The organism is Chloroflexota bacterium, from assembly GCA_038040195.1.
In the GTDB taxonomy this organism is placed as follows: Bacteria; Chloroflexota; Limnocylindria; order QHBO01; family QHBO01; genus DASTEQ01.
Map to the genome: position 1 here is coordinate 1 of JBBPIR010000003.1, position 44,664 is coordinate 44,664.

A 44,664-nucleotide genomic window follows, 5' to 3' on the forward strand; every position below is an offset into this window, starting at 1 on the left:
CAGCTGGCCAACGCCAGCGTGAGCCAGGTCGAGATCGAGCGCGGCATCAACCACGTGACCGTCACGGTCCACACCGCCAAGCCGGGGATCGTGATCGGCAAGGGCGGCGCCAACGTCGAGCTGCTGCGCACGTCCGTCGGCAAGCTGACCGAAAAGAAGGTCAAGCTCGAGATCAAGGAGGTCCTGCAGCCGGAACTGGACGCCGTCCTGGTGGCCCAGAGCATCGCCGGCCAGCTCGAGCGCCGGATCGCCTTCCGCAAGGCGGTCAAGCAGGGCGTTCAGCGCACGATCAAGGCCGGCGCCAAGGGCGTGAAGATCCAGGTCTCCGGGCGCCTGGGCGGGACGGAGATGTCCCGTCGGGAGTGGGACAAGGAAGGTCGCATCCCGCTCGGCACGTTGCGCGCGGACATCAGCTACGGCGTCGTTCATGCCCACACGACCTACGGCCGGATCGGGGTCAAGGTCTGGATCTACCGCGGCGAGACGCTGGCTGATCTCCCGGGTTCGGCCCGCACCGAGCCGCGGGAGGCCCCACGCCCCGCGACCCGTGGCCGGCCGGCCCGTCGGACGCGGACCGGAGCCACTCCTGTCGAGGAGGCCGAGACGGCCGACGCGACGGTGGCGGTCGCCGCGCCGGTGGAAGAGGTCGCCGAATCGGTGGCCGTGGACGAGTCCGCGGTTGAGGCCGCCGTCGAGCCGAAGGCCGCCGTCGAGCCGAAGGCTGCCGTCGAGCCGAAGGCCGCCGTCGAGCCGAAGGCTGCCGTCGAGCCGAAGGCCGCCGTCGAGCCGAAGGCTGCCGTCGAGCCGGAGGCCGAGCCCGTGGTTGAGGCCGCCGCCGAAGCCGAGGCCGTCACGGAGACCGAGCCGGCATCGGTCGAACCTGAGACCCCAAGCAAGAGCAAGGCGAAGGACTAGTCATGCTGCTGCCGAAGCGCGTCAAGCATCGCAAGGTCCAGCGCGGACGCCGCGGAGGGCTGGCCAAGGGCGGCACCACTGTGTCCTTCGGCGAATACGGCCTGATGGCCGAAGAGGTGTGCTGGCTGACCAGCCGCCAGATCGAGGCTGCCCGACGTGCGATGACCCACCACATCAAGCGTGGCGGCCGTGTCTGGATTCGGGTCTTCCCCGACAAGCCGGTCACCAAGAAGCCGGCCGAGGTCCGCATGGGATCGGGCAAGGGGGCGCCGGACCACTGGGTCGCCGTCGTGAAGCCGGGCCGGATCATGTTCGAGATGTCCGGTGTGCCGGAAACGATCGCCCGCGAGGCGATGCGGCTGGCCAGTCACAAGCTGCCGATCTCCACCAAGTTCGTCATCAAGGAGGGCGTCGAACATGGACATCAGTGAGGTTCGCGCTCTCAGTGACCAGGATCTTGCTGCGGCCCTGGTCGATGCCAAGCTCGAGCTCTGGAAGATCCGGTTCGACCTGGCCACTCGCCAGGAGAAGAACCACAGCCGCCTGCCGGCCACCCGGCAGCGGATCGCACGGATCCTCACCGTAATGACCGAGCGCCAGCGCGCGGCGACACCCGCCAGCCAGGAGTCCGCGTAATGGCCGGCAAGCGACGGACCAAGGTCGGGCGCGTGGTGTCCGACAAGATGGACAAGACGGTGGTCGTCAGCGTCGAGCGTCTGCAGCGCCATCCGATCTACAAGCGCGTGATCCGGCGCTCCACGAAGTTCAAGGCCCACGACGAGGAGAACGCGGCGCGGGTGGGGGACAGCGTGCGCATCGAAGAGAGCCGGCCGCTGTCACGCGACAAGCGCTGGCGGCTGGTCGAGATCCTGGGCCACGGGGCAGCCGAGATGGCTTCCGGACCGATGGCCGATGAGGCGATCCTCAACCTCGAGCCGGAGCCCGTGGCCGAGTCGGGGCCGGAGTCGAAGGCGGCGGTCAGCGAGGCCGATCCGGCATGATCCGACGCCAGACCCGGCTCCGGGTCGCCGACAACACGGGCGCACGCGAGCTGATGTGCATCACGGTCGTGGGCCGCTCAACGAGCGAGACGGCGTCCGTGGGTGACGTCATCGTGGCCAGCGTCAAGCAGGCCCTGCCCAACTCCGGCGTGAAGAAGGGCGAGGTCGTCCGCGCGGTCATCGTCCGCACCAAGAAGGGCTACGGCCGCCCCGACGGGAGCCATATTCGCTTCGACGAGAATGCGGCAGTCCTCATCACCCCGCAGGGCAACCCGCGTGGGACCCGTATCTTCGGTCCGGTGGCGCGCGAGCTTCGAGAGCGGAACTACATGAAGATCATCTCGCTCGCGCCGGAGGTGCTGTGATGGCCGTTCGGAAGGGCGACACGGTGCTGGTCATGGCCGGCAAGGACCGTGGCAAGCGCGGCAAGGTCGAGCGTGTCGAGCGCACGCGGCGCGGCCTGGCCGTGGTCATTCCCGGCATCAACATGGCCAAGCGACACCAGCGCGCACAGAGGGGCCGCACGCAGACAGCGGGGATCATTGACCTGCCCATGCCGGTCCAGATCAGCAATGTCATGGTCGTGTGCCCCAACTGCGACAAGCCGACCCGCATCGGCCATGCGCGGCTGGATGACCAGCACAAGACCCGGGTGCGCGTCTGCAAGCACTGCGGGGAGCAGCTGGAGGTGACCGCGTGAGCGACGAACCAACCGCCGCGCCGCGCAAGCCCGCCAAGCCGGCAGCCAAGAAGGCAGCCAAGAAGGCAGCTGCGCCGCGCAAAGCGCCTGCGCCGCGCAAGGCCGCCGCGACGTCGGCCGCCAAGCGGTCCGCCACCGCGCCAGAAGCGCCTCCGAAGCAGCGGCGGGCTGCCAATGGGGGCGAGCTGGTGGGCCTCCGCCTGCGTTACCGCGACGAGGTGGTGCCGGCCCTGATCCGCGAGTTCCGGTACGCCAACCCGATGCAGGTCCCGCGCCTGGAGAAGGTCGTGGTCAACATCGGCCTGGGCGAGGCCATCCAGAATGCGAAGGCCATCGACGCCGCCGTCGGGGACCTGGCCACGATCACCGGCCAGAAGCCGATCGTGACCCGCGCCACCAAGTCGATCGCCCAGTTCCGGCTCCGGGCGGGAATGCCGGTCGGGGCCAAAGTCACGCTCCGTGGGCAACGGATGTACGACTTCGTGGAGCGGACCCTGCGGCTGGCCCTCCCGCGCATTCGTGACTTCCGCGGCGTGTCTCCCGGATCCTTCGACGGGCGGGGCAACTTCAGCCTGGGGCTCCGCGAGCAGCTGATGTATCCGGAGATCGACTACGACAAGATCGACCGCCTGCGGGGCCTCGAGATCAGCATCGTGACCACCGCCCGCAACGACGAGGAAGGCCGTCGCCTCCTCGCCCTGCTGGGCATGCCATTCGCCGCCAACTGACCTGAGGACGATTCGAACGTGGCCAAGAAATCGATGATTGCCAAATCCCAGCGCAAGCCGCGGTTCGCCGTGCGCCAGCACAACCGCTGCACGGTGTGCGGGCGTCCGCGGGCCTACATGCGGCGCTTCGCGCTGTGTCGCATCTGCTTCCGGGAGCGTGCCCTCGACGGCCTGCTGCCGGGGGTCATGAAATCGAGCTGGTAGCCATGAACATGACCGATCCGATTGCCGACATGCTGACCCGCGTCCGCAACGCGAGCCTCGCCCATCACGGCGAGGTCGTCCTGCCCGCGTCGCGCGTGAAGACCGAGATCGCTCGCATCCTGGTCGAGGAGGGGTTCATCGCCTCGTTCGAGGCTCGGGTCGACGACGGCCATGATCACCTGGTCCTGACCCTCAAGTACGTCGAGGGCCGCACGCCGGTGGTGACCGGTCTTAAGCGCATCAGCAAGCCGGGACTGCGCGTCTACGCGCGCAAGACCGAGATTCCCCGCGTCCTGGGCGGCCTGGGCGTGGCCATCCTTTCCACCTCCCACGGGATCATGACCGGGCAGTCGGCCCGGAAGCTGAATCTCGGCGGCGAGGTGCTGTGTTACGTCTGGTAAGGAGCCGCATGTCGCGAATCGGGCGCCTGCCCATTCCCATCCCCGATGGTGTCGAGGTCACCCTCGACGGTCAGCACCTGAGCGTGACCGGCCCGCTGGGCACGTTGGAGCGGGACGTCCACCCCGAGATGGCCGTCGTTCACGATGACGGCGTCCTCCGTATCGTCCGCCCGTCCGATGAGCCGCGCCATCGGGCCCTGCATGGGCTGACCCGATCGCTGGTCGCCAACATGGTCACCGGGGTGACCGCGGGATTCACCAAGGTCCTCGAGATCAGCGGCGTGGGGTACCGCGCCCAGCTCCAGGGCGAGACCCTGGTCCTGGCGCTGGGGTTCTCGCACCCGGTCGAGTTTCCGCCTCCGGAGGGCATTCGCTTCACCGTCGAGACCCCCACCCGGCTGTCGGTGAGCGGCCCCGATCGGGAGCTGGTCGGTCAGGTGGCAGCGGCCATTCGCGCCAAGCGCAAGCCCGAGCCCTACAAGGGCAAGGGCATCCATTACGCCGGGGAGCAGATCCGACGCAAGGCCGGCAAGACGGGCAAGGTCGGGGGAGCCGCGTAACCATGATCAAGAAGTCATCCCGCGACGAGCTGCGGCGCAAGCGACACGCCCGCCTCCGACTGCGCGTGACGGGCAGCACCGAGCGCCCGCGGCTCAGCGTCTTCCGCAGCTCCCGCTTCATCTATGCCCAGGTCATTGACGACACCACCGGCCGGACATTGGCCGCGGCCTCGAGCCGCGAGCCGTCGCTCGGCGCCGGAACCGGCAAGGTTGCCGTCGCCGAGGCGGTGGGCCGCGCGGTCGCTGAGCGGGCGCGCCAGGCCGGCGTCACCCAGGTCGTCCTCGATCGGGGAGGCTATCGGTATCACGGGCGGGTTCGCTCGCTCGCCGAGGGCGCCCGCCAGGGCGGCCTCGAACTGTAGAGCGGAGTACATATGGCACGTATCGATCCCACCAAGCTGACCCTCGAAGAAAAGGTCGTCCAGATCAACCGGGTGGCCAAAGTGGTCAAGGGTGGCCGCCGCTTCAGCTTCAGTGCAGTCGTGGTCGTGGGTGACGGCCGCGGCGTCGTGGGCGGCGGTCTGGGAAAGGCCGGTGAGGTGCCGGAGGCCATCCGCAAGGGCGTCGAGGACGCGAAGAAACACCTCATCCGGGTGCCTTTGGTGGGCAGCACCATCCCGCACGACGTCCTGCGCGAATTCGGGGCGACGCGGGTCTTGCTTCGACCCGCAACCGCCGGCACCGGCGTCATCGCGGGAGGCTCGGTCCGTGCCGTCGTGGAGGTCGCCGGCATCCGCGACCTGCTCTCGAAGACGATGGGCAGCACGAATCCGGTCAACGTCGTGCGAGCCACGCTCGACTGTCTGGCCAACCTGCAAACGGCGGACGATATCGCGGCACGCCGCGGCAAAACCGCCGAGGAGCTGCTCGGCAAGCGCGCAGCCGAAGCGGCGCGCCAGCCGCATATCTACGTCGAGCGGCCGGCGCCGCCCATGCTGGGCGGAGGCCCGCGTGGCCGCTAAGCGCTCGGCGGATCCGCCGGCCACCCTGCGCGTGACGTGGATCCGCTCCACCATCGGCCACCGGGCCGAGGCGCGGGGCACCATCCGGGCGCTGGGACTCCGCCGCCTGCACCACAGCGTCGAGGTCCCGGACACGCCGCAGACGCGCGGCATGCTGCGCCGAGTCGCCTTCCTGGTCGACGTCATCGACCCGGCCAAGCCGGAGGAGACGACTTGAAGCTGCACGACCTCCAGCCGGCCACCGGATCACACACGCCTGCCCGGCGGGTGGGACGGGGCCATGGCTCGGGCAAGGGCAAGACGGCCGGTCGCGGCACCAAGGGCCAGAAGTCGCGCGCCGGCGGGTCCATCCCACCCTGGTTCGAAGGCGGCCAGACTCCGATCCATATCCGCACGCCCAAGCTCCATGGCTTCCGCAACCGCGGGCGGGTCGCCTACGCGGCGGTGAATATCGGCCGCCTGGTCGAGGCTGAGGCGGGCACCCTGATCACGCCCGATGTGCTGGCTCATGGCGGGCTGGTCCGCCGCTCGAAGACCCGGGCTCTCCCGGTCAAGATCCTTGGCGCCGGCGACGCCCCGAAGGGCGTGACCATCCATGCCCACGCGTTCTCCCGGGCTGCCCTCGACAAGCTGGCTGCCGCCGGATCCACCGCCCAGCGCATCAGCTGGCCCGATGGAGCGCCGGTGGACGAGGCCGCCGAAGCCCAGGCCCTGGCCGAAGCCGCGGCCGCGGCGGAAACTCGCGCGCGAGCCAGGGGCAAGCGCCGGAGCAAGCGCAAGGGCCAGGGGACAGGCGCCCGCGCAGGAGCGGCCGCAGCAGCGGTTGCGGACGACGCGACCGATGCCCCCGTCAGCGACGCGACGGATGCCTCAGTCACCGACGCGACCGATTCCACCACCACCGCTCCGGATGACGAAGGGCCCGAAACCGGGGAGGCCGACGGCGAGGGCGCGAAGGCGTGATTCAGTCGGTCGTCACCGCTCTCCAGGCGCCGGACATCCGGCGCAAGATCCTGTTCACGGTCTTCATCCTGCTCATCTTCAGGATCCTGACCGCGGTCCCGGTGCCCAACGTCGACCAGGCGCGCCTTGCCGAGCTATTCGCGTCAAACCAGCTCCTGGCGCTGCTCGACATCTTCTCCGGCGGCGGCCTGGCCACCGCCTCGATCATTGGTCTCGGCCTGAACCCTTACATCAACGCCAGCATCATCATGCAGCTCATGCAGGGGGTCATCCCGCGCCTGGGAGATCTGGCGCGGGAAGGGGAGTACGGGCGCAACCGGCTCCAGCAGTACAGCCGCTACCTGACGGTGCCGCTGGCGGCGGCCCAGGGCTTCGGCTTCTCGGTCCTCCTCCAGAACGCCGGCGTCATCCCGATATCGCCGTTCTTCAGCTTCGAGACGTTCTCGCTGCTCATTGCCTGGACCTCGGGGACGATCCTCCTGATGTGGCTCGGCGAGCTGATCAGCGAGCGCGGGCTGGGCAACGGCATCAGCTTCATCATCTTCGCCGGCATCGTCGGCCGCCTGCCGGACCAGGCGGGGCCGATCATCACCGCCCCCGACGGGATCCTCCGGATCGCGCCCTTCATCGTGGTCGCGGTCATCATCATCGCGGCCGTGGTGTTCGTGAACGAGGGCCAGCGCCGGATCCCGGTCCAATACGCCTCGCGCGTGCGTGGACGGCGCATGTACCAGGGTCAGACCCAGTACCTGCCCATGAAGGTGACCATGGCCGGCGTGATCCCGATCATCTTCGCGGTCAGCATCCTGCTGTTCCCGGCCCAGATCGCCCAGTACTTCACCACGAGCAGCAACCAGGTGGTGGCCGATGTCGCCGCCTGGATCAGCACCACGCTGAGCCCTCAGACGCCGATCGTGTACGGGATCCTGTATTTCGTGCTGGTCGTGTTCTTCACCTACTTCTACACCGCGTTCCAGTTCAAACCGGACCAGACAGCAGACTTCCTGCGCAAGAACGGTGGTTTCATCCCAGGCATCCGACCCGGTCGACCGACCGAGGAGTTCCTGTCTCGGGTGGCGAACCGGATCACACTGGGCGGCGCGACATTCCTCGGGATCATCGCCGTGACGCCCCTCATCATCTCCGCCTTCATCCCGGGGACTGAAGCGATCCAGCTGGGCGGGACCAGCATCCTGATCGTGGTTGCGGTGGTGGTCGAGACCATGAAGCAACTCGAGGCCCAGATGCTGATGCGCAATTACGAGGGCTTCATCCGGTGATGCTCGTCCTGCTGGGCGCGGTCGGCGCCGGCAAGGGCACCCAGGCATCGATCATCGCGCGCGAGCGCGGCCTGCTTCACCTCGCTACCGGCGACCTGTTCCGACGTGCCCTGCGCGATGGCACCCCGCTGGGCGAGGTCGCCCGTGGCTACATGCGGCGCGGCGAGCTGGTGCCTGACGAGATCACGATCCGGATGGTTGCCGAGGTGCTGGCCGGTCCCGCGGCCCGGGCCGGCGTCGTGTTCGACGGCTTCCCGCGCACCCTGGCCCAGGCCCAGGCACTGGACGCACTCGTGGCGGAGCACCGCACCGAGATCACGCGAGCGGTGCTGATCGACGTTCCCGAGGACGTCCTTGTCGCCCGCGTCGCCGGGCGCTGGGTATGCCCGCAATGCGACACCCCGTATCACCTTACCGACGACCCGCCGCGCCAGCCCGGTGTATGCGACCGAGACGGAACGGCCCTCGTCCAGCGCGAGGACGACCGGCCCGAGGTGTTCCGGGCCCGCCTGCGCGAGCAGCTGCGTCCCCTAGATGACGTGGTGGCGTACTACGCCGGCCGTGGGCTCCTGGCTCGGGTCGACGGCCGCCAGCCGGTCGAGACGGTCACCGCGGCCATCCTGGCCGCCACGGACGGGGAGCGTGCGCCCTGATGGGCATTCCCCTGCGCCGCGCCAACGCGACCATCAAGCGGCCTGAGGAGGTCGCCCGGATGCGGCACGCGGGCCAGATCCTGGTGGCGCTCCTCGACCAGCTGGAGGCGGCGCTAGCGCCTGGCGTGACCACCGCCGAGCTCGACGCTCTGGCAGCCGACCACATCCGCGAGGCGGGAGCCGTCTCGTCGTTCAAGGGCTACGGGTCGAATCCGCCCTTCCCAGGCATCATCTGCACATCGCTCAACGACGAGGTGGTGCATGGCATCCCGTCCGCCCGGCGCCGGATTCGGGATGGCGACCTCATCGGCCTTGACGTGGGCTGCATCTGGGAGGGCTGGCATGCGGACTGTGCCCGCACCTACGCCGTCGGCGACGTGACCCCCGCCGCGGCGAAGCTGGTGGAGGCCACCCGAGACGCGCTCACGGCCGGGATCGCGGCCGCAGTGGCCGGCAACCGTCTGGGCGATGTCGGGGCCGCCATCGAGGCGGTCGCGGACCAACACGGCTACGGGATCGTGCGGCCGTTCGTGGGGCACGGGATCGGGACCAGCATGCACGAGGAGCCCCAAGTCCCGAACTACGGCCGACGCGGGACCGGGATGCGGCTTGAGGTCGGCCTGTGCCTGGCCATTGAGCCGATGTTCAACCTGGGTGGAGACGACGTGCGGCTGCTCGACGACGGCTGGACGGTCGTGACCGCCGACGGGTCGGCATCGGCGCATTTCGAGGACACGATCGTGATCGGAGCCGCGGGGCCGGAGCGGCTGACGGCGCGGCCAGGTGCGGGATGAGACGAGGATGGCCGTTGCCCTCGTCGGCGGGGCTGCTGTATACTTTTCGATCCGGTCGCCGCGTGCGGCGGCCTTTCCGTGTGTCCCCCAACCGAGTCTGCTGAAGCCGCGAACGAGGGTGCGTAGCGTTTGCCGAAAAAGGATGCGATTGAGGTCGAGGGCGAGGTGATCCTCCCCTTGCCGAACGCGATGTTCAAGGTGCGCCTTGAGAACGGCCACGAAGTCCTGGCCCACATCTCCGGGAAGCTCCGCAAGAACTTCATCCGCATCCTGCCCGGCGATACGGTTCGCGTCGAGTTGAGTCCCTACGACCTCAGTCGAGGTCGGATCACGTACAGGATGCGATGAAAGTCAGTGCATCGGTCAAGCCCCGTTGCGAGCGCTGCAAGGTGATTCGGCGCTCGGGCGTGGTGCTGGTCATTTGCCGCATCCCCAAGCACCGCCAGCGGCAGGGCTAGGGGAGGCTTCGGCATGGCGCGTATCGCCGGCGTGGACATTCCCCGCGAGAAGCGGGTCATCGTGTCGTTGACCTACATCCACGGCATTGGTCCGGCAACGGCGGCCAAGGTGGTCACCGCAGCCGGCGTCGCGCCGGACACGCGCGTGCGGGACCTGACCGAGGATGAGGTCACGCGGGTGCGCGACATCATCGACAAGCGATACCGCGTCGAGGGCGACGTCCGGCGCGAGGTCAGCATGAACATCAAGCGCCTGATGGAGATCGGTGCCTACCGCGGCGTCCGGCATCGCCGCAACCTGCCCTCCCGCGGGCAACGGACCAAGACCAACGCCCGACAGCGCCGCGGCTCGCGCAGGACCGTCGGCGTCCGCCGCAAGAAGTAACGGAGTCCCATGGCTGAGCGAAAGAAGGCGACGCGCGCCAAGAAACGCGAGAAGAAGAACGTCCCGGTTGGGCATGCGCACATCCAGGCCACCTTCAACAACACCATCGTGACCATCACCGATCCCAGCGGGGGGGTGATCGCGTGGGGCAGCGCCGGGCTGGTCGGCTTCAAGGGCTCGCGCAAGAGCACGCCGTACGCCGCCTCCCAGACCGCGGACCTGGCGGCCCGCAAGGCGATGGAGCACGGGGTGCGGCAGGTGGAGGTCTTCGTGAAGGGCCCCGGTGCCGGCCGCGAGCAGGCGATCCGCTCGCTCCAGGCCGCGGGCCTGGAGGTCACCGCCATCACGGACGTGACGCCCATCCCGCACAACGGTTCACGCCCGCCGAAGCGGCGGAGGGTCTAGCCGCATGGCGCGCTACACGGATCCGGTCTGTCGCATCTGCCGCCGGGAGGGGCTCAAGCTCTTCCTGAAGGGCAGCCGCTGCTTCTCGAAGAAATGCTCCTTCGAACGCCGGAGCACGCCGCCCGGGATGAACACCATGCGGCGCCGGAAGGTCAGCGAGTTCGGGCTCCAGATGCGCGAGAAGCAGCGAGTCCGGCGCAGCTATTCGGTCCTCGAACGGCAGTTCCGGAACTACTTCCGTGACGCCGAGCGCCAACGGGGCATGACCGGCGAAAACCTGCTGCGGCTGCTCGAGATGCGCCTCGACAACGTGGTCTACCGGATGGGCTTCGCCAGCTCGCGGGCCCAGGCCCGACAGCTGGTGAACCACGGGCATTTCAAGATCAACGGCCGGCCCACCAAGTCCCCCAGTCAGCAAACCTCGGTCGGAGACCGGATCGAGGTCCGTGACACGCGGCAGGGCCGAACGTTCTTCAAAGCCGCGCCCGACACCATGCGCGCGGCCCAGATCCCCGACTGGGTCAGCGTGGATCCGACCAAGCTGGTCGGGTCCGTGATCGCCCAGCCCACCCGTGAGCAGATGCCCGCGGAGTTCAACGAGCAGCTTGTCGTCGAGTACTACTCGCGCTAGGAGTTCCCCTTGCTGATGATCGAACCCGAGTCCACCCCGCGCATCGAAGAGGTCGAGGCGCACGGCGCCGCGGGCCGCTTCGAGATCCAGCCCCTGGCCGCCGGCTACGGCGTCACGCTGGGCAACGCGCTGCGCCGCGTACTGCTGTCCTCGCTGGAGGGGGCGGCCGTGACGTCCATCCAGATCGCGAACGTGTATCACGAGTTCAGCACCCTCCCGGCGGTGAAGGAGGACGTGACCCAGATCGTGCTGAACATGAAGAAGATCCGCCTTCGCTCGTTCGCTCCGCACCCGGTGAACCTGAAGCTTGTGAAGCACGGCGCCGGCCACGTGACGGCGGGCGACATCGCCGAGTCGGCGGACGTCGAGATCGTCAACCCCGAGCTCGAGCTGCTGACCCTGGATTCGGATGCCGGGTCGATTGAGATGGATCTCACAATCGAGACCGGGGTCGGGTACCGGGCGGCCGAGCACACCGAGGAGATGCCGATAGGCGTCATCCCGGTGGATGCCATCTTCTCGCCGGTCCGACGGGTGAACTTTTCTGTCGAGAACACCCGGGTTGGGCAGATGACGAACTTCGACAAGCTCAGCCTGGAAATCGAGACCGACGGGACCACCACCCCCCAGGCGGCCCTGGCCCAGGCGGCCGGGATCCTGGTCCGCGAGTTCAGCCGATTCGCCGATATCGGGCGGCCCAGCACCGGCACCGGTGACGAAGTGCCGGCGCCGCTGGCGGCCAGCCTGCTCGATGCGCCGATCGAGGAGCTGGACCTGCCCATGCGGGCCTACAACAGCCTGAAGCGGAACAACATCACCAAGATCGGCCAGCTGCTGGCCCTGGGTGACGACGAGCTGCTCCGGATGCGGAACTTCGGCCGCAAGAGCCTCGACGACTTGAAGGAGCGTCTCGCCCTCCGCGGGTTCATCGCTCCCGAGGACGGGGCCCCCATGGCGGACGAGGGCGACCTGCCGGCTGCCGCCGAGCTGGACGAGGCCGTCGCCGCCGAGCTGAACCGGGAGGCCTGATCCAGACCGATGCCGCACCGCATCGCCGGCCGCAAGCTGAGCCGACCGACCGCCCACCGCGAGCACATGCTCGCCAACCTGGCGGTGGCGGTGCTTCGCTACGAGCGGCTGAAGACGACTGAGGCCAAGGCCAAGGAGGTGCGGGGCATGGTCGATCGCCTGATCGTCACCGCCAAGCGCGGCGACCTGCCCGCGCGACGGCAGCTGGTGGCCAAGCTGCCCAATGAGCCGCTCATCATCGAGAAGCTGATGGGTGAATTGGCGGCCAAGTACGCCGAGCGGGGGTCGGGGTTCACGCGGATCACGCGTCTTGGACCCCGCGCCGGCGATGCGGCCCCCATGGTCCAGATCGAGCTCGTGTGAGGCGGGCTCGGCTGACCGAATAACCGAAGACCCGATGGTCCCCGCGGCGCAACGCTGCGCCCGGGCGCTCATCGAGTACGACGGGACGGCATTCGCCGGCTCGCAGCGCCAGCCGCAGCAGCGGACGGTGCAGGGCGAGCTGGAGGAGGCCCTTAACAAACTGACCGGCGAGCGGATCACGGTCCGCCTTGCCGGGCGCACCGATGCTGGCGTGCATGCCACGGGACAGGTGATTGCCTTCTGTCTGCCAGACCCCTCCCGCCGGGAGTGGCCGGGGTGGGCGGAGCTGCGGCGACTCCTGAACGCGGCCCTGGCGCCGGACGTGGCGGTCCGCGCTCTGCGCGCCGCTCCCCGGGATTTCGACCCGCGGCGAGCGGCCGTGGCACGCACGTACCGCTATCGGATCCGGGAGGACGGCGACCGCCGCCCGACCGATCGGCATCGGGAGCTCGAGATACCCGACCGCCTCGACGTGGCCGCCATGCGCGACGCCGCGGCGCGGATGATCGGGGAGCGGGACTTCGCCGCCCTGGGCAGCGACCCGCGAAGTCGGACGGTCCGCCACCTGGTGGCGGTCAGCATCCGGCGGCGCGGGACGTTGATCGAGGTGACGGTGACCGCCAACGCCTTCCTGCGACGCATGGTGCGAAGCCTGGTGGCGGTTCTGCTGGCCGTCGGACGCGGCCAGATGGCGGCCGATGACGTGGAGCGTATGCTCGACGTCCGACAGCGGGCCCTCCACGGGCGGGCCGTGCCGACGCGCGGGCTCACTCTCGAGCGGATCAGTTTCGGAACCACAGGAGTAACGAAGGAAACATGAAGACGTACGCGGTCAAGGCCAGCGAGATCGACCGAGGCTGGTGGCTCATCGACGCCACCGATCAGCCGCTCGGTCGACTGGCCACGCGCGTCGCCACCCTGCTGGCGGGCAAGCACAAGCCCACCTGGTCGCCGCACCTCGACACGGGCGACCACGTGGTCGTGGTCAACGCCGCCCGCATCCGCGTGACTGGCAACAAGCTGAGCCAGAAGCGCTACTACCGCCACTCGAACTACCCGGGTGGCTTGCGAGAGGAGAGCCTGGCCGACCTGTTGGCGCGCAAACCCGAGCGCGCGGTCGAGATGGCGATCCAGGGCATGCTGCCCCGGAATCGGCTCGGCAAGGCCATGTTCCGCAAGCTGAAGGTGTATGCCGGAGCCGATCATCCGCACGAGGCCCAGCGGCCCCGTTCGGACCAGGACCAGGATCAGGAGGCCTCGTGAGCGTCAACTACCTGTACGGCACCGGCCGGCGCAAGACGTCGGTGGCCCGGGTACGCCTCCTGCCGGGCGACGGCAGCATCATCGTGAATGGCAAGCCGGCCCTGGAGTACTTCGGCGGCGAGTCATCGGTGTCCGTCCTGCACCTCCCGTTCCGGGTGACCGAGACCGACGGCCGCTACGCCGCGACGGTCCTGGTGGCCGGCGGCGGTATCTCGGGCCAGGTGGGCGCCATCCGCCACGGCATCGCGCGCGCCCTGCTGGCCGGCCACCCTGACTTCCGGGTGCCACTCCGCGCCGCCGGCCTCCTGACCCGCGACCCGCGGGCCAAGGAGCGGAAGAAGTACGGCCTCAAGCGCGCGCGCAAGGCTCCCCAGTACACGAAACGCTGATTCCTGCCCGGGAGCCGATCTCAGGCTGCCGAGAAGGCCTTTGGTAACATTGGCGGCCGACCGCACCGGAGCGCCTGTCTGACCGTGCCGGAGAGCATCAGCGAGTTCCTGAACACGTTCCTGCGCGGCACGTGGCTTTCGATCGTCGACATCCTCGTCGTCGCCATCCTGATCTACTGGCTGTTCGTCCTGATCCGCGGCACGCGTGCGATACGCATCCTCATCGGCCTGTCGATCGTCGCTCTCGTCTACCTCGCCGCCCAGGCGCTCGATCTTGCCCTCCTGTCCACCCTGCTCCAGGCCGGTGCTGTGGTCGGCCTGTTCGCGGTGGTGGTCGTCTTTCAGCCGGAGCTGCGACGGGGCCTGGAGCAGATCGGAAGGATAGGCTCGCTGAACCGGCTGTTCGTGTCGTCCGAGGTGTCGGCGGCCGACGCCGTCGCACGCGAGGTCTCGCGGGCGGCCCGGCTGCTGGCCGGGTCGCGCCACGGCGCGCTGATCGTGATCGAGCGCGACACGGGCCTGCACGACCTCACCGCCGAGTCGGGGGTGCCGATCAACGCCGATCTGCATGCCGAGTTGCTGGCCACCATCTTCTACCACGGCACTGCCCTCCATGACGGGGCGGTGGTCATATCCGGCAACCGGATCGTCGCCGCCGGGGTGCTCCTCCCACTCAGCCAGAACGTCCTCGACAGCGAGCGCTACGGGACCCGGCACCGGGCGGCCATCGGGATCAGTGAACAGACCGATGCGCTCATCGTGGTGGTCAGCGAGGAGACCGGCTCCATCTCGCTGGTGGTCCGCGGCCGGATCGAGCGCAACCTGAGCGAGGATCGGCTCCGACGTCGGATCTTCAGCCTGATCCGGCCGCAGGCTCCGCGCCAGGCCATGCCCCTCCTGCGTCGCACCCTGGAGGGCCGCTGGGGCATGCCCGAGGATGAGCCGGCAGCCGCGCTCATCGACCCCGAGGACCGCGTCGTCCCGTCGGTCGCCCCGGTGGCCGAGCCTCCGGCGACCGAGGCTCCGGCGACCGAGGCTCCGGCGACCGAGGCCTCCGAGACCACTCAGCCGGTGGCCAGCGGAGAGCGTCGCGGCTGATGGCCTGGCTGCTGCGGAACTGGCCCCTCAAGCTGGGTGCCCTGCTGCTGTCGATCCTGCTGTACGCGGGCCTCGTGTACTCCGGGTCCTTCACCGAGCGGCAGGCGACCGGAGTCCCGATCCGAGCCACCAACCAGCCCCTGAACACCTACCTGCTCACCGGGGAGCTGGGCACGGTGGACGTCGGCTACCGCGCCGCGGCCGGCGCCGTCGGGGGCGTCACGACCTCGACCTTCAGCGCGACGGTCGATCTCGAGGCCTACGACATGACCCAGGCCGGCGAGCCACAGCGGGTGCCGGTCGAGGTGCGCTCACTCGACGACGAGGTCGTCGTCCTGGAGGTGGCCCCGGTCGAAGTCTCGGTCATCCTGGATCGCTTGGCGGTGCGGACCGTGCGTGTCGTCGTCGATCGCGGTGAGGTGCCGCCGGGGCTTGAGATCGGGGTGGCGACCGTGATGCCCTCCACGGTCCAGGCGCAGGGTCCGGAGAGCCGGCTGCGGCTCGTCACGCGGGCCCTGGCCCGGGTCCGGATCGATTCGTCGGGGATCGACGTCTCGGAGCTCGTCGATCTGGTCCCGGTGGACGCCGATGGGGACCCGGTGGGGGCGGTCGAATTCTCGCCCGCTGCGGCGACGGTCGAGATCGAGGTCAGCACCGCCGAGACCTCGAAGACGGTCCCGGTCACTCCGGACCTGGTGGGGACGCCCCCGGCCGGTTTGACACTGACCGGCGTCACCGTGGAACCGTCCGCGGTGACCCTGTTCGGCCCGCCCGACGTCCTGACCGGGATCACCAGCGTGCAGACCGATCCGATCGACATGACGGCCGTTACCGGGGACAACGTTCTGGAGGCCGCGCTCATCCTGCCCGACCAGACTCGCCTCGCTGAGGGCGCCGCAGCCACGGTGGCCGTATCAGTCAGCGTCGACCCCGAGCTGGCGAGCCGGACCATCCTGGTCGGGCCGGTGTGCCAGAACGTCGGGTCGGGCCTGGTGTGTCAGCCGCAGGCCGACCAGATCCCGGTCACGGTGAGCGGGCTCCGGGCCGCGGTGGCCGCCCTCACCCCGGCCCAGGTCACACCGATCCTCAACATGGCCGGCCTGGGCGAGGGCACGCACCAGGTGACGCCCAGCGTGACCTTGCCTGCGGGCATCTCCCTGGTGCAGGCGCTGGCTCCGCTGACGGTGGTGCTCACCGCCGGCGGTCCATAGCGGGCGGCCGGGAGCAGGATGGGCCGTCTCTTCGGCACCGACGGGATCCGCGGTGTCGCCAATGTCGACCTGACGCCGAACCTGGCGTACGACCTGGGTCGTGCCCTGGGCCACTATGTCGACGGCGCCGGTCGGAGCGTGGTGGTGGGCCGTGACACCCGTCGGTCGGGGGAGATGCTCGCCTCGGCGCTGGCCGCCGGCCTGACTTCGGTCGGTACCGATGTCCTGGACCTGGGCGTGGTCACAACTCCCTGCCTGGCGTACGTGGCCGAGACCGGCGAGCACGTGGCCGGGGTCATGGTCTCTGCCTCGCACAACCCGCCCGACGACAACGGGCTGAAGGTCGTTTCGGGTGGCCGGAAGATGGACGACGAGGCCGAGGAGCGACTCGAGCACCTCATCTTCCAGGCCGAGGCCCTACCCGGACCGACAAACGCGGGACTGGGCCGCATTCACCGCGACCCTGCGGCCGTCAACGTCTACCGCGATCATCTGGCGGCCGCCGCGGGCGACCTGCTTTCCGGGCTGCGGATCGGCGTGGACGCCGCCAACGGGTCCGCCTCCATCTTTGGCCCGGCGTTGTTCGAGTCCCTCGGTGCCCACGTGACCACCATCCATTGCGAACCGGATGGCACGAACATCAATGTGGGTGGCGGCGCCACCGACCCCGCCGCCCTGGCGCGCCTGGTTCGGTCGGGTGACCTGGACCTGGGGTTTGCCTTCGACGGTGACGCCGACCGCCTGATCGCGGTCACCGAGGCCGGAGAGGTGGTCGATGGCGACGGCGTGATGGGGATCTGCGCCCTCGAGCGCCTTGCTGCGGGCACCCTGGCCAAGAAGACCCTGGTCGTCTCGGTGATGAGCAATGACGGCCTCGTCCGCGTGGTGGAGGCGGCCGGCGGGCGCGTCCTGCGCGCGCCGGTGGGGGATCGGCACATCGTCGAGGCCATGGAACGGTCGGGGGCCATGCTCGGAGGAGAGCAGTCGGGTCACGTGATCTTCCGCGACCTGGCGTCCACCGGGGACGGGCTGCTGACCGCCATTCAGCTCGTCGCCGCCCTGAGGTCGGCCACGGGTCCGAGCCTGGGTGAGCTGGCCGCCCGAATTCCGAGGCTCCCGCAGGTGATGATAAACTCGGCCGTCCGCCACAAGGACCAGTGGCAGGTCGACCCGCTCTTCGCCGATGCGGTGGCTCGGGCGACCGCCCGGCTGGGCAGCCGGGGGCGGATCATCGTCCGCTCCTCGGGTACCGAGCCGAAGCTGCGAATCATGGTCGAGGGTGAGGAACCTGAAGAGATCGCCACCATCGCCCGGGAGCTCGCCGAGCTGGCCACCGCGCGGTTGAACTAGGCAGACCCGGGAGGCAGCCATGTGCGGGATCGTCGGCTACGTGGGACCGCGTGACGCGGCGCCGATTCTCCTCGAGGGCCTGCGCCGCCTCGAATACCGCGGCTACGACTCAGCCGGCATCGCGATTCGGACCGAACAGGGGACGGTGTTCGTGGAGAAGCGCGCGGGCAAGCTCCAGAACCTGACCGACCACCTGAACGGGACCACGCCGGCCGGTCACCCCGGCATCGCTCACACCCGTTGGGCCACCCACGGGGCCCCGACCGACCTGAATGCGCACCCCCACGCCGACTGCACCGGCAAACTGGCCCTCATCCACAACGGGATCATCGAGAACTACGCCGAGATCCGGGATCGGCTGGCCGGAGCCGGTCACGCCTTCACCTCGGAGACCGACACCGAAGTGCTGGCCCACCTCATCGAGGAGCGCTACACCGGCGACCTGGTCGAGGGCGTGCGCCTGGCCCTGCGCGAAGTGCGTGGCGCGTACGCCATCGGCGTCATGCACACCGATCATCCGGATCTCATCGTGGGCGCCCGGATGAACGTGCCCCTCATCGTCGGCCTGGGAGAGGGCGAGGGGTTCCTGGCCAGCGACGTGCCGGCCATCCTGGAGCACACCCGGCGCATGATCATCCTCCACGAGGGCGACATTGCCGCGGTGACGTCCACCGGGACCCGCATCGTTGACCTCGACGGCGGGGTGCTCGACCGCGAGGTCACCGACATCACCTGGAACCTGGAAGCCGCCGAGAAGGGCGGCTTTGCCCATTTCACGCTCAAGGAGATCTACGAGCAGCCGCATGCCATCCAGGAGGCGCTGCGCGGCCGGGTCGACGGGCGTGGGGTCATCCGGCTGCCGGAGCTGGAGGCCATCGACGAGAAATTGCGCCTGGCAGAGCGTATCTACCTGGTGGCATGCGGCACCGCCCACTACGCCGGTGACGTGGGTGCGTACCTCCTCCAGCAGTGGACCGGTGTGCCAGCCGTTTCGGTCATCGGCTCCGAGATGCGGTATGCCCCGCCCCCGATCGACGAGCGCACGCTCGTGATCGCCATCAGCCAGTCCGGCGAGACGGCGGACACGATCGCCCCAACCCGCCTGGCCCGAGAGCGGGGCGCCACCGTGCTGGTGGTGACCAATGTGGTGGGCAGCGCCCTCACCCGGGACGGCCATGCCACGGCCTATCTGCAGGCCGGGCCGGAGATCGGGGTCGCCTCCACCAAGGCCTTCGTGACCCAGGTGCTCGTGCTCCAGATGATCGCCCTCCACCTGGCCCGGCTGCGCGGGACGATGACGCCGGCCCAGCTGACGACCTTCGGCCTGGGGCTCCGGGCGCTCCCGCGTGCGGCGGTGGCTGCCCTCGACAGCGCACCCCAGGTGCGCGACATCGCGCGCCGCTGGTCGGAGGTTCGGGACGTCATGTACATCGGGCGCGGGATCGGCTTTCCGATCGCGATGGAGGGCGCTCTCAAGCTCAAGGAGCTGTCGTACGTGCACGCCGAGGGATATGCCGCCGGCGAGCTGAAGCACGGTCCGATTGCTCTCCTCGACGTCGCGACGCCCCTGGTCGCCATCGTCATCAAGGGATCGGTATACGAAAAGGTGCTATCCAACGTGTCCGAGGCGCGCGCTCGGCAGGCCCCCGTGGTGGCCGTCGCCACCGAGGGCGATCACGAGATCGGCCAGTACGCCGACGAGGTCATCTACGTCCCGGAGACGCTCGAGGAGCTGTCGCCGGTGATCACCATCCTCCCGCTCCAGCTGCTCGCCTACGAGGTGGCCGTATCGCGCGGTGCCGATGTCGATCAGCCGCGCAACCTGGCCAAGTCGGTCACCGTCGAGTAACGATCGGGTGGGCGACGCCCGATGAGCCGCCACGAGCTGGGCGTCGACCTGATTGACATCGATCGCATCGCCCAGACCCTGCGCCGCCACCCGCAACGCTTTCGGCGGCGCGTCCTGACCGACCGCGAGGACCGATACTGCGGCAAGCGGGTGGAACGCGTCGCCGGCCGCTGGGCGGCCAAGGAGGCGGTGAGCAAGGTGCTGGGACTTGGCGTGCGCGGCGTGGGGTGGCGCGAGATCGAGGTGCTTCCGAACTTCGCCGGGCAGCCGCAGGTCCTGCTCCACGGCCGGGCTGCCGCCCGGGCGGCGCGACTGGGGATCGGTGAGGTGACCGTGTCGATCTCACATGAACGCCGGATGGCGGTGGCCGTCGCAATCGCGGACCGGCCGGCCGAGGCGTAGGGTGGCGGTGGTCGCGGGGCGAGGAATCACGATCACCCAACGCTGGGTGGCGGAGCACCTTCCTCCACGGCCGGAACGCGGCCACAAAGGGACGTTCGGCCGCGTCCTCGTCATCGCCGGGTCACTCGAGTACGCGGGGGCAGCGCTCCTTACCGGCCTGGGCGCCGCCCGCGCCGGGGCCGGGCTGGTGTGCCTGGCGACGCCGGAATCGGTCGGGCTCCGCCTGCTGGGCCTGGTACCCGAGCTGACGTCACTCCTCCTCCCCGAGGAGGCGCTGGGGCTGGTGGCGCCGGCCGGGTGGCGGCAGCTGACGGCCGCTGCCCGCGAATACGACGCGGCGGTCGTGGGTCCGGGCCTGGGACGCCACGCGGCCACGCTGCGCCGCACCGCGCACCTGCTGGCCGATCTGCGCCAGCCGGTGGTCATCGATGCCGATGGGCTGACCGCGCTCGCCGCCCGCGAGCGCTGGTGGCGCACCGTGTCTGCGCCCGCGGTGCTGAGCCCCCACCCCGGTGAGTTCGCGCGCCTGCTGCGGGGCGGAGCGACACCGCCCGAGGACGACGACACGGCCCGCGAGGAGGCGGCCAGCGAGGCCGCTCGGCTGTGGGAGCACGTCGTGGTGCTGAAGGGCGCCAACACCGTGATCGCCGCGCCGGATGGCCAGCTCCTGCGCTCGGCGGTGGCCACCTCCGCGCTGGCGACGGCGGGCAGCGGCGATGTGCTGGCAGGTGCCATCGGGGCCATGCTGGCCGCGGGACTTCCCCCACTCGAGGCGGCCGCGGTCGGCGTGGCGGTCCATGCCGCGGCTGGCCTGCTGGCCGAGCAGCGGATCGGATCGGCTGGTGTGCTCGCGACCGATGTGGCTCGTCTGCTGCCGGAGACGATCTCCCTCCTGCGCGGGCGCGAGGCGAAGCGATGATGACGACGGCGGTGGCGAGCCGCCATCGAGCCTGGATCGACATCGACCACACCGCCCTGGTGGCCAACCTGGCCGCCCTGCGGAGGCTGGCAGGCCCGGCCCAGGTCATCGCCGTGGTCAAGGCCAACGCCTACGGCCACGGGGCGGTGGAGGTGGCACAGACCCTGGTCGATCATGGCGCCGAGCGACTCAGCGTGGCGACCTTGTCGGAGGCGATGGAGCTCCGGGCGAACGGGTTGGCCGGTCCCCTCGTCCTGCTGTGGGGGATCGGGGCCGACGACGCCGAGGCCGTGGCTGCCATCGGGGTGGAGCCGATGGTCGACAACCTGGCGGAGCTGGGCTGGCTCGAAGCCGCCGGGGCCGCGGCCGGCCGGCGGATCGAAGTCCACCTGAAGGTGGACACCGGCCTGAGTCGGCAGGGCATCGAACCTGCCGGCGCCGTGGAGCTGGCGACCCGCATCGCGGCCAGCCGGCACCTGGGGCTGGCCGGAACCATGACCCATCTGGCGGCGGTTGGCGAGGACGAGGCACATACCGATTTGCAGCTCCAACGGCTGGCCGGGGTGCTCGACGGGCTGCGCGCGAACGGGATCGACCCCGGGTTGGTCCACGTCGGCGCCACGGGCGCCATCCTCGCCGGCGTGGGCGGCTTCGCCGATGCAGTGCGGCCCGGAGTCGGCCTGTTCGGCATGGCACCCGGCTGGGCCGATGCCCGCGCGGCGGGCCTGACGCCGATCCTCAGCCTGCGCACACTACCCCTCCGGATCTTCGACGTGGCGGCGGGCACGCCGGTTGGCTACGGCCTGCGTTGGGAGGCGCCGCGCGCGGCGCGGCTGGCGACTCTGCCCATCGGCTATGGTGACGGCTGGCCGCGGGTGCACCTCAACAACGGCGTGGCGCTGGTTCACGGGCAGCGGGTGCCGATGGTCGGCGCGATCAGCATGGACGGCCTGGTGGTCGACGTCTCGGACGCGGAGTCGCCGAACCTGGACGACGAATTCGTCCTGATCGGCCGCCAGGGCAACCAGGAGATCACCGCCGACGAGGTGGCTGAGCAGCGACGTACGATCAACTACGAGGTGACGACCATGCTCCGCCAACGCCTCCCCCGGCGGCACGGCCGCCCATGACGACCCAGACGATCGACGCAGCCGAGCCGCGTCCAACGTCGACCCCGGTGCGTCCCGTTCCCGAGACCGAGCTCTCCCTCCTTCTGGACGTCGGCAGCGCCTGGACCAAGGCCGCCCTGGTGGGGCGGGCGGGCGGTCGCTGGCGGATCGTGAGCGGGGCCGCCCAACCCAGTTCCTGGGGCGAATCGGTCCTTGTCGAAGATCTTGTCGGCCGCCTGGTTCCCCATGCCGACGCCCGTCTGTCGCGACGACTGGCGCTCCTGGTCCGTGACGCGCCACGGATCACCTGTCAGTCGCCGCGGCGGCCGGGACGCCTGGCGGTCGTGGCTGACACGACGGCTGACCAGGAGGCCGCCACGTTGGTCGCCACTCGGAATGGCTGGAGCGTGGTGGCCGCGCTGGCCGGGAACGACCGCCGTCCCGAGTCGGAGCGCTACGAGCCCATCCGTGACGCAGAGCCCGACGCCTGGCTGGCGGTGTCCTCGGACGGCTCCCCGCCTCCCGAAGGCGCGTTGTGGGGCGTGCTTGCAGCGGCCCGTGGCTCATCCGGCGCCCCGCTCCTGGTCGTCGGCGCCGAGGATGTTCAGGGGCCCTTCGCCCGGCTCTTCGGACCGGCCACGCAGTGGATTGGTCCGCTCGTGGATGACACGCTGTCCGCGGCCCTGTTGAACCTGCTGGCGCAGGCGAACGGTCCGGGCGAGGTCCGGTCCCTGGCCCCGATCGCGTTTGGTCGCTCGATGGTGGCCCTGGCGCGGGGCCTTGGCCTGGAGGTCCTGGGCGTTGACCTGGGGGCCACCTGGCTGGGCTGGGGAGCGGCCACGCCGAGCGGTGGGACGACCGCCATCCTGGCCGGTACCGGAGACCGCCCGCTGCCGGAGGGCTCCCGCGCAGCGGCCGAACTGCTGCCCGCCGACGTCGACGAGTTCGCCACCACTGACGCGATGGCCAACCTGGCCACTCGGCCCATGGCGGTACCCTCTTCGATCGCTGAAGCGGCCATTGTTCAGGCGCTCGGCATCGACCGCCTGGCCGCAGCGCGGCGGTGGCTGGGAGGCTGCCCGCCGGTTGATCTGCTGGTGGGCGGCGGCCGCCTTCTGGCCGGCGCGGTGCATCCCGGGGATGCGGCCCTCGCCCTCCTCGACGGACTGCGCCCCGCCGGGGTCACCCAGCTTGCGGTGGACCCGTGGGGGATCTGCGGCCCGTTGGGCACGCTGGCCGGCGAGGACGTCGATGAAGGCCTGGAGACGCTGCGCGACGACCTGCTGGTGCCCCTGGGCACGTCGGTCGTGTCCCACGGCGGGCGACCCGGGCAGGTGGCGCTCCGGGCTCGCCTCCACCGTCCGGGGTGGCCGGACTCGACCCGCCACGAAGTCCGGGTCGGAGGTGTGGCCGTCCTGCCGCTCGAACGGGGAGCATCGGGCGAGCTCGAGATCGAGCTCGAGCGCGGCGTCGAGCTCGGCGTGGGGTATCGAGCGCGACGGGTCCGGGCGGCGGTAACCGGCGGGGCGGTGGGAGTCATCCTGGATGCCCGCGACGACCCGATCCAGCTTCCGACCCGCCCCGGTGATGCTCGGAGCCTGATCCAGTCGTGGCGCGACGCGCTGCGGCGCGAAGGGCGACCGGCGGCCGGCTGATGACGACTGCCGATCCGTACCGGCACCAGATGCGTCTTCCCGCCGGGGCTGAGGCGGTGGTCGCCGTCGGCGACGAGGTCGGGCCCGGCGACCCGCTGGCCCGAACGGTGCGAGCGATCGCTGCCCGCACCATTCCCGTCGCGCGGCCGTTGCGTCGAAAGCGGGGCGAGATGGCCGAGCTGCTCCTCGCGAAGCCAGGGGATCGGGTGCGAGCGGATCAGCCGCTGGCTCGGACACCTGAGCGCGAGGTCCGGTCACCCATCGACGCCATGTTCCTGGCCTACCAACCGTCGGACGGCATGGCTCACCTGCTCCTGCTCGAACCCGCTGAGCCGATCCGGAGCGAGGTGCGCGGGATGGTGATGGAGGTCGAGGAGCGGTCGATCACCGTCGCCGTCCCCGGCGTGCAGTTGGCCGGCACGGGTGGGACCGGACCTGCCGTGCACGGGCAGCTGAGCCTGCTGGTCAGCGATGCGGAGGCCGTCCTGGAGCCGGCCGCGATCGATGCCAACAGCGCCGGTCGGATCGTGGTCGGCGGCTCATGGGCCTCGGCCGAGGCGATCACCCGGGCGCGTGCCGTGGGCGTGGCCGCCATCGTGGTCGGCGGGCTGCACGCGCGCGAGCTGGCCGACTTCGCCGGGCTGCAACGCCGCCGCAGCCTCCTGGGTACCGCCGCACCACATTTCGCGGTGCTCACCCTGGATGGGTACGGGCGCGCCGGGATGGATCCGGCGCGATTCGCCTGGCTCAAGGCCCACGCCGGCCAACCAGCCACCGTCCTGGGCGACCGACGCCGGCTCCTCATCTATGACGCCTCGCCGGCACCGGTGCGGGTGGCGCGCGCGGTGGTGGGGGATCGGGTCGTGATCGTGTCCGGGCCCGGCCGCGGCCAGGCCGGCCTGCTGAGCGAGGTACCCGCCCAGCCGATGGCCATCGGGTCAGGCATCAGCGCGTTGTGCGGCATGATCCGCCTCGACGCCGGGCGGACGGTCAGCGTGGCACTTGCCAATCTGGAGGCCAGCCCCCCGCTCTCCTGACATACTCGCCGGCGTGAAGGCGACTGCTACCGCGGCCACGGCCGAGGGCCGGATCCGCTCCTCGTCGGCCGCCACGACCCGACGTATCGGCCGCTGGCTGGGACGGGCCGCCCAGCCGGGCACCTGCCTGGCCCTGGTCGGGCCACTCGGTGCGGGCAAGACCCAGCTCGCCAAGGGGGTGGCGCGGGGCCTCGGCGTGCGCAACGTCGTGAACAGCCCCACGTTCATCATCGTGAACGAGCATGTCGGCAGGCTGCCCCTGTTCCACGTCGACGCCTACCGGCTGACCGATGCCGACGAGGCGCGCCAGGCCGGCGTATTCGACGAGCGGCAGGCGGAGGGTGTCACGGTCATCGAGTGGGCCGAGCGCCTCGACGGCTGGCTCCCGCCGGATCACCTGCGGATCGAGATCACGGCGGACCCGTCTCTGCCAAACCTCCGGTTTCTCCGCTGGCGAGCCACCGGCCCCCGACATACGGACCTGTCCCGGGTCCTGGAGGTCTCCGAAACGCCATGATCGGGGCGCTGGACAGCTCGTCAAGCGATCAATCGGTGGCCCTGGCCGATCCGACCGGCCGCCTGTTGGGCAGCGCGGCCTGGAGCGCTGAGCGCGGCCAGGGGGGCGAGCTCCTGCCCCGTCTGCTCCAGCTCCTCGACCAACAGGGCGCCACGCTGCGGGACGTCACCGCCATCGCGGTCGGCATCGGCCCCGGATCGTTCACCGGCCTGCGGGTCGGGCTCGCGCTGGCCAAGGGCCTCGTTGCCGGCCTGGGCTGCCCCATCGTCGGGATACCGAGCCTGGACGCCTGGTTGGTCGCGGTCCCGGAGGCGGACGCCGCCCTGACCCGCGCCGGGGCCTCCGACGTGTACGCCCGTGCCCGAGACCAGGCGGAACCGCAGATCGTGGCCTTCGCCGCGCTGTCGGCCGCGGCCCGAGCCCGCCCCCTGGTGGCGCCACGTGCTCTGGCCGCCACCCTTGGGCTCACCAACGCCCAACCGCCTGACGGGGCCGCGGCCGCCGTGGCTCGCCTGGCTGCCGACCGGTTCCGGGACGGATCGGTGGATGACGTCGCCCAGCTCGAACCGGTCTACCTGCGTCCGCCGCGCGGGCTCGGCGACGCCGCCCCGGCCCCAATCACGTGGCTCTGACCGCGGCGGTTCGCTTTGGGCCCATGGGACCCGATGACATTCCGGCCGTGCTCGAGATCGAACGTCGGAGCTTCACGACGCCGTGGCCACCGGAGGCGTTCACCCAGGAGCTGACCCACAACCGGTTGGCTCGGTACACCGTTGCGCGGCAAGGGGGCGCCGTCGTCGGCTATGCCGGGTTGTGGCTGATGGTGGACGAGGCGCATATCACGACCTTCGCGGTCCACCCCGACTGGCGTCGACAGGGGGTCGGGCATCGCCTGATCCAGGCGCTGCTGGTCGCGGCCACCGACCTCGGAGCGTCGCGGATGACCCTGGAAGTCCGCGCCTCCAACCTGGCCGCCCAGTCCCTGTACCGGGGTCACGGATTCCAGATCGCCGGGCGCCGGGAGCGCTACTACACCGATGACGGCGAGGACGCCTACATCATGACCACCCCGCCTCTGGCCGATCCGGCCATGCGTGAGGCGCTCGAGGCCGCCCGCGCCGCCGAGGAGGACGAGGAGGCGTGAGCGGCCCCCGGATCCTGGCCATCGAGACCAGCTGTGACGAGACCGGCATCGCAGTCGTGGTGGGCGGCCGGCACATCGAGGCCAACGTCGTCGCCAGTCAGGTGGCCGTTCACGCCGCCACCGGCGGGATCGTGCCCGAGGTCGCCGCCCGACAGCAGCTGCGTTGGATCGTCCCCACCCTCGAGGCTGCTCTCAAGGCTGCAGACGCCGGGTGGGCCGACCTGGATGCGGTGGCGGTCACCTACGGGCCCGGTCTCATCGGCTCCTTGCTGGTCGGGGTCAACCTGGCCAAGGGGCTGGCCGCCAGCCATGACCTGCCGCTGGTGCCGGTCAACCACATCGAGGGCCACATCTACGCGAACTGGTTGACCGATGCGCCCGGGACCGATGCGCCCGGAGCCGATCCAGTCCTCCCACTCGAGCCGCCCTTCCCGCTGCTGTGCCTGGTCGTCTCCGGAGGCCACACCCAGCTGGTGCTGATGGCCGACCACGGGCGCTATCGGTTGCTGGGGCAGACCGTGGACGACGCCGCCGGGGAGGCGTTCGACAAGGTCGGCCGCCTGCTCGGCCTCCCGTACCCCGGCGGTCCGGCCATCTCGGCCGCCGCCGAGGGCGTGCCACCGGCCACACGGTTCCCGCTGGCGCGGCCGCGGGGCCGGTATGACTTCTCGTTCTCCGGCCTGAAGACCGCGGTCCTGCGCGAGGTGGAGGGCTACCGCGCGCGGGGCGAGCCGATCCCGGTGGATGGCATCGCCGCCGCCTTCGAGCGGGCCGCGGTGGAGCAGCTCGTGCGCCGGACCGTGGCGGCGGCGGAGGAGCACGTGGTGGCGGCGGTGGCCCTGGGTGGTGGGGTCGCCGCAAACCGGACGCTGCGCCGGACGTTGGGCGAGCGGCTGAATGGCATTCCGCTCCTCGTTCCACCACCCGCCTGGTGCACCGACAACGGGGCCATGATCGGTGCGGCGGCCGCCTACCGGTTCGCGGCCGGGGAACGCGCCGACCCGGGCCTGGAGGCCATCCCCGCGCTCGCGCTGCCGTGGCAGGCGGCGGCCTGATGGCGCGCCCGGCCGCAAGCGACGTCCCGCGGCCACCGACCCCGGGCGAGCTCCGGCGCCTGCTGCGTCGCGAGGGCCTCCATGCGCGCCGCGGCCTGAGCCAGAACTTCCTTACCGACGCCGAGGCCCTCGACGCGATCCTCGCCGCAGCCAACCTATCCCCCGGCGATCGGGTGGTGGAGATCGGCCCGGGCTTGGGGGCCTTGACCCGGCGCCTGGTGGCGGCCGGTTGCGAGGTCGTGGCGGTCGAGATCGACGCCCACCTGGTGAGCTACCTGCGTCGCGAGCTGGACGATGCCATCGGCCTCACCCTGGTCGAGGCCGATGCGCTCGACGTGGACCCCGAAACCCTGTTCCCCGGTGAGGCGTACCACCTGGTCGCGAACATCCCGTACCACATCACCAGCCCGCTGCTGCATCGCTTTCTCGGCAGCGGGCATCCGCCACAGCGGTCCGTCCTGCTGGTGCAGGCCGAGGTCGCCGCGCGGATCGCCGCGCCACCGGGGGACATGAGCTATCTGTCGGCATTCGTCCAGGACCTGGCGGCGGCCGCGGTCGTCGGCCGCGTGCCGGCGGCCGCGTTCGAACCCGAACCAGCGGTGGACTCGGCCATCCTCCACCTCGAGCGCCGGCCCGCCCCCCTGGTTCCGCCCGCCGACCGTGAGATGTTCCACCGAGTTGCCCAGGCCGCGTTCCGACAGCGACGCAAGCAAATCCACAACAGCCTGGTCCGTGAGCTCCCGGTTGATCGCGACACCGTAGACGGTGCGTTGAGCGCGTGCGGGGTGGACCCCGAGCGGCGGCCCCAGACCCTGGCTCTGCCCGAGTGGGCGTGCCTTACGGCCGCCTTGCGCCTCGCCCTCGACGCGGGCCGTGCGTGACGTGAGTGTGATGGAGGATGCCGCCGGCTGGCGGCTGGCGGCGCCGGCCAAGCTGAACCTGTGGCTGACGGTGCTCGGCCGCCGGGCGGACGGGTTCCACGAGCTGGACTCCCTCCTCGTCCTGCTGGAGCTCGCCGACGAGCTATCGTTGGCCCTCGAAGGCCCGGAGTTGCGGATCGGTGGCCCGGCCGCGGCCGGGGTGCCTGCCGACCGGACCAACCTTGCCTGGCGAGGATGGGCGGCGGGCCTGGGCGGCCGTCCGTCGACACGAGGGCTATCCGTGGACAAACAGATCCCGGCCGCGGCCGGGCTGGGCGGCGGTTCGTCGGACGCCGCGGGCGCCCGGCGCCTCGCTCGTTGGGTGACCGGCCAGGGCGACGACCGGCCCACCGCCGATGAGCTGGTGACGCTGGCCACCATCGGAGCCGACGTCCCGTTCTTCGCATCCCAGCAGGCCGTGGCCCACGTGCGTGGCATCGGCGAACGGGTCACGCCCGACGCCATGGGCCCGGCCGAGGTCATCCTCGTCCATCCCCCGTTCGGCCTGGCCACCGGGGCGGTGTTTGCGGAGCTGCGCCCAAGCGAATGGAGCGGACCGACGGAGGATGCCGCCACGCGCCCAGGCCGCAACGACCTCGCGGCCCCGGCACGCCGCCTGCGCTCCGAGCTGAACGATATCTTTCGGCTGGTGGCCGGCGCCGGCGGGGAGCCGCACCTGACCGGGTCCGGCCCCACCGTGTTCGCGCTGACCGACGACCCCGAGCGGGCCGCCGGTGTCGCCTCGCGGCTCGAGCGTGCTGGACTGGCTACAACGCGCACCCGGCTTCGGTCCGAACCGGCTAGCATCGAGCGGTGAGCGGTCGACGAGCGGTTCGGACCGACAACGCCGCGGGCGCCGTCGCCCCCTACAGCCAGGGGATGGTCGGATCCGGTCTGGTCTTCACCGCCGGCAGCCTGGGACTCGATCCGGCCAGCGGTGCCCTGGTCGAGGGAGGGGCTGCGCCCCAGGCCAAGCGAGCCATCGCCAACCTGGCCGCCATCCTGGACGCGGCCGGTTCGGGGCTGGACCGGGTCCTGAAGACCTCCGTGTTCCTGGTCGACATGGCTGATTACCCCGAGGTCAACGAGGTCTATCGCGATGCGTTTCCCGAGCCGTACCCGGCGCGGACCACCGTCGCGGTGCAGGCCCTCCCGATGGGAGCTCGGGTGGAGATCGAGTGCGTGGCCATGGCAGCGGAGGCTAGTTGACGCTCGTTCGAGCGGCCCCCTACCATCCGCAGATCTGATGCGCCCCATAGAGCGCCGTTCGGCGTGACAAGCCCGGCCGCCGTCGTGCTGGCCGCGGGCCAGGGAACCCGAATGCGGTCCCGCCTGCCGAAGGTGCTGCACCCGCTCGCCGGCCGGACGCTGATTGACCACGTCCTGACCGCACTCGCCGGCGTTGCCGCCTCACCGATGGTGGTCGTCACCGGACATGGCGCGGACGAGGTCGAGGCAGCGCTTGCCGGACGCGCCACAACCGTGCGCCAGGAGCCCCAGCTGGGCACCGCCGATGCGGTTCGGGTCGCCCTCCCTAGCGTGCCGGCGAACGCGACCCAGCTCCTGGTGACCATGGCCGACGTTCCGCTCCTCCCCGCAGAGCTATTGACGGACCTGGTCGCGGACCAGGCTGAGAGCGGGGCGGCGATCGTGCTGCTGTCCGCCCGACTGGCGGACCCAACCGGGTACGGCCGCATCGTGCGTGGGCCCGACGGCACCTGCCGCGCCATCGTCGAGGACGCCGATGCGGACCCGGCCACGCGAGCCCTGGACGAGGTCAACGCCGGGACCTATTGCTTCGACGCGGCCTGGCTGCGCGCGAACCTGGGCCGAGTCCCGCTCAGCCCAACGGGTGAGCACTACCTGACCGATCTGGTCGGCCTGGCGGTTGACGATGGGCAGCTCGTTCGGGTCGTGGAGGCACCCCAGCCCGAGATGGCGCTCGGGATCAACGACCGGGTCCAGCTGGCGACTGCCGAGCGCCTGCTGCGGAGGCGGATCGCCGAGGGCCATATGCGCAGTGGGGTCACGATCGTGGACCCCGACACCACCTTCATCGATGCCACGGTCGAGATCGGTCAGGACGCGCGGATCGAGCCGTGGACCGTGCTGAACGGCCAGACCGTCATCGGCGACGAGGCCGTGGTCGGACCCGGAACCCGGATCTCGGACAGCCGGATCGGCGCCCGGACCCGGGTGCTGGGCTCCTGGATCGAAGGGTCCGAGGTCGGCGAGGACGCGCGGATCGGTCCCATGAGCCATCTCCGCCCGGGCAGCGTCGTGGGCCAGGGTAGCGAGATCGGAAACTACGCCGAAATCAAGCAGAGCCGGCTCGGCGCCGGAGTCCGGCAGCACCACTTCAGCTACCTGGGCGACGCCGACGTGGGAGACGACGTGAACATCGGCGCCGGCACGGTGACCGCCAACTTCGACGGCACCACCAAGCACCAGACCGTTATCGGCGACGGGGCCTTCATCGGGGTGGACACCATGCTTCGGGCCCCGGTGACGGTGGGCGCCGGCGCCAAAACCGGCGCCGGCAGTGTCGTGACCCGCGACGTGGCACCCGGCAAGACGGTGGTCGGCGCCCCCGCGCGCCCGATCGAGCTCCGCCGAAGCCGCCGCGAGGACGACCCACCGGATGCCTGAGGGCGCTGCCGGCAGCGGCAATCCATGGCTGGACCTCCTCGTGGTCCTGGTCCTCATCCTGGTGGGGGGCGTGTTCGCCGCCGCGGAGATTGCCCTCCTCACGGTGCGCCGGCACCGGCTCGACCAGCTGGCCGACGAGGGGAGTCGCGGGGCTCGGGCAGCCCAGCGCCTGATAGCCGACCCCCAGCGCTTCCTGGCCACCATCCAGGTTGCGATAACGTTCCTCGGCTTCCTGGCATCGGCCATCGGCGCCCTCTCATTCAGCCGGGTCATCGCCGACCTGATTGGTGGCATTCCCTGGGAGCCGATCCGCTCGGCGGCGGAGACGATCGCCTTCGTCCTGGTCACGCTGCTCATCGCCCTGACCTCGATCATCGTCGGCGAGCTGGTGCCGAAGACCTTGGCACTGAACTTTCCCGAGCGCTTCTCCCTCATCGCCTCGCGGCCGTTGAGCGTGTTCGAGCGGTCGCTGGCACCGCTCGTCTGGCTGACCACCACCATCAGCGGCTTCCTGGTCCGGCTGCTGGGCGGTCGGGAGCGTCCGCAGACCGGCCTCCTGTCGGTGGAGGAGCTGAAGCTCCTGGTCCAGACCGGTTCCGAGCAGGGCCAGATCGAGGAGTCGGAGAAAGAGATGATCCATGGGGTCATCGAACTCGGCGACAAGCGGGTCCATGAGGTCATGGTGCCGCGCATCGGCATCAAGGCGGTGGAGGCGGACGACCCCATCGACGACGTGCTCGACCTCATCGTGCGCGCGGGGCATTCTCGGGTCCCTGTGTACCGCGAGAACCTGGACAACATCATCGGCATCCTGTACGCCAAGGACCTGCTGCCCTACCTGCGAGCCGCCGCCGACAAGGACCAGCCGATCGACATCCGGTCGCTGGCGCGACCGGCCGGCTATGTGCCCGAAACCAAGCGGATCGACGAGCTTTTGACCGAGATGCGCGCGGCGCGACGCCATATCGCGATCGTGGTCGACGAATACGGTGGAACCGCCGGCCTGGTCACCATCGAGGATCTGGTCGAGGAGATCGTGGGTGAGATCCAGGACGAGTACGACATCGAGGAGAGCCTGGTCGAGCCGATCGAGACCGATGGCGACCGCCGCGCCTATCGGCTCGACGGTCGGGTCACGATGGACGACCTGCGCGATCTGTTCGAGCTGAGTGATGCCGAGGAGCCGGATGAAGAGGCCTACGACACGGTTGGGGGATTGATCATCCATCGGGTGGGGCGGATCCCGCTGGTCGGCACCGAGGTCGAGTTCCGTGACATCACCCTGCGAGTCGAGGCCGCCGACTCGCGCCGGGTGTCGAAGGTAACGGCGGTTCAGATGCTGGAAAGCCCCCAGGCGGTCGAGAACGCCTCCGGCTAGGGCACCGGCGCTCAGGGGAGGATCAGGCGCTCAGGCGGCGATCATGGCCTCCACGAACATGACCAGCTCTGCGCGGGCCAACGGCTGGAGGGGCAGGTCCACCAGCTCGGCCAGGGCCTCGTCCCGGTAGCGTCGGGCCTCGCCCAGCGTCGTTTCCCGTGCGCCGGAGCGATCCAGGATGGCGAGCGCTTCGGCGACCTCGACATCGGTCAGCTGCCGCCCCCCTTCGATGGGCGCGAACAGCTCGCGCAGGCGCTCCTGGTCCGCGGCCGCGGCGTGGTTGAGGGCCCAGATGACGGGCATCGTCTTCTTCCGGCGGCGGAGGTCACCGGCTTCCGCCTTCCCGGAGGCCGACTCCTGCCAGAACGAGCCCTTCACGTCATCGGCCATCTGAAAGGCGAGGCCAAGGCGATCGCCGAAGCGGCGGAAGCCCGCGATCACCGTCGGATCCTGGGAGGCGAGGGTGGCAGCGGCCTCGACGCCTGTCGCCATCAGGGCGGCGGTCTTGAGCTCGATCATCTGCAGATACTCATCAACCGTGACGTCCAGCCGGCCCTCGAAGCTGATGTCCAGGAACTGGCCTTCGCACAGTGCCAGGCAGGTCTGGTCGTAGATCTTCATCAGGTCCAGCACCTGGCGCGCGTCGGGAGCCTCGGGATCGTCCTTCTCGGCCGCCAGCCGGTACAGGGCCAGGCGGGACAGTGCAAACAAGGCGTCCCCGGCGTTGATGGCCTGCGGCACGCCGTACAGTGCCCACAGGGTGGCGCGGTGGCGGCGCTCGCGGTCACCGTCCTGGATGTCGTCGTGAACCAGGCTGAAGTTGTGCCCCAGCTCCACGGCGGCGGCCCCGGGCAGGGCGCGGCGGTAGTCACGCCCCAGCGCCCGGAACACGAGCAGCCCGAGCAGGGGCCGGATCCGCTTTCCGGACGAGCCGTCCTCGCCGTCCAGGCCCAGGTGGTAGGCGAGCATGTCGTACAGCGGCCGCGCCGGCCCCCTGTGCTCGTCGAGGATCGATTGCATCTCGGCCTCGACGTCGGCGACCAGCTGGCTAAACTCGACTCGGATGTCCACCCCAGAAGCGTACCCGACCGGCTGCCGGTGAGCCCACGCTCCCGCCTGTACAAGACCGAGGGGATCGTCCTGCGCGGGCTCGACCTGGGCGAGGCAGACCGGGTGTTGACCATCCTGACCCCCCACCTGGGCAAGTTGCGGGTCATTGCCAAGGGCGTTCGACGGCCGCGCTCGCGGATCGGCGGCGGCCTCGAGCCGCTGGGCGACGTGGACCTGGTCCTGGCCGTGGGCCGCACCTTCGACGTCGTGACCCAGTCCCAGCTCCGCGATCCGCATCTCGGCCTGCGCGCCGATCTCCACGCCACGGCCGCCGCGTGGTACCTGGCCGAGCTGGCCGATCGCTTCTGCGAGGAGCGCGCCGAGAGCGCGGCCGCCTTCGAGCTGCTGGGAGCCGGACTGACGGCCCTGGACCAGGCCGCCGACCCCGCCACGCGGGAGTCCATCGCCCGCTGGTACGAGCTCCATCTGCTCGAGGCCATGGGCTACCGCCCCGAGCTGACGACGTGCATCGAGTGCGGCGCCGAGATCGGCCCCGACAACAACGCCTACGCCGCCATGGCCGGTGGGGTCCTGGGCCCCGAGTGCATCCACGCCGCGCTGAGCGCGACGCCCATCTCCGCCGCCGCCCTGAAGGCCATGCGCCACTTCCAGCGGGTGACCCTGGACCAGGCCGCTCGGTTGACGCTGCCCCCATCCACCGGGCGCGAAGTGGAGCGCCACATGCACGCCACCATGTCCGTGGTGCTCGAGCGCGAGCTGCGCAGCCGCGACTTCCTCGACGAGGTCAGCCGCCGCCGGCCGGCGGCCGGCGCGGCATCGGTCCTGCGCTAGACTCGCCTGCCGTGCCTGCGCCCAACCTGGACGTCGTTGCCAGCCTCGCCAAACGCCGCGGTTTCGTCTTCGGGGGCAGCGAGATCTATGGCGGGCTGGCCGGCTTCTGGGACTACGGGCCGCTCGGCGCCGAGCTGCGGACGAACATCAAGGCCGCCTGGTGGCGCGCCATGGTCCAACTCCGGAATGACATCGAGGGCCTCGACGCGGCGATCATCATGAACCCGCGGGTGTGGGAGGCGTCCGGCCACGTCGGCGGCTTCTCCGACCCCATGGTGGATTGCCGGAACTGCAAGCACCGGTTCCGGGCCCAGGACCTCAAGGGCCCTCCGGCCGACATCGCGTGTCCCAGCTGCGGACAGCGCGGGACGCTGACCGAGGCGCGCCAGTTCAACCTCATGTTCAAGACCCATGTCGGGCCGGTCGAGGACAGTGCATCGGTGGCCTACCTTCGGCCGGAAACGGCGCAGGGCATCTTCGTGAACTTCGCCAACGTGGCCACCGCCATGCGCCGCAAGCTTCCGTTCGGGATCGCGCAGATCGGGAAGAGCTTCCGCAACGAGATCACGCCCGGCAACTTCATCTTCCGGGTGCGCGAGCTCGAGCAGATGGAGATGGAGTATTTCGTCCCGCCCGACCAGGGCGACCGCTGGTTCGCCTACTGGGTCGAGGAGCGCCTCCGATGGTGGACCGATGTGATGGGAATCGACCCCCAGCGGCTCCGCCTGCGCCCCCATGACCCGGATGAACTGTCCCATTACAGCCGCCAGACGACTGACGTCGAGTACGACTTCCCGATGGGCTGGTCCGAGCTGGAGGGCATCGCGGACCGGACGAACTTCGACCTGACCGCGCATGCCGCCGCCTCTGGCAAAGGGCTGAGCATCTTCGACGAGGCCAGCGGCGAGCATGTCGTGCCCCACGTCATCGAGCCGGCCATGGGTGTCGATCGGGCGGTAATGACGGTGCTCGTCGACGGTTATCACGAGGAGGAGGTGGCGGGGGAGAAGCGGGTCGTGCTCCGAATTCGGCCCGCGCTGGCACCGGTCAAGGTCGCGGTCCTGCCCCTGCTCCGCAACCGGCCCGAGCTCGTGGAAATCGCCCAGCGCCTGACGGCGGATCTCAAGCAGGACCTGGCGGCGGTGTACGACGACACGGCTTCCATCGGCAAGCTGTACCGGCGCCAGGACGAGATCGGGACGCCGTTCTGCGTGACGGTGGACGTCGAGTCCCTGACCGATGGCGCGGCGACCATCCGGGAGCGCGACAGCATGACCCAGGAACGGGTGTCCCTCGACGCCGTCCCGGCCCGCCTCGCTGATCTGGTTGCCGGCCGAGCCGCCTGGTCCGCCGTCGCGCCCACCGCGGAGCCCGAATGACTGCGGCCCCGGACTTCGGCGCGCTGTCAGCCGCCGCGGCCCGGGGTGACCACCCGGCCGTCATCCGGCTCGCAGGTGAGATCCTCGCCCAACGGCCGGGTGACGACGCGGCCTACGAACTGCGGGCTCGCTCGCTGCAGGCCGTGGGTCGCCTGGACGAGGCCGAAGCCGATGCCAAGGCCGCGGTTCGGCTGGACCCGGACGAGATCCGCTACCGCGAACTGCTCGCTCAAGTGTTGTCGGCCGCTGGCGCCCACCGCGAGGCGGCCGAGGAGTACGCCCGGCTGGCTCGCCTGGACCCGCGCCAGCCGGAGTGGATCCGGGCCGAGGCCGCCGAGCGGCTGGCGTCGGCCGATGCGGAAGCAGCCGTCGAGGCCGCGCGCCGAGCCTTGCGCCTGGACCCCAACGACGCCACGGCACAACTCGCGCTGGCCCATGGCTTGCTGCGGGCCGGCCAGGCGCATCCTGCCCTCGAGGCCGCTCAACGAGCGGTGGCGCTCACCCCCGGCGACCCGAGGGCCGGCGAGGCTGAGGCCGACGCTCGGTGGCTGGCCGGCGATGAGTCGGGCGCCGTGGCCGCCTATGCCGCGCTGGCTCGCGAGGAGGCGGGAGAGGTGCGCGATGCAGCGGTGGACAAGGCGCGTGCACTGTACCGATCACGGGCCGGTTTAGGCGGTCGCCTTCTCGCCGCCCTGCGGCCGCTCTTCGCGGCCGCGCTCAGGCGGGGTTGGCTTCGGATTCGGCCGCGCGCGCCTGATCGCGGGCCCGCCGGCGGCGGTTCCGCCACACGCCCGCCAAGCCAAGGATGAGGATCACCAGCCCGGCCCCGAACACCAGGTAGGCGGCGCCGGTGGCAGCCAGCGGATCGCGGATCACGGTGGGCGTGGCCGCTACGAGGTAGACCGCGCCGAACCCGATCCCCAGTTTGGCGCCTGCCGAGGTCAGGTCCCTCGGCAGCAGGATCGCGATTAGCGTCAGACCGGCGACCACCAGGGGTCCGAGCACCGTCAACGCGGGCAATAGCCACGACAGCAGTCCCAGCCCGGCCCCGAGCGCCAGCCACAGCAGGGTCCCCATGAGGTCAAGCCTACGCCGCTAGAATCGACCTCGCGACCCTTTACGGAGCCTGCGTCCCGTGGCTGAAGCCGTCACTCCCGCCGTCGAACGCGCCCATCGCGCCGCCAAGCGCTACATCTACGCGTGGGGAGACGGCCGCGCCGATGGCGACGCATCGATGCGCGACCTCCTGGGCGGCAAGGGGGCCGGTCTGGCCGAGATGACGAACGCCGGCCTCCCGGTGCCGCCGGGGTTCACGATCACCACCGAGGCCTGCGTCGACTACTTCGCGGCCGGCGAGACCCTCCCCGATGGTCTGTGGGAGGACATCCTGGAGGCGGTGGCCGAGCTCGAACGCACGAGCGGCAAACGGTTCGGCGACCCCGCGAGCCCACTCCTGGTCTCTGTGCGCTCGGGGGCAAAGTTCTCGATGCCGGGGATGATGGATACGGTCCTCAACCTGGGCCTCAACCCCGACACCCGCGACGGCCTGATCGCGCTCACCGGCAACCCGCGCTTCGGCTGGGATGCGTATCGGCGCTTCATCCAGATGTTCGGGCGGATTGTCCTTGACGTGGACGGCACGCTTTTCGAGCCGATCCTCGACCAGGCCAAGCACCAGCGGGGCGTGGCCGCCGACACGGACCTGGACGCCGAGGCCCTCCAGGAAGTGGCCGAAGCGTACCTTGATCTGGTTCGGTCCAAGACCGGGCGCGACTTCCCATTCGACCCACTCGAGCAGCTCGACCTGGCCACCCGGGCCGTGTTCGCGTCGTGGTACGGGCGGCGCGCGCATGACTACCGAGAGTTCAACAAGATCTCGCATGACCTGGGCACCGCGGTCAACGTGGTGGCCATGGTGTTCGGCAACCTGGGCGCCGACTCGGGGACCGGGGTCGCCTTCACGCGCGATCCGAACACCGGGGAGAAGGTGCTGTACGGCGAGTACCTGACCAACGCCCAGGGCGAGGACGTGGTGGCCGGCATCCGCACCCCGTCACCCATCAGCGCACTGCGCGACGAGCTTCCCGAGGTATACGCCGAGTTCGAGCGGATCGCGGAACGGCTGGAGCGCCACTATCGCGACGTCCAGGACATGGAGTTCACCATCGAGCGCGGCCGCCTGTACATGCTCCAGACCCGATCCGCCAAGCGCACGGCGCCGGCGGCGGTGCGGATCGCGGTCGAGATGGTGGGCGAGGGGATTCTGAGCCGCGAGGAAGCACTCGGGCGGGTCGAGCCGGGCCAGGTCGTCCAGCTCCTCCTGCCCCGATTCGACGAGGCGGCCAAAGCGGGTGCCGCCGACCGGCTGCTGGCCAGCGGGCTCAACGCGTCGCCCGGGGCGGCCACCGGGAAGGCGGTGTTCGAGCCGGATCGCGCCGTCGAGGCGGCGCGATCCGGCGATCCGATCATCCTGGTCCGGATCGAGACCAGCCCAGACGACGTGCACGGGATGCTGGTCGCGCGGGGCGTGCTGACCGCTCGGGGAGGAGCCACCTCTCACGCCGCGGTGGTGGCCCGCTCGCTGGGCCTGCCATGCGTCGCAGGCGTCGAGACGCTGGACATCGACTACGCCGCGCGGACGATGAGCGTGGGCTCGAACACCGTCCGCGAGGGCGACACCATCAGCATCGACGGCACGACCGGGCAGGTCTACCTCGGTTCGCTGGCCACCATCGACCCCAACTTCGCCGAGGAGCGGTTCCTGCCTACCCTCCTCGAATGGGCGGACGCGGTGCGTCGCCTCGAGGTCTGGGCCAACGCGGACTACCCGCGCGACGCGGAGCGGGCGCGTGCCTTCGGCGCGCAGGGCATCGGTCTGTGCCGCACCGAGCACATGTTCTTCGAGGAGTCCCGCCTGCCGACGGTGCAGCGCATGATCCTGGCTGCGCTGGATGCGACCGATGCCAAGCGTCGGCGCGAGGCGGGGGAGACCCTGAGCGCGGACGACGACGAGGGAATCGCCACGTTCGACTCCGCCCTGGCCGAGCTGGAGGTCATCCAGACCGATGACTTCGCCGGGCTCTTCCGGGTCATGGACGGCCTGCCGGTCGTCATCCGCCTCATCGACCCGCCGCTGCACGAGTTCCTCCCGCCCCACGACGAGCTCCTGGTCGAGGTCACCTTGCTTCGAGAACGCCTGTCACGGACCGATGGCGCCGCGGCCGATGCCGCGGCGCTCCAGGCCCGACTGACCGAGCAGGAGGAGCAGCTGGCCGCGGTGGACTCCATGCGTGAGGTCAACCCCATGCTCGGCATGCGCGGCGTGCGGCTGGGACTCATGATCCCGGACCTGGTCCGGATGCAGACCCGGGCAATTCTGACGGCCGCCGCCCGCGTGGCGGCCGAGGGCCTGACGCCGCTGCCCGAGATCATGATCCCGCTGGTCGGCCACCACAACGAGCTGCGCGAGACGCGGGCCATCCTGGAGGCCGAGGCCAAGGCCGTTGCCGCCAAGTCCGGGCAGACCGTTCACTACCAGTTCGGGACCATGATCGAGGTCCCCCGTGGGGCGCTCACCGCGGACCTGATCGCGGAGGACGCCGAGTTCTTCAGCTTCGGCACCAATGACCTGACCCAGATGACCTTCGGCTACAGCCGCGACGACGCGGAGGGCAAATTCCTCATGCGCTACGTCGAGCGCAAGATCCTGCCCGACAACCCGTTCCAGGTCCTCGACCGCGAGGGCGTCGGTCAGCTGGTGCGGATGGCGACCGAGAAGGGACGCGCTACACGGCCGGACATCACGATTGGGATCTGCGGCGAGCATGGCGGGGATCCCTCCAGCATCGCCTTCTGCCACGAGATCGGCCTCGACTACGTGTCGTGCTCGCCGTTCCGGGTCCCCGTGGCCCGCCTGGCCGCCGCCCAGGCCGCCTTGGCGGAGGGGACTGAGCGCGACCGCTAGCTTTTCGGGATCTCCTTGGTCGGGTCGATGAACGGCATCGGCACTACCGTCGCCCCCCGCTCGCCGTCGGGCGTGGCCACGCGCACCTGATTCCCGCTGTCTGCCCGCTCGGCGGGCAGCCACCCGTATCCGATGTTCCTCTCCAGACGCGGCGACCACAGCGCGGTCGTGACCTCGCCCTGCGGCGCGCCATCGGCGTGAATCGGCCATTTCGTGAAGTTCATCTCCAGCCGGTCGCCGTCGATCTCGACGCCCACCAGTCGGCGGTCGACTCCCGTCTCGCGAATCCGCCGCAGCGCATCCTTGCCCACGAACTCGAAGTCCGCGTCCAGGTCGCACAGGCGCTCCAGGCCGACCTCGAACGGGTTGTGCTCGGTGGTCATGTCGGCGCCCCAGTTCAGGATGCCGCCCTCCACGCGGCGGATGTCGACCGGCCCGGTGGGCCGGATCTGGAACGGCTCACCGGCCTCCATGATCCGCTCCCACAGCGCGGTGCCGTACTGCCCGTCGCGCAGGTAGATCTCGTACCCCACCTCGGCCGTCCAGCCCGTGCGGGTCACCACGACCGGGATGCCGTCCAGGCTGAGCTCCCGGAACCAGTAGTACTTCAGCGACAGGATGTCGTCCCCGAACAGGGCGGCCACGACGTCCTTCGAGCGCGGCCCCTGGATCTGGACCGGCGACACGTCGGGCTCGCCGAGCTGGACGTCCCAGCCCAGGTTGGCGGCCAGGCCGATGGCGTACAACAGGGCGTCGGAGCTGGCGAGCGCGAACCAGAAGTGGTTCTCGCCCAGGCGCAGCATGACCGGGTCGTTGACGATGCCCCCCTCGGGCGTGGTGATGAGGACGTATTTCCCCTGGCCCACTGCGCACTTCGACAGGTCGCGCGGGGTCAGCAGCTGGGCGAAGCGGAACCCGTCACGGCCCTGGACCTCGAGATTGCGCTCCACCGCGACGTCCCACAGGGTCACGTGGTTCAGGAGGTGCCAGTACTCGGCCTCGAAGTCGTCGTAGCAGGTTGGGAACAGCATGTGGTTGTAGACCGTGTAGCCGCGAGGGCCGTATTGCTGCTCGGCCTCGTAGAACGGCGATTGCCGGAGCCGCGCCCCACGCTGGACCAGGGACAGGTCGAAGGCCATGCGTTCCTCCTGCAGGGACCGATACCGATGGGCCCCTTCTACACGACCAAGTAGCCGCGTCGCTCGCCGGATCGACACGCGGCCGCTATCAGAGACCGTCGGCCGTTCCCTTGACGCTAGAGGACGGTCTCGTCGTCATCGAAGGGACCGGTGCACTCCAGGTCCAGAGGCCAGTCGAAGAACGTGTCGCCATCGTTGTCGATGCCGTCGTTGCACTGGTGGAGGTCCATCGGTGCCTCGTCATTGTCGAATGGGTCGCCTCCACAGCCTGGATCCGCGAGGTCGGTGTACCCATCCAGATCGTTGTCAACGCCGTCGTTGCACAGGTGGAAATCGAAGGGCGATTCGTTGTCGTTGGACGGCTCGCCCAGACATGCAGGATCGCTTGTGTCGAGATACCCGTCCGAGTCGTTGTCAATTTCGTCGGAGCACTGGGGCACGGGCGTTGGCTCGGCCGTAGGTGTGGGCGTCGCGGTTGGAGGCGGCGTAGGGGCGACGCTAGGTGGCGGGAGAGGGGTCGATTGCAGAGGTCGCGGAGTAGGGCCTGGGAGCAATGACGGCAGCGGTCCCGGCGTGACACCGGGCTGGGGCGTTGCAGATGCCCCCGGTGTGGGGGTCCCGGCGGCGTCTAGTCCGAGGCTCGACTGTTCCTGGCTCCCCGCAGGTCCGGCGCCATCCGATGGGTTGGACAGGCCCGCCAATTCGGTCCCTTCCGGCCCGCCCGCCGGTCCGCCCGAGGGTCCCCCCAACCCCACGAGTTGAGAGACTCCGAAAACGACCAGGATGCCGGCCACCACGGTGCCCACGACCGCAGTCGCCAAACGGGCCGAGGCCACACCCTTCCGAAGTCGGGTCGGTGCGGTCAGCAGAGGCGGGCTTCCCGCTGCTGCCACGTCGATCAGGGCAAGCGCATCGAACGCCCCCAGCCGGGCGGTGCAGGACTCGCAGAGTGTGGCGTGGACGGCAATCTCGCGCGGGGGGTCGCCCATCGCGCCGTCGACGAGCCAGGCCTCGAGTTGCGCATGGGAATCGCTCATCGGCCGGATCCGGACAGCGCCGGGGCTGCCGCGGCATGAACTCGGGCGGTCAGGGCTCCCGCCGTCGGCTCGGTGCTGCGTGTCCGTGAGGCCGCCAGGTACGCGGTCAGGTAGTCGCGTCGGGCGCGCCTGACCCGTTCATTACTGCCCACGACCTCGTACACGTCGGAGGCCGCCAACCCCTCCACCGTGGCCGCCACCACCGCCCGGCTCCGGACGTCAAGGCTGGCCAGGGCGTCGTAGGTCGCGGGATCCACGCCCAGCTTCAGCAGCACGTCCCGCCGTTCGGGCTCACCTGGGCGCTGGTGGCCCCACGCCGGCTGGCGGGCCGCACGCAGCAGGGAGGCGCGGAGCCATCCCGCGGCGCGCTCGGGATGGCGCAGCTGCTCGATCCGCTCGGCGCCGCTTGCCAGTGCCTCTGCGGTGAGCATCCCGGCCAGGGTCCGGTCGCCCAGGGTCACGAGCAGGGCGAATCCGTGCAGGCGCCCGCCATGCAGCTCGCCGAACGCGTCGTGCAGGGATGTTTCCTCCATGCGACCGATGGTAGCCGACCGCGGTCACGTCTCCTCGTCCCGCTGATGGAGCGCGGGTGGCAGTTTCCCAGAACTTGACAGGGCGCTAAAATAGGGTCTGGACCCTTGACAAAACCCTTGACAAATCACTTGACACGCGCGCCAGGCGCGTGGGGAACGCTTCGATGAGCTCAGCCGGCACCGTCGCCGATATCAAGTCGCGCCTGCCCGTCACCGAGATCGTGGGCGAAACGGTCACCCTCAAGAAGGCAGGCTCGACCTGGAAGGGCCTGTGCCCGTTCCACACCGAGCGGACCCCGTCGTTCACGGTCAGCCCCGAGCGCGAGTCGTGGCACTGCTTCGGCTGCGGCGAGCACGGGGACATCTTCACCTTCGTCATGAAGCGCGACGGGCTCGACTTCCGCGAGGCGCTCAACCGGTTGGCGGAGCGCGCCGGTGTTGAAGTATCGGCTCGCGGCGCGCGGGAAGATCGGCACCGCAAGCGACTCCGAGACGCACTCGAGGCCGCCATCGCGTGGTACCGCGAGGTCCTGCGCCAGGCCCGCCAGGCCGAGCCGGCCCGCCGATATCTGGCCGAACGTGGCTTTTCGGAGGAGACCCTGGATCAATTCGCCATCGGCTTTGCACCGGACAGCTGGGATGCCCTGGTCAAGCGCCTGGCCGCTCGCGGGTTCTCCTCGGAGGACATGATCGCGGCGGGGCTCGCCAGCGCCGGCAGCCGGGGACGGCCCGTGGACCGATTCCGACGCCGGATCATCGTCCCCATCCGGGATGCGGCCGGGAAAGCAGTCGGCCTCGGGGCCCGGATCATGCCCGACGGAGAGGGGCCCAAGTACCTGAACTCGCCGGCTACATCGCTGTTCGATAAGAGCAAGACGCTATACGGAATCGATCGGGCCCGCACCGCCATTCGCCGCGAGAAGCTGGCGGTCATCGTCGAGGGCTACACCGACGTGATGGCCGCCCACCAGGCCGGGTTCACCAATGTCGTCGCCTCGCTGGGCACCGCCCTGACCCGCGGCCAGGTGGACCTTGCGACCCGGTACGCGGATTCGGTTGCACTCGCCTATGACGTCGACCTGGCCGGAGAGGCGGCCACCGAGCGCGGCTTGCTGGACGAGCTGGGACCCAGCCAGAGCGTGACCCGGGTGCGAGTGGTTCGGATTCCCGCCGGCAAAGACCCCGACGAGCTGATTCGGACCGATCCCGACGGCTGGCGCCAGGCGGTGGTAGAGGCCAAGCCAGTGGTCGAATACTTCATGGACCGCGTGGCGGCCGATGTCGACATCTCGACCGTCAGCGGCCGACGCGAGATGGCGAGCCGTGTGCTGGCCATCCTGCAACGGGTCGGCGACCCGGTCGAGCAGGACCTGTACCTCCAGCAACTGTCCAGGACCGTCCAGGTGGATGAGCGCGTCCTACGCGACGCCCTCCGCCGGCCGCGGGTCCGACGCCGAACGCCGAGCACCTCCGCGCCGGTCGGCCCCGGCACGCCCATCCTGGATGCGCTGGAGACCGAGACCCTGGCCCTCCTGATCCTCCATCCAGGACTGACCGCGGACCTCGCCTCCAATCCGCTCCCGTTCGCGCGACCGGAGGCCACGGCTCTGGCCGAAGCCTGGACCGCGTGGGTTGCCGCCGAGACGGGGGACAGCACGCGCGATCTGGGAGCCTTCGTCGGTGAACTCGATCCGATCTCCGCAGACCTGGCGCGAGTAGTTATCCACGCCGCCGGTGCCGGGCCGCGCCACGAGCCGGCGGTCGCCGCCGAGGCGCTCCGCATTTCCCGCCTCCGGCTGCGGCGGGCGCGGATCGAAGAGGCCATCGGAGATGGCCGGCACCTGCTGGAAGACGCGGAACGCGATGGCGACCGCGAACTCCTGGAACAAATTGAGACTCACATCATCCAGCTCGGCCGAGAGAAGGCCGATGTCACCCGACAGTTAGCTACGCCGGCCGTCCCGGCGCTAGGAGGACCCCGATAGTGGCCCAGGCCAAGACCCCAACCCGCGAAACCACCAAGGCCAGCACAAAGCCGGCGCCTGCGCCGCCCAAGGCCGCATCGGCTCCGACAAAGGCGGCCTCGGCGCCCGTCAAGCCCGCGCCCAAGCCGGTCCTGAAGCCCGTGATGGCCACGAAGGGCAGCGCTGCCCCGGCCAAGCCGATCGCAGCTACGGCCCCGGCTACGCCGATCGCAGCGAAGGCCCCGGCTAGGACGACTGCAGCGAAGCCCGTTGCGAAGCCTACGGCAACCAAGCCGGTGGCCGTAAAAGCCCCGGCCGCGAAGCCGACGGCCGTGAAAGCGACCGCCTCGAAGCCGACGGCCGTGAAAG

53 protein-coding genes and 3 pseudogenes are annotated in these 44,664 nt (G+C 70.2%); 50 read left to right on the forward strand and 6 right to left on the reverse strand.

What is annotated here, in order from left to right:
• From rpsC to AABM41_05565, 45 genes and pseudogenes are all read left to right on the forward strand, one after another.
• Positions 1-489: pseudogene (rpsC, locus tag AABM41_05345) on the forward strand (30S ribosomal protein S3).
• A gap of 428 nt (positions 490-917) precedes the next feature.
• Positions 918-1,346: a 50S ribosomal protein L16 gene (gene rplP, locus AABM41_05350; GenBank protein MEK6191738.1), complete on the forward strand. Its 429-nt coding sequence runs from the start codon at positions 918-920 to the stop codon at positions 1,344-1,346.
• A complete protein-coding gene (gene rpmC / locus AABM41_05355; GenBank protein ID MEK6191739.1) occupies positions 1,333-1,551 on the forward strand; it encodes a 50S ribosomal protein L29 in 219 nt (72 codons plus the stop codon). The genes rplP and rpmC overlap by 14 nt, the downstream gene beginning before the upstream one ends.
• Positions 1,551-1,787 (forward strand): annotated as a pseudogene (gene rpsQ / locus AABM41_05360) (30S ribosomal protein S17). The gene rpmC and the pseudogene rpsQ overlap by 1 nt, the downstream one beginning before the upstream one ends.
• A gap of 125 nt (positions 1,788-1,912) precedes the next feature.
• Positions 1,913-2,281 (forward strand): 50S ribosomal protein L14, encoded by a 369-nt coding sequence (rplN, locus tag AABM41_05365; GenBank protein MEK6191740.1) that lies wholly within the window; start codon positions 1,913-1,915, stop codon positions 2,279-2,281.
• Positions 2,281-2,616, forward strand: a complete 336-nt coding sequence (rplX, locus tag AABM41_05370) for a 50S ribosomal protein L24 (GenBank protein ID MEK6191741.1) — start codon at positions 2,281-2,283, stop codon at positions 2,614-2,616. Before rplN ends, rplX begins: the two co-directional genes overlap by 1 nt.
• A gap of 185 nt (positions 2,617-2,801) precedes the next feature.
• Positions 2,802-3,344 (forward strand): 50S ribosomal protein L5, encoded by a 543-nt coding sequence (gene rplE, locus AABM41_05375; protein MEK6191742.1) that lies wholly within the window; start codon positions 2,802-2,804, stop codon positions 3,342-3,344.
• A gap of 18 nt (positions 3,345-3,362) precedes the next feature.
• A complete protein-coding gene (locus AABM41_05380) occupies positions 3,363-3,548 on the forward strand; it encodes a type Z 30S ribosomal protein S14 (GenBank protein ID MEK6191743.1) in 186 nt (61 codons plus the stop codon).
• Positions 3,549-3,550: 2 nt separating this feature from the next.
• Positions 3,551-3,949, forward strand: a complete 399-nt coding sequence (rpsH, locus tag AABM41_05385; protein ID MEK6191744.1) for a 30S ribosomal protein S8 — start codon at positions 3,551-3,553, stop codon at positions 3,947-3,949.
• Between the two features lie 8 nt (positions 3,950-3,957).
• Positions 3,958-4,509: a 50S ribosomal protein L6 gene (gene rplF, locus AABM41_05390; protein MEK6191745.1), complete on the forward strand. Its 552-nt coding sequence runs from the start codon at positions 3,958-3,960 to the stop codon at positions 4,507-4,509.
• Between the two features lie 2 nt (positions 4,510-4,511).
• On the forward strand, positions 4,512-4,871 hold the full coding sequence (gene rplR, locus AABM41_05395; protein MEK6191746.1) for a 50S ribosomal protein L18: 360 nt from the start codon (positions 4,512-4,514) through the stop codon (positions 4,869-4,871).
• Between the two features lie 12 nt (positions 4,872-4,883).
• A pseudogene (rpsE, locus tag AABM41_05400) lies at positions 4,884-5,381 on the forward strand (30S ribosomal protein S5).
• 79 nt (positions 5,382-5,460) lie between these two features.
• Positions 5,461-5,688, forward strand: a complete 228-nt coding sequence (gene rpmD, locus AABM41_05405) for a 50S ribosomal protein L30 (protein ID MEK6191747.1) — start codon at positions 5,461-5,463, stop codon at positions 5,686-5,688.
• Positions 5,685-6,434, forward strand: coding sequence for a 50S ribosomal protein L15 (rplO, locus tag AABM41_05410; protein MEK6191748.1), 750 nt, complete (start codon positions 5,685-5,687; stop codon positions 6,432-6,434). The genes rpmD and rplO overlap by 4 nt, the downstream gene beginning before the upstream one ends.
• Positions 6,431-7,714 (forward strand): preprotein translocase subunit SecY, encoded by a 1,284-nt coding sequence (gene secY, locus AABM41_05415; protein ID MEK6191749.1) that lies wholly within the window; start codon positions 6,431-6,433, stop codon positions 7,712-7,714. The genes rplO and secY overlap by 4 nt, the downstream gene beginning before the upstream one ends.
• The gene (locus AABM41_05420; GenBank protein ID MEK6191750.1) at positions 7,714-8,367 is read left to right on the forward strand and encodes a nucleoside monophosphate kinase; all 654 of its coding nucleotides are present in this window, start codon (positions 7,714-7,716) and stop codon (positions 8,365-8,367) included. The genes secY and AABM41_05420 overlap by 1 nt, the downstream gene beginning before the upstream one ends.
• Positions 8,367-9,161, forward strand: coding sequence for a type I methionyl aminopeptidase (map, locus tag AABM41_05425; protein ID MEK6191751.1), 795 nt, complete (start codon positions 8,367-8,369; stop codon positions 9,159-9,161). Before AABM41_05420 ends, map begins: the two co-directional genes overlap by 1 nt.
• A gap of 129 nt (positions 9,162-9,290) precedes the next feature.
• Complete coding sequence (infA, locus tag AABM41_05430) at positions 9,291-9,509, forward strand: translation initiation factor IF-1 (GenBank protein MEK6191752.1); 219 nt, start codon at positions 9,291-9,293, stop codon at positions 9,507-9,509.
• Positions 9,506-9,619: a 50S ribosomal protein L36 gene (rpmJ, locus tag AABM41_05435; GenBank protein ID MEK6191753.1), complete on the forward strand. Its 114-nt coding sequence runs from the start codon at positions 9,506-9,508 to the stop codon at positions 9,617-9,619. The genes infA and rpmJ overlap by 4 nt, the downstream gene beginning before the upstream one ends.
• 13 nt (positions 9,620-9,632) lie before the next feature.
• Positions 9,633-10,004, forward strand: coding sequence for a 30S ribosomal protein S13 (rpsM, locus tag AABM41_05440; GenBank protein ID MEK6191754.1), 372 nt, complete (start codon positions 9,633-9,635; stop codon positions 10,002-10,004).
• Positions 10,005-10,013: 9 nt separating this feature from the next.
• Positions 10,014-10,409 carry a 30S ribosomal protein S11 gene (gene rpsK / locus AABM41_05445; GenBank protein ID MEK6191755.1) on the forward strand — a complete coding sequence of 132 codons (396 nt, stop codon included), beginning with the start codon at positions 10,014-10,016 and terminating at the stop codon, positions 10,407-10,409.
• 4 nt (positions 10,410-10,413) lie between these two features.
• Positions 10,414-11,040, forward strand: coding sequence for a 30S ribosomal protein S4 (gene rpsD / locus AABM41_05450; GenBank protein ID MEK6191756.1), 627 nt, complete (start codon positions 10,414-10,416; stop codon positions 11,038-11,040).
• Between the two features lie 15 nt (positions 11,041-11,055).
• On the forward strand, positions 11,056-12,069 hold the full coding sequence (locus AABM41_05455) for a DNA-directed RNA polymerase subunit alpha (protein ID MEK6191757.1): 1,014 nt from the start codon (positions 11,056-11,058) through the stop codon (positions 12,067-12,069).
• Between the two features lie 9 nt (positions 12,070-12,078).
• Positions 12,079-12,432, forward strand: a complete 354-nt coding sequence (gene rplQ, locus AABM41_05460; protein ID MEK6191758.1) for a 50S ribosomal protein L17 — start codon at positions 12,079-12,081, stop codon at positions 12,430-12,432.
• A 34-nt stretch (positions 12,433-12,466) separates the two neighbouring features.
• Complete coding sequence (truA, locus tag AABM41_05465; protein ID MEK6191759.1) at positions 12,467-13,252, forward strand: tRNA pseudouridine(38-40) synthase TruA; 786 nt, start codon at positions 12,467-12,469, stop codon at positions 13,250-13,252.
• A complete protein-coding gene (gene rplM / locus AABM41_05470) occupies positions 13,249-13,695 on the forward strand; it encodes a 50S ribosomal protein L13 (GenBank protein ID MEK6191760.1) in 447 nt (148 codons plus the stop codon). The genes truA and rplM overlap by 4 nt, the downstream gene beginning before the upstream one ends.
• Positions 13,692-14,084 carry a 30S ribosomal protein S9 gene (gene rpsI, locus AABM41_05475; GenBank protein ID MEK6191761.1) on the forward strand — a complete coding sequence of 131 codons (393 nt, stop codon included), beginning with the start codon at positions 13,692-13,694 and terminating at the stop codon, positions 14,082-14,084. Before rplM ends, rpsI begins: the two co-directional genes overlap by 4 nt.
• 84 nt (positions 14,085-14,168) lie before the next feature.
• On the forward strand, positions 14,169-15,182 hold the full coding sequence (cdaA, locus tag AABM41_05480) for a diadenylate cyclase CdaA (GenBank protein ID MEK6191762.1): 1,014 nt from the start codon (positions 14,169-14,171) through the stop codon (positions 15,180-15,182).
• Positions 15,182-16,393, forward strand: a complete 1,212-nt coding sequence (locus AABM41_05485; GenBank protein ID MEK6191763.1) for a CdaR family protein — start codon at positions 15,182-15,184, stop codon at positions 16,391-16,393. The genes cdaA and AABM41_05485 overlap by 1 nt, the downstream gene beginning before the upstream one ends.
• 18 nt (positions 16,394-16,411) lie before the next feature.
• On the forward strand, positions 16,412-17,743 hold the full coding sequence (glmM, locus tag AABM41_05490; GenBank protein ID MEK6191764.1) for a phosphoglucosamine mutase: 1,332 nt from the start codon (positions 16,412-16,414) through the stop codon (positions 17,741-17,743).
• A 19-nt stretch (positions 17,744-17,762) separates the two neighbouring features.
• On the forward strand, positions 17,763-19,592 hold the full coding sequence (glmS, locus tag AABM41_05495; GenBank protein MEK6191765.1) for a glutamine--fructose-6-phosphate transaminase (isomerizing): 1,830 nt from the start codon (positions 17,763-17,765) through the stop codon (positions 19,590-19,592).
• A gap of 21 nt (positions 19,593-19,613) precedes the next feature.
• Entirely contained in the window at positions 19,614-19,994 is a 381-nt protein-coding gene (gene acpS, locus AABM41_05500) for a holo-ACP synthase (GenBank protein MEK6191766.1), read from the forward strand.
• Position 19,995: 1 nt separating this feature from the next.
• A complete protein-coding gene (locus AABM41_05505; GenBank protein ID MEK6191767.1) occupies positions 19,996-20,913 on the forward strand; it encodes an NAD(P)H-hydrate dehydratase in 918 nt (305 codons plus the stop codon).
• Positions 20,910-22,043 (forward strand): alanine racemase, encoded by a 1,134-nt coding sequence (gene alr / locus AABM41_05510; GenBank protein MEK6191768.1) that lies wholly within the window; start codon positions 20,910-20,912, stop codon positions 22,041-22,043. The genes AABM41_05505 and alr overlap by 4 nt, the downstream gene beginning before the upstream one ends.
• Complete coding sequence (locus AABM41_05515; GenBank protein MEK6191769.1) at positions 22,040-23,677, forward strand: hypothetical protein; 1,638 nt, start codon at positions 22,040-22,042, stop codon at positions 23,675-23,677. The genes alr and AABM41_05515 overlap by 4 nt, the downstream gene beginning before the upstream one ends.
• Positions 23,677-24,714 carry a hypothetical protein gene (locus AABM41_05520; protein MEK6191770.1) on the forward strand — a complete coding sequence of 346 codons (1,038 nt, stop codon included), beginning with the start codon at positions 23,677-23,679 and terminating at the stop codon, positions 24,712-24,714. The genes AABM41_05515 and AABM41_05520 overlap by 1 nt, the downstream gene beginning before the upstream one ends.
• Before the next feature lie 13 nt (positions 24,715-24,727).
• On the forward strand, positions 24,728-25,231 hold the full coding sequence (tsaE, locus tag AABM41_05525; protein ID MEK6191771.1) for a tRNA (adenosine(37)-N6)-threonylcarbamoyltransferase complex ATPase subunit type 1 TsaE: 504 nt from the start codon (positions 24,728-24,730) through the stop codon (positions 25,229-25,231).
• The gene (gene tsaB, locus AABM41_05530; GenBank protein MEK6191772.1) at positions 25,228-25,863 is read left to right on the forward strand and encodes a tRNA (adenosine(37)-N6)-threonylcarbamoyltransferase complex dimerization subunit type 1 TsaB; all 636 of its coding nucleotides are present in this window, start codon (positions 25,228-25,230) and stop codon (positions 25,861-25,863) included. Before tsaE ends, tsaB begins: the two co-directional genes overlap by 4 nt.
• A gap of 23 nt (positions 25,864-25,886) precedes the next feature.
• Positions 25,887-26,375 (forward strand): ribosomal protein S18-alanine N-acetyltransferase, encoded by a 489-nt coding sequence (gene rimI / locus AABM41_05535; protein MEK6191773.1) that lies wholly within the window; start codon positions 25,887-25,889, stop codon positions 26,373-26,375.
• Positions 26,372-27,430 (forward strand): tRNA (adenosine(37)-N6)-threonylcarbamoyltransferase complex transferase subunit TsaD, encoded by a 1,059-nt coding sequence (gene tsaD / locus AABM41_05540; protein ID MEK6191774.1) that lies wholly within the window; start codon positions 26,372-26,374, stop codon positions 27,428-27,430. The genes rimI and tsaD overlap by 4 nt, the downstream gene beginning before the upstream one ends.
• Entirely contained in the window at positions 27,430-28,311 is an 882-nt protein-coding gene (rsmA, locus tag AABM41_05545; protein ID MEK6191775.1) for a 16S rRNA (adenine(1518)-N(6)/adenine(1519)-N(6))-dimethyltransferase RsmA, read from the forward strand. The genes tsaD and rsmA overlap by 1 nt, the downstream gene beginning before the upstream one ends.
• A complete protein-coding gene (locus tag AABM41_05550) occupies positions 28,304-29,167 on the forward strand; it encodes a 4-(cytidine 5'-diphospho)-2-C-methyl-D-erythritol kinase (GenBank protein MEK6191776.1) in 864 nt (287 codons plus the stop codon). The genes rsmA and AABM41_05550 overlap by 8 nt, the downstream gene beginning before the upstream one ends.
• The gene (locus AABM41_05555) at positions 29,164-29,559 is read left to right on the forward strand and encodes a Rid family detoxifying hydrolase (GenBank protein ID MEK6191777.1); all 396 of its coding nucleotides are present in this window, start codon (positions 29,164-29,166) and stop codon (positions 29,557-29,559) included. Before AABM41_05550 ends, AABM41_05555 begins: the two co-directional genes overlap by 4 nt.
• A 63-nt stretch (positions 29,560-29,622) precedes the next feature.
• Positions 29,623-30,999 (forward strand): bifunctional UDP-N-acetylglucosamine diphosphorylase/glucosamine-1-phosphate N-acetyltransferase GlmU, encoded by a 1,377-nt coding sequence (gene glmU / locus AABM41_05560; protein MEK6191778.1) that lies wholly within the window; start codon positions 29,623-29,625, stop codon positions 30,997-30,999.
• Positions 30,992-32,377, forward strand: coding sequence for a hemolysin family protein (locus AABM41_05565; protein MEK6191779.1), 1,386 nt, complete (start codon positions 30,992-30,994; stop codon positions 32,375-32,377). Before glmU ends, AABM41_05565 begins: the two co-directional genes overlap by 8 nt.
• Before the next feature lie 30 nt (positions 32,378-32,407).
• On the opposite strand, the gene AABM41_05570 is transcribed toward AABM41_05565, so the two are convergent.
• Positions 32,408-33,448 (reverse strand): polyprenyl synthetase family protein, encoded by a 1,041-nt coding sequence (locus tag AABM41_05570; GenBank protein MEK6191780.1) that lies wholly within the window; start codon positions 33,446-33,448, stop codon positions 32,408-32,410.
• A 27-nt stretch (positions 33,449-33,475) separates the two neighbouring features.
• On the opposite strand from AABM41_05570, the gene recO reads away from it, so the two are divergent.
• The 3 genes from recO to AABM41_05585 are packed head-to-tail and all read left to right on the forward strand — an operon-like array spanning position 33,476 to position 36,467.
• Positions 33,476-34,279, forward strand: a complete 804-nt coding sequence (gene recO / locus AABM41_05575) for a DNA repair protein RecO (protein MEK6191781.1) — start codon at positions 33,476-33,478, stop codon at positions 34,277-34,279.
• Positions 34,280-34,290: 11 nt separating this feature from the next.
• Positions 34,291-35,658: a glycine--tRNA ligase gene (locus AABM41_05580; GenBank protein ID MEK6191782.1), complete on the forward strand. Its 1,368-nt coding sequence runs from the start codon at positions 34,291-34,293 to the stop codon at positions 35,656-35,658.
• Positions 35,655-36,467: a tetratricopeptide repeat protein gene (locus tag AABM41_05585; protein ID MEK6191783.1), complete on the forward strand. Its 813-nt coding sequence runs from the start codon at positions 35,655-35,657 to the stop codon at positions 36,465-36,467. The genes AABM41_05580 and AABM41_05585 overlap by 4 nt, the downstream gene beginning before the upstream one ends.
• On the opposite strand, the gene AABM41_05590 is transcribed toward AABM41_05585, so the two are convergent.
• Positions 36,376-36,735, reverse strand: a complete 360-nt coding sequence (locus AABM41_05590) for a hypothetical protein (protein ID MEK6191784.1) — start codon at positions 36,733-36,735, stop codon at positions 36,376-36,378. The two genes, AABM41_05585 and AABM41_05590, sit on opposite strands and share 92 nt — an antisense overlap.
• A gap of 58 nt (positions 36,736-36,793) precedes the next feature.
• Between AABM41_05590 and ppdK the strand changes: the two genes are divergently transcribed.
• Positions 36,794-39,622, forward strand: a complete 2,829-nt coding sequence (gene ppdK / locus AABM41_05595) for a pyruvate, phosphate dikinase (GenBank protein MEK6191785.1) — start codon at positions 36,794-36,796, stop codon at positions 39,620-39,622.
• Here ppdK and AABM41_05600 read toward each other — a convergent pair.
• The 3 genes from AABM41_05600 to AABM41_05610 form a co-directional block, all read right to left on the reverse strand.
• Positions 39,619-40,761: a glycine cleavage T C-terminal barrel domain-containing protein gene (locus tag AABM41_05600; GenBank protein MEK6191786.1), complete on the reverse strand. Its 1,143-nt coding sequence runs from the start codon at positions 40,759-40,761 to the stop codon at positions 39,619-39,621. The two genes, ppdK and AABM41_05600, sit on opposite strands and share 4 nt — an antisense overlap.
• Positions 40,762-40,877: 116 nt before the next feature.
• Positions 40,878-41,201 (reverse strand): hypothetical protein, encoded by a 324-nt coding sequence (locus tag AABM41_05605; protein MEK6191787.1) that lies wholly within the window; start codon positions 41,199-41,201, stop codon positions 40,878-40,880.
• 593 nt (positions 41,202-41,794) lie between these two features.
• Positions 41,795-42,331: a hypothetical protein gene (locus AABM41_05610; protein MEK6191788.1), complete on the reverse strand. Its 537-nt coding sequence runs from the start codon at positions 42,329-42,331 to the stop codon at positions 41,795-41,797.
• 164 nt (positions 42,332-42,495) lie between these two features.
• On the opposite strand from AABM41_05610, the gene dnaG reads away from it, so the two are divergent.
• Positions 42,496-44,316 (forward strand): DNA primase, encoded by a 1,821-nt coding sequence (dnaG, locus tag AABM41_05615; protein MEK6191789.1) that lies wholly within the window; start codon positions 42,496-42,498, stop codon positions 44,314-44,316.
• Here the strand turns inward: dnaG and AABM41_05620 are convergent.
• The coding region (locus tag AABM41_05620) for a hypothetical protein (GenBank protein ID MEK6191790.1) at positions 44,279-44,664 on the reverse strand (386 nt) is incomplete at its 5' end. The genes dnaG and AABM41_05620 overlap by 38 nt on opposite strands.

Coding starts and splice junctions, on each gene's coding strand:
- rplQ (MEK6191758.1), top strand. CDS start 12,079: ATGCCGCACCGCATCGCCGGCCGCAAGCTGAGCCGACCGACCGCCCAC.
- rplF (MEK6191745.1), top strand. CDS start 3,958: ATGTCGCGAATCGGGCGCCTGCCCATTCCCATCCCCGATGGTGTCGAG.
- map (MEK6191751.1), top strand. CDS start 8,367: ATGGGCATTCCCCTGCGCCGCGCCAACGCGACCATCAAGCGGCCTGAG.
- glmS (MEK6191765.1), top strand. CDS start 17,763: ATGTGCGGGATCGTCGGCTACGTGGGACCGCGTGACGCGGCGCCGATT.
- AABM41_05485 (MEK6191763.1), top strand. CDS start 15,182: ATGGCCTGGCTGCTGCGGAACTGGCCCCTCAAGCTGGGTGCCCTGCTG.
- tsaB (MEK6191772.1), top strand. CDS start 25,228: ATGATCGGGGCGCTGGACAGCTCGTCAAGCGATCAATCGGTGGCCCTG.
- rplR (MEK6191746.1), top strand. CDS start 4,512: ATGATCAAGAAGTCATCCCGCGACGAGCTGCGGCGCAAGCGACACGCC.
- alr (MEK6191768.1), top strand. CDS start 20,910: ATGATGACGACGGCGGTGGCGAGCCGCCATCGAGCCTGGATCGACATC.
- truA (MEK6191759.1), top strand. CDS start 12,467: ATGGTCCCCGCGGCGCAACGCTGCGCCCGGGCGCTCATCGAGTACGAC.
- rpsM (MEK6191754.1), top strand. CDS start 9,633: ATGGCGCGTATCGCCGGCGTGGACATTCCCCGCGAGAAGCGGGTCATC.
- dnaG (MEK6191789.1), top strand. CDS start 42,496: ATGAGCTCAGCCGGCACCGTCGCCGATATCAAGTCGCGCCTGCCCGTC.
- AABM41_05610 (MEK6191788.1), bottom strand. CDS start 42,331: ATGGAGGAAACATCCCTGCACGACGCGTTCGGCGAGCTGCATGGCGGG.
- rpsH (MEK6191744.1), top strand. CDS start 3,551: ATGAACATGACCGATCCGATTGCCGACATGCTGACCCGCGTCCGCAAC.
- AABM41_05600 (MEK6191786.1), bottom strand. CDS start 40,761: ATGGCCTTCGACCTGTCCCTGGTCCAGCGTGGGGCGCGGCTCCGGCAA.
- AABM41_05520 (MEK6191770.1), top strand. CDS start 23,677: ATGACGACTGCCGATCCGTACCGGCACCAGATGCGTCTTCCCGCCGGG.
- rpmC (MEK6191739.1), top strand. CDS start 1,333: ATGGACATCAGTGAGGTTCGCGCTCTCAGTGACCAGGATCTTGCTGCG.
- AABM41_05515 (MEK6191769.1), top strand. CDS start 22,040: ATGACGACCCAGACGATCGACGCAGCCGAGCCGCGTCCAACGTCGACC.
- AABM41_05585 (MEK6191783.1), top strand. CDS start 35,655: ATGACTGCGGCCCCGGACTTCGGCGCGCTGTCAGCCGCCGCGGCCCGG.
- rpsK (MEK6191755.1), top strand. CDS start 10,014: ATGGCTGAGCGAAAGAAGGCGACGCGCGCCAAGAAACGCGAGAAGAAG.
- glmM (MEK6191764.1), top strand. CDS start 16,412: ATGGGCCGTCTCTTCGGCACCGACGGGATCCGCGGTGTCGCCAATGTC.
- rpsD (MEK6191756.1), top strand. CDS start 10,414: ATGGCGCGCTACACGGATCCGGTCTGTCGCATCTGCCGCCGGGAGGGG.
- AABM41_05455 (MEK6191757.1), top strand. CDS start 11,056: ATGATCGAACCCGAGTCCACCCCGCGCATCGAAGAGGTCGAGGCGCAC.
- acpS (MEK6191766.1), top strand. CDS start 19,614: ATGAGCCGCCACGAGCTGGGCGTCGACCTGATTGACATCGATCGCATC.
- rplX (MEK6191741.1), top strand. CDS start 2,281: ATGGCCGTTCGGAAGGGCGACACGGTGCTGGTCATGGCCGGCAAGGAC.
- AABM41_05565 (MEK6191779.1), top strand. CDS start 30,992: ATGCCTGAGGGCGCTGCCGGCAGCGGCAATCCATGGCTGGACCTCCTC.
- rplP (MEK6191738.1), top strand. CDS start 918: ATGCTGCTGCCGAAGCGCGTCAAGCATCGCAAGGTCCAGCGCGGACGC.
- AABM41_05420 (MEK6191750.1), top strand. CDS start 7,714: ATGCTCGTCCTGCTGGGCGCGGTCGGCGCCGGCAAGGGCACCCAGGCA.
- rplM (MEK6191760.1), top strand. CDS start 13,249: ATGAAGACGTACGCGGTCAAGGCCAGCGAGATCGACCGAGGCTGGTGG.
- rimI (MEK6191773.1), top strand. CDS start 25,887: ATGGGACCCGATGACATTCCGGCCGTGCTCGAGATCGAACGTCGGAGC.
- rplN (MEK6191740.1), top strand. CDS start 1,913: ATGATCCGACGCCAGACCCGGCTCCGGGTCGCCGACAACACGGGCGCA.
- rpmJ (MEK6191753.1), top strand. CDS start 9,506: ATGAAAGTCAGTGCATCGGTCAAGCCCCGTTGCGAGCGCTGCAAGGTG.
- AABM41_05590 (MEK6191784.1), bottom strand. CDS start 36,735: ATGGGGACCCTGCTGTGGCTGGCGCTCGGGGCCGGGCTGGGACTGCTG.
- rsmA (MEK6191775.1), top strand. CDS start 27,430: ATGGCGCGCCCGGCCGCAAGCGACGTCCCGCGGCCACCGACCCCGGGC.